A 57671-nucleotide genomic window follows, 5' to 3' on the forward strand; every position below is an offset into this window, starting at 1 on the left:
CAAATGTTTGTCGCTGTGCTCTTCCGTCAGATAGGGCAATAACATTTCAATGGTAGCCTTCACATCGCCGCACACGCCGTAATCCAGCTTAGTACGGCGACCAAGGTGTGAAGACTGAATATCTACTTGAAGTACGGCTGCATCCTCCGGGAAGAATTGACGGTATGGAAAATCTGTTCCCAGCATCAAGAGCACATCACAGTCCATCATGGCATGATAACCGGATGAGTAACCGATTAGTCCCGTAAGGCCTACCGAATACGGATTATCGTACTCCAGATACTCCTTGCCTCGCAGCGCAATAACCATTGGGGATTTCAAGCGATCACAGAGCTGCATGAGAGATTCACGCGCACCAGCGCAGCCTGCCCCGCACAGCAACGTAATTTTTTTACCTTGATTCAAAAACTCCGCCAGTTTCCGCAATTCAGGTTCGGAAGGATGTACAACCGGATGGGTGGGATGGTATACATGCTCCGGCACTGGCAGATCAGCCGCTTCCAGGGCCGCTACGTCTCCTGGCAATATAATGACGGAAACGCCAGAACGCGCAACTGCGGTCTGCATCGCCATCGTAAAGGAACGCGGCATTTGTTTGGCCGTTGTAATGACCTCACAATAATGACTGCATTCCTGAAATAAATACTCTGGATGAGTCGCTTGAAAATACTCACTCCCAATCTCATCACTAGGAATATGAGCAGCGATGGCAAGTACTGGTACACGGTTCCGATGACAATCGTACAGACCGTTTATCAAGTGCATGTTTCCCGGTCCGCTACTGCCCGCACATACGGCGATACTTCCACTCACTTGGGCATCTGCCCCGGCCGCAAAAGCAGCCACTTCTTCATGGCGGACATGAATCCATTCAATTTTACCCGAGCGACGGATGGAATCCAGTACCGCATTCAAGGAGTCTCCAACGATACCATAGATGCGTTTGATGCCTGCGTTCAATAATGCTTCGACCAGAACGTCTGCAATTGTTTTTTTCATGAAAGGTCGGTCTCCTTTATTCGCTTATTTTGAGTTATGTTTCCACCGCGTTAAACTACCTATTCTTTTACCCCATTTTTTTGAAATTAGAAACAAAATCATATGTATTTATGGATATATACAAAAATCCGCTTGTCATGGAACTGACAAACGGATCATGGTTACACGATGGTTTATAATGCTGTTCATTCATATTATTGAATTGATATTCACAATTAAATAGCAGGCATCACATTGCCGCCACTGACCGGGATATAGGCCCCAGTGATAAAAGAGGACAGGTCGGATGCCAGAAATGCTACCGCATTGGCAATTTCCTGATCTTCTCCCCTACGTTTCAACGGCACCGTTTGAATATACCCCTCATCATGTCCTGGCTCACTGGTGCGGTCACGCTCACTGATTGTCCATCCAGGCGCAACCTGGTTGACCGTAATCTGATGCTCGCCTACCTCTTTTGCCAGCACACGGTACAAACCGTCCATTCCGCGTTTTCCCGCAGTATATGCAGACTGGGTAGCAAAATTCTGCATCGCACATTCCGTATTAATACCAATGAATCGACCAGCTCTGGCTTCCTTCATAGCTGGAATGAAAGCTTTGGCAAGATATACACTTTGCATCACGCATGATTCGAACTGGCTTATATAATCGTCCGGTGATTGTTCCAGCACTGTTGTCCAGGCATATTGAATGACCGCATTGGCAACCACGATATCTACATCTCCGAGGCTGGATTGAATTTCATCACGCATTCGAAATGCCGTATCCTGCTTCGTGATATCACCCTGAATAATGACCGTTTTCCGACCGATGGCTTCGATCTCACCTTGAAGCTCCCTGGCCTTCGCTTCATTATTTATGTAATGCAGCGCCAGATTTGCACCACAGTCTGCCAACGTCCGAGCGATGACCCTTCCTAATTGACCAGTTGCTCCAGTCACCAGCGCCGTTTTACCTGTAAGATCCAATTTCATAGGACAGTTTCCCTCCTCTGAGCTACATGTGTAGTAACGAAATTTAGTGATAAAGAAAGAAGGAATACAAAATAGATTAACGCTCGTTAGCATCAAAACGGAAAACGCTTTCGAGGTTTATGTTATTTACCGTGCTGAACGAGATCGATTTCCTGGAAGCGACTAACTTCCTTTTCCCACCGTTCTTCTACATATTTGCGATGAACCGGGTGAACATTATATGCATCATACGCAGCCTGATCTGCAAATACCATTGAAAAACTGTAGTCAAACTCATTTTTTTCGCTCACCTGACGCAGGACCTGGAATTGCTCCACACCTGGAATATTCGCCAGAGCATCCGTACTTTCTTTCAGAAATGCCTCTGCTTCAGGTGTATCTTTGCCTGAGTAAAGTGTAAACGTTACCATATGATTGATGCTGCTCATCTCTATTTCCTCCTAAAGTATGATCTCACTCTGTTTCCTAGTGTACCTCCGTTTGATATGTAAGCGCAATAATTGTATGCAATTTTTTATTTATCGTTGTCAAGACACAAAGAAACCCCGAGGACAAATCCCCGAGGTTTCTTCGCAATCTATGGACAGACTAGTTTTTGATGTTGTATTTACGGTTAAAGCGATCAACACGACCACCGATGTCCACGTTTCTTTGTTTACCTGTGAAGAATGGGTGGGATGCGGAACTAGTGTCCACACGGATTACTGGGTAAGAGTTACCATCTTCCCATTCCATAGTTTCGTTCGAGAACTTAGTCGAAGAACTCAGGAATTTGTAATCAGCACTTGCATCGAAGAAAATTACTGTTTGTGTCTTTGGATGGATGTCAGCTTTTGGCATAATCTATTTACACTCCTTTAATATGGGTACTTCTTAGAATAGAACTAAATTTTATTATACTCTTTTTTTGGACGAAGTACCAGTCGGAATTGAACAAACGATAAATATTTTACAATTCACTGCAATTTGCACAGGTTTTAGACTTCAAGTTAAGCCCTTTCCAGCACGTTCAGCATATATTCCAACGCTTCAAGTTCATCTCTCCCCCGTGTCTGCAATCTCACCACACTGCCATGTCGAATGGGAAGAAGCGCCATTCCGAGCAGGCTTTTGACATCTACACGATGTTCATGGTCAGCATCGGTAAATGACAATGAAATATCCGAGGAAAAACGCGACGCTTGAGAAGATACAGACATCAGATCATCCCGGTGGAAATCAGAGTGAATCCTAAATTCATGTGTTCTCACAACCTTCAGTTCCTTTCGCTAAGTTGCTATTCAACAAAATGAGTGTGTATGATTTTATATGTTAAAATCTTCAAGCATTATACCACGTTATGGAAGCTTGTTTAATCCTTTTATAACGAAAAATACAAAAAAAGAAACCCTAAACATCAGGGCTCCTTCGAATGAATTCATTTTCCGTTCGGATACACCATTACTTTCAGACTGCCACTCTTGTTGTGCAATGCCCGTTCCATGGCTTGTTGTGTCTCCTCAAGGGAATAACGATCGGTTATCAGGGACATCACATCATGCTGGCCTGAGCTCAGAAACTCAATTCCTGCAGGATAGGTGTTGGCATAACGGAAGATTCCGTATATATCCACCTCATTGTCCGCGATAAAAGGAACATTCAGAGCAATTTCATCCTGTGCAGGTAATCCTACAATAGCAAGCTTGCCTCCTCGGCGGAGAGAATACAATGCAGACTGAAGCGCTTTCGGATTACCCGCAGTTTCCCACGCCGTATCTACACCGACACCGTTCGTTAACTCACGGATCACCGCCAGCGCATCCTCGTTCCGCACATTAATGGTATGAGTGGCGCCCATACGACGAGCGGCTTCCAGCCTCACTTCCTCCAAATCTGTGACAATGATGCGCTCCACACCAAACGATTTGGCAGCTGCAACAGCCATCAATCCCACAGGTCCCATGCCCATAATGGCAAGAGTTGTTCCCGGAGCCAGTTTACTACGTCTTGCCGCATGAATACCCACTGAGAAAGGCTCGTTCATTGCAGCCTCTTCAAAAGACAGATGATCCGGGATTGGGAAAACCATATCTTCACGTATGGTCATGTATTGCACAAAAGCCCCATCCACCGGAGGTGTCGCCAGAAATTGCACATCGGGACACAGGTTATAACGGCCTTCTTTACATGTCGTACATCGTCCGCAGGTTACCCCAGGCTCAATCGCTACCCGATCCCCCGTTCTGAGCCGTGACACGTTCGAGCCAACCGCCGCAACAATCCCTGCACATTCATGTCCAAGTATAATCGGTTTCTCAACCACAAATCGGCCAATTCTCCCATGTTCAAAATAATGCACATCCGATCCGCAGACGCCAACGGCCATCACCTGAATGAGCACCTCGTCTTCAGCCGGCTGGGGTACAGCCTGTTCCTCGATGATAATGTGCCCTGGCTCTGTCATGACAGCAGCCTTCATGGTTTCTGGTAATTGATGATGTCCCATATGTTCCCTCCTTCTCGTGTATGCCAACGTTGTTCTTCCTCCGAAGGTGATACAGGTGAACGCTCCACTTCCTCAGATTTGTTCTGGCTCGCCGTTATCGTGTAAATGTTTAGTTCAGCTTATATCACTCTCGTATCCAGATTAATATATCGTTCTTCCTTGCTCATCTGCAATACCGCTTTTGCGATAGAAGTACGTATTGATCATATCTCTCCATTCCTTGGCATGCTCCGCCTGCCCAGCCTGTAACGTAGCTACCTTATCAAAAACAGTCGGATCAATTTTGCCTTCCAGCTGTCCCCATGTTTGTGCTAACGCCGCTGCCTGCTCTGCTCCAGCAAAGTGTGTATCATAAATGTGCTGAATGACCGTTTTGCCAGAATGCAGGACATGGGTATACGGGACATGATGGAAAAATAACAGCAGCTCGTCCGGACAGGAGGCTACGGATTCATATCTTTCGGCATTTTCCCGGTGGTATTGCGATGTATATCCCGTTCCACTGCTCACTGTCCGGTCCACGCCAATACCATCACAATCGGCAAAATGATACGTTCCCCACTTGGAATATTCATAGCCATCCACATTCGGTCCATAATGGTGCTCCGGATTAACCATCCAGCCTACACCGAGCGGAGCCGTATAATTTTCATAGATTTCCAACGAATTCAGAAGCATGCCAGAGATTAGACGAACGACCTCTTCGTCATGTCCAAACGTAAGTCTGACCCATTCCTCCGCGATCTCTTCCGATGACAGCTCCGGATTCCAGGCCAGTCTTCCATATCCATACAGATTCGCCTGAGCAAGCGGGTGCCCTGTCCAGCAAGCGTCTGCGCCGATATTGGAGACTGCGGCAAAGCCGCTATAAGGCCTGTTGTATAGAGAGCCGTCAGCAATACGTTTAATTTCAGAACCCGGCCCTTTGGCAAACGTATCAAAATCTAATACTTCTTTCCACTGTGGAACCAGATAACACAGATGTCGCTGCTGGCCCGTATACTCCTGCGTAATCTGGAATTCCAGGACCTGATTCGTGTTCTCCATGGCCCCGAACAACGGGGATACGGCCTCTCGAACCTGAAAGTCCATCGGTCCATTCTTGATCTGCAAAATGACATTTTCCGCAAAGCGGCCATCCAGTGGCTTAAAGTGGTCATATGCCGCCCGCGCGCGGTCCGTGGAACGGTCACGCCAGTCTTGCTTGCAGTTATAGACGAAGCAGCGCCAGATCACCAGTCCACCAAATGGACGAAGGGCCTCAGCCAGCATATTGGCTCCATCGGCATGATCTCGATTATACGTAAATGGGCCAGGACGATTCTCCGAATCTGCTTTGATCAAATAGCCGCCAAAATCCGGGATTGCCGCATATACCTTGGCTGTCTGAATGTTCCACCATTCACGGACCTGCTCATCCAGCGGATCTGCCGTAAGCAATCCACCAATCTCTATCGGACTTGCGTAGTTGGCGCTCAGGAACAATCGGATGCCGTAGGCTCTGAATTCGGCAGCAACCTTTGCAACATCACCCAGGAAACGTTCCGTCAGGAACAGGCTCTCACGCTGGTGCACGTTAACGTTATTAATCGAAATGGCGTTAATGCCTGTAGAAGCAAGCAATCTGGCATAATCCCGGATACGCCCGAGATCACGAGTGAATTCACCATTTTCATAGAAAATGGATTTCCCAGCATAACCACGTTCAATGCTTCCGTCCACGTTATCCCACTGATTGATCATGCGTAATGCATTAACGGGCTGCTCCGCAATGTAGCTTAACCTTCCCGCAGCCGGTTGCGCATCGTTAGCGCTTTCTTGATCCAGGACAAGCTCTCTTAACAAATGAAAAGTCCCATACAGCACACCTTGAGGAGTTTCAGAACCAATAAACAGTCTGCCCTGCTCCTTATCTTCGCGGATCATATAGCCTTCCCCGTGTACAGCTGAGCGCTCCGTGTCGCTGAAGGCCTGAGCTACAGCTTCCGAGCCTGTCCATGTGCCAAGCCATATCCCTTGGGCCTCCTGATTGGCCAAATCCGGATCACTCACTTGGCTGGTAACTTCCTGACTAACTTTCGGCTTGATGCCAAAAATCTTGTTCAATCCCTGAGTCAGTTCAGTTATGGCTGTTGATATCATTTCTTGATCTTCCGCCACCGACACGATATGGACCCAGACTGGAGCTGCTTTTCTGGCAGTTCCCTTCACCCCGGATAGACCTTGAAGATATCCAAGCCACGCATCATACTGCGGGCCAGAGATATTAGTTTGAACGGTTGTGTTGCTCATTGTACAGCCTCCTTGCTGGCATAGATCTGCTCCAGACGATTACCTTTGCCTTCGAGCAGCCATAGAATTGATGTTACACCGCGCGGGTAATACTTGCTTCCGACCGCAACACCCGCCAAAATCTGGTCACTCCAGCACCAGTAGGATTCCTCTGGATGCAGCAGCCAGTTTACATGGGCAGCGTCCGCAGCCTTCCCAGTTTCATCCCATTCCACGTCCAGCAGTTCTCTTGTAATGAACTGGGACAGATATATTTTGCTAAGCCATGAGTTATTGCTCGTAGAGGACAGCTTCCAGCCTCCATCCTCAAATAGACAAGTACCAGGTACAAGTACAGTCTTAAGGTGGGTTCGAAGTGCTTGCAGGTAAGGTCCGAAACGGCCATTTACATCAAGCGCACCTTCACAGCCTGTAAAGTATGGGAATACCAATCCTTCTATGGCCGGAATGATGCGGGAATCATTATTTTCAGCGATAACTGCCGGAATGTAGCCACTGTCGGTTAACTGAGCTGCAATACTGGCTGCACAGCGATCTGCCTGACGTCCTGCGTGATGAGACAATTCAGCCAGTTTCTCGGCAGCAAACAGCTTCTCCAGTGCAACATAGACGGCCCAGCATTTGCCTGCCAGGTAGATGTTATTCCGAGATTGTCCAAGCGATACATCCAGACTGTCATAGGTGGTAATTTCAGCTCCACCCTTGGTGCGACTGCTATCCAGTCCCATCAGGCCATTGCGTTGTTGTTCATCCGGATGATCCCGGTTCAACATGCTTTCGAAGCAATCACGAATGACGGGAAGCATTTCTTTTACAAATTCCCGATCCTTTGTTTGTTCAATATATACAGTCGCACAGCAAAGCCAGTTCACGAGTTCCTCGTGGCTCATTTGGGAGAAGCAGTCATCGATGCCCACCAGTTCATAAGCCGAGTGTCCGGGACGCGAGAATACATTGGCTACGCCAATATCATGCGTGAACGTAATGCCGCCCGGATATTCCTTCTCATCGCCCGGGAATCGTACTTGATCCGTATAACTGTAACGTTTCACAAACCACTCCAGCTCATTACGCACCGTCCAAGGATTCAAGGCAAGCTCGAAATACAGTTGATCTGCGGTCAGATCCAGAGTATTCATCATCCGGTATTCGCCTTCATTTACGATCCAGAACGGCTCGCCGTCTGCATCCAGCAGCTGTGTACTTGCATAGTAGCTATGAATGGAATGGGCAAGCATAAATGACTGGTCCTCACTCAAAGCAGATACGCCAAGACGTTGTTCCACTTCAGCACAGGAAGCAGTCAACTCGCTGAAACGATCAAGCGCATATTGCCCAGTTTCCAGAATATCCGCAAAATAACGGGTATACCAGTAGGTCGTGTCCATACCCGAAGTAACGATCCCACCACGATAGAAACATACAGCGAATTGATACGTACGCTTCTCTCCGGCTGGAACGTCCATCAACAACGCAGCTGTTTCGCCCAGTCCGAAAGCCAGATTCTCACGATGCTTCTCCTGCAATATTTTCTCCAACGTGAACCCGCGAGCAGGCCATAATCCCTCATCCGCAGACAAAATTGCGGTTAGGCGTCCTTGTCCAACACCCGTTAACGCTCCACCCTCTGGTCCTCCGATGATACGCATCGCAGAGTAAGGATCATTCCCCTGATAGCCAAAATATGCTTTGCGCGATTGCTGCCCTTGCGTATTATCAATTGTCATCTCCACCAGAACGGCAGGTACAAGCGCATCCATTAACGCATCACGATCGCCGCTGAGCGGTTCGGGTACAGGCCGCACAGGTGAGTAAATACGGAAAGTCAGATCACCCGCCGTCCACGTATCTGTTCCCGAAGTGAATTCACGGGTGATATCCTCATCCCGAAACGCAGAAATCAGCGGACGAGACGTTTGTGCTGCAACTGGCGCTTTCGTGCTCGCTTCACTTTGTAACGAGGCCGACGACGCCAGATCTGAATCCGAATTCTCCACTTTTTCAACATCGTACCGAACGCTCGCATCCTCAACGGCTTCGAAAAATGGTAAAGCTTCATAGTTTTCACTATCACGAGATTGTAAACCGATATATACATTCTGATCTGCTGGCTTGCCAAGCTCCAGACCTAGTCCGCCTTTGGCTCCTTTGTATCCAAGCGTAAAGCTGGCAAAAGCCCCGATCGGTGAGTGATGGGCATTATAAAAGATGGATTTGGAAGTGCTCATGAACGATGACCCCTCTCAAAATGGTTTGCATACGTTTTCATTAGCCCCATCCTACCACGGGCATTCCACCATAGACCATGGTCAAATCAATCGGATATTTACCCAAATCAAGCTAATAGATTATAATACAATAAAGCGGTTATATCTGTTTCGATTCATATCTCCATCATTCCGTTCAGAAGCAACTTATAGATTCCACTATAATTATAATGATTGAGGGGGCCTTCCATGTCTTCCACCTATTTGCCTCCCGCTTTGGGAGAAAGTGTGCATGAGGTGTTTTACCCGGATGTACAGACCACGGTGAATCTGTTCGCCATTCATTTGCGAAGTGTCGGGGCGAATTGGGATTATCCGGCGCATGAACATCCGCAATATGAGCTGAATTATGTAACGGAAGGCGAACAACACATGACTGTGAATGGCAAGCTGTATATTCAAAAGGCTGGCGAATTGCTCCTGATTCCTCCAGGAAGCATTCATTCCAGCCTGAGCCATAATGGCAAGGGTTTTACGTATTTTTGCATGCATTTTGATATTGATGATCAGTTATTTCTCTCCTTGCTTGCACGAATCAAGCAGGTTTTGTTTGATGCAGATAGTCCGGTTACCCGCCAGATCGAGCCTGTACTTCGCAAATTAATGTCATCTGCTGACAATCGAGCGGCGAGTACGATGGTACAACGCATGCAGCTGCAATCGGCGGTATTTGAACTGTTTGGACATTTATGGGAAGCGGTCTCTCAGGAAGCCGCTCAATTGTTCACGGACGGATATGAGAAAATCGAGCTGGCCCACCAGATTCGTAATCGGTTGCAAGGGCTGGTAAGTCAGCAGTTCAAGCAAGGACGTGAGTCCGACAGCCATTATGGCATTGATGATATTGCAGCAGAGCTGGGCATCAGTTCCTCCCATTGTAACCGTGTATTTCGACAGGTGTATGGTCAGTCTCCGCGTGTTTATTTATCTGAAATGGTTCTGCATGAAGCCAAAGTTCTGTTGGGTAACCCCAAGCTGTCGATTCAGAACATTGCTACCATGCTTGGTTATAAAGATATTGCCCATTTCAGCCGTCAATTCAAGCGCTGGTCGGGTGTATCCCCAACATGCTACAGACAGGAGCAGCCTGCTCCCGAATGAGTATCATTCATCCAACATCAGTCCAGTCCAGAACTTAATTGCTGTAAGGTTAAACGTCGGTTCTTTTATTTTAACAGACGTTTAATCGTCTTCAGTTTGTTATCATACGGCGGATATAAAATTGACAAGTTCAATCTGGTGCTCTTTTTAAGCACACTTTTCATATGAGAGAAGGTCTCCAGACTATACCGCCCATGATAAGCGCCCAAACCTGAATGTCCCACGCCTCCAAACGGCAGCCTTGGATTGGCTACATGGGTAATCGTATCGTTAATGCATCCGCCCCCAAAAGAAACCTCTCGCATCACTTGATCCTGTAACTGTGTATCCGATGTAAAGAGGTAGAGCGCCAGCGGTTTGGGTCGCTTTACAATACCAGCAATCGCCTCATCAATATGGGTATAACTGATAATCGGTAGAATCGGACCAAAAATCTCGTCCTCCATCGAGGCGGCTTCCCACGATTCGGCATCAATAAAGGTCGGTTCAATAAAACGATCTTCCTCATCGGATTGACCCCCATAAATGACATGAGCCTGATCGCGTTCAATAAGGGTCGTGAGACGTTTGAAATGGGCCTTGTTGACGATTCGCCCATAGTCTCTGTTGTGCTGGATATCTGTACCAAAGAAAGACTCTACCGCTGCTTTCATTTCGGCAATCAATGGATCTTTCACCTGTTCATGTACAAGTAAATAATCTGGTGCGATGCAGGTCTGACCGGTATTGAGCAGCTTTCCCCATATAATGCGCTGTGCAGCGACGCTTAGATCGGCATGCTTATCCACAATAACCGGACTTTTACCGCCAAGCTCCAGCGTAACTGGAACGAGATTTTTGGCAGCAGCCTCCATGACGATTTTGCCCACCGGGACACTTCCTGTAAAAAAGATATAGTCAAATGGGGCGTTAATAAGCGCCGTGGTGGTGTCTTTGGCTCCTTCAACCACGTGCACATAATTTGGTTCGAAGATGGAGGTTATCATCTCACGAATAACGGCGGAGACGGCTGGTGTGTTTTCAGATGCTTTGAGAACAGCCGTATTGCCTGCTGCCAACGCGCCAACCAGAGGTTCAATTAACAGCTGGAATGGATAGTTAAAGGGCCCAATAATCAAGACCGCACCATAAGGCTCAGGAATGATATAGCTTTTGGAACCGATCAGCGTGAGTTGAGTTTTAACCTTGACCGGTTTGACCCATTTCTTTACTTGCCGAATGGTATGCGTAATGCTATCCAGCATAAATCCGATCTCTGTTGTATACGATTCGAACTCACTCTTGCCCAAATCCTGATAGAGCGCCTCGGTAAGACGGGACTCATACTTTTGAATCGCCTGTTTCAACCGGGTTAAATGTGCAATGCGAGCCTCAGCGGAGCGAGTAGCCCCTGTTCTAAAAAATTGCCGCTGCTGCTGTAAAATTTCTTCCACTTCAGATTCGCTTAATTCCTGTATTGTACTCATGTAATCCAACTCCTCTAAGAGTTAATGATGATCCGTTTAAACATACGAACGAATCGCCTACATGCATGTGCATGTTAGCTGCTCTTGTCTATAAGCACTCCTCTTCCATCGCGGCCACCAGTTCCTTCAAAAGTTCCACCGAGGACTTTAACGAAGCAGAATAATATCGCTGTGTTCCCTTCTGCTCCACGGAGATAAGTCCTTTTTCAAGCAAAAGCTTGAGATGATGGGATATTGCAGGCCGGGACAGGCTGAATTGTTTTGTAATTTCATTCACCGTCATACTGCCCTTATCGCTGAGCGCAAGTAAAATGGCCTGACGATGGTTGTCACTTAGTACCTGGAATAAGGGGATGCAGGTTTGAAAGATGGATAATGCTTTTTGTCCCATGGTTTCACCTCTAAATAAGTTTCTAAAGACATCATGTCTATAGCGTCTATTCGTTTAAACATTTAAACCTAATGACTATATTTTACTCCCCAAACCTGTGAAGAACAAGCTATGCCCGATAAATTATATATAAGTTAGATAAAAGCGCTTCCATACTACCATACAAGTATGGTAGTATGTCTTTGAAGGAGTTGAAGTTATGGAATATCCCCCTAGGTCTTCATCCAAAGCCGATTTATTATCATCCTTAATAAGCCCATCTTCGCTGAACAAACAGGCATTCTCTTCACGTGAGGCTGTCTACACGACATTGAAGCAGTTGATATTGAGTTTGAAGTTGCCTCCCGGTACTGCTATTTCGGAAAAAGAGATCTCGCTCGAGTTCAATGTGAGTCGGACCCCTGTTCGAGAAAGCTTTGTCCGATTAGCACAGGAAGGTCTGCTGGAAATATATCCGCAGCGGGGTACCTATGTATCTCTGATTCAAGTGGATCTCGTGGAGGAAGCCCGATTCATGCGTGAACAGCTTGAGCGTGCCGTCATACGGCTAGCCTGTGTGCAATTTCCAGATGAATATATGAAGAAAATGGAGCAGAACCTTGCACATCAGCAGGAATGTATACTTGAACCGGATGATGAAAGAATGTTCGGATTGGATGAGGAATTCCATAGTACTCTCTTTGCAGGTTGCAACAAAAAAAACACCTGGTCCGTGATCCAGCATATGAATGTGCATCTGAACCGGAGCCGAATGCTCCGTCTGTCTTCAGATCATCATTGGGATCACTTGCTTGAGCAGCATCGATCCATGGTTCAGGCGATACAACAACATGATGCTCAAACGGCGGAGCACATTATGCAGGAACATCTGCACTTAACCGTCACAGATCTGGCTGTCCTGCGGCATACATACCCTTCCTATTTTCAATGATGATGGATGGATCTGTTCTGTTCTTTAAACTAATCTTGATGAGGTGAATGTGATGAGAATGGTTTTTCGCTGGTTTGGTGAAGGCAATGATACCGTAACGCTTGATCATATTCGGCAGATTCCCGGTGTCGAAGGCATTGTATGGGCACTGCACGATGTTCCGGCAGGTGAGGAATGGCCTTTGGACAAAATTCTGGCCGTCAAAGCCGCAGCGGACAAGGCCGGGTTACATCTGGATGTCGTTGAGAGTGTTAACATTCATGAAGACATCAAACTCGGTCTGCCTACACGTGATGAATATATTGAGAATTACAAAAAAACGATGGAAAAACTCGCCCAGGTAGGCGTTAAAGTCATCTGTTACAACTTCATGCCGATCTTCGATTGGCTGCGTACCGATATGCATAAGGAGATGGACGACGGCTCTACTGCCCTCTTCTACGAGCACAAGAAACTCGCCGATATTGAGCCTCTTGAACTGGTACGCCGGATTACCGAGAACTCAGCTTTAACCATGCCTGGCTGGGAACCGGAACGATTGCAGTATTTAACAAGTCTGTTCGAAGCATATAAGGATGTAACAGAGGATCATATGTGGGAACACGCCCGTTATTTCCTGCAGGAGATCATTCCAACAGCTGAACGACTAGGTATTCAAATGGCTATTCATCCGGATGATCCGCCATGGCCGATCTTTGGTCTGCCCAAGATTATTACGAGCCAAGACAATATTCGCCGATATCTGAACCTGTATGATAGCCCTTATAACAGTGTAACCCTGTGCAGCGGCTCGCTTGGAGCCAATCCGAATAATGATATTATCGGCATGATTCACGAATTCAAGGATCGTATCCCTTTTGCCCATATCCGTAATGTCAAAATCTACGATAACGGCGACTTTATCGAGACCTCTCATCGCAGTCAGGACGGAAATGTCGATATTGCAGGTGTTGTGGAGGCCTATCACGATACTGGATTCGAAGGTTATGCACGACCGGACCACGGACGTCATCTCTGGGGAGAACAATGCAGACCGGGATATGGACTCTATGATCGGGCTCTGGGAATTATGTATCTGTGGGGCGTCTGGGATTCCCTGCAAAGGAGGTCAAAAGCATGAATGACTTTGTCAAAGAAAAATCAACCCGACTGGAAGGCAGAACAGCCGTAATTACTGGCGGAGCAGGTGTTTTGTGCCGTTCTATGGCTGAAGAGCTCGCACGGCATGGCGCAAGTGTAGCTATTCTGAACCGGACTGTATCCAAAGGGGAAGAAGTCGTTGCGGCAATCGAGGCTCAAGGCGGAAAGGCGATTGCTGTAGCTTGTGATGTAACCCAGGCCGATAGCGTTATAGCGGCAGCAGCCATTGTTCTGGAGAAGCTGGGTCCTTGCGATATCCTTATTAACGGAGCAGGTGGCAACCATTCCAGCGCCAATACCACAAATGAAATTTTCAAACAGGAAGATTTGGAGCAGCCCGATATCACTACTTTTTTTGATGTAAGTGTAGAGGGATTCCGTCAGGTGATGGATCTGAATTTTGTTGGGTCGCTCATCCCTACCCAGATTTTCGCAAGACAAATGATTGAACGTAATGTTCCAGCTACCGTCATTAATATTTCGTCGATGAGTGCCCCTTCGCCTATGACCAAAGTTCCTGCGTACAGTGCAGCCAAAGCCGCGATTAACAATTTCACGCAATGGCTTGCCGTACATTTGGCAGAATCGGGAATCAGGGTAAACGCCATTGCACCAGGGTTCTTCCTGACGGAACAAAATCGTAATCTGCTGCTGAAGCCGGATGGCTCCCCGACCGAACGTTCAAGCAAAATCATTGCGCACACGCCCATGCGACGCTTCGGTAAACCGGAAGATCTGCTGGGCACGCTGATGTGGCTGGCTGATGAACGACAATCCGGTTTTGTTACAGGCACTGTTATTCCTGTGGATGGCGGCTTTATGGCCTACTCGGGTGTATGACCTCTATTCTATTTTACTTTTACATGAATTGACTGAATTGAAGATATGTATTGAATTAACCGAAGCCTGGAGCACGTATACAGGTTTCGGTTTTTTTGCGTTGAAGAATAAGATGATCCAGCCTAGGAAAAGCTTGTTATAGTCCACAAATATGCTGGTGGAGCAAGAGCTAAATATTGGCTCCAAGCATTAACGTTTTCAATTTGTAAGATGAAGCGAAGGAAGGTGATACATTCATGATGGAGGAAACATGGGTTGTTGCTGTGCGATCTATTATCGCCTTTTTGACCCTGATCATCTATACAAGGGTGCTGGGCAAACAGCAAATGGGCAACTTGACGTATTTTGATTACATTAACGGCATTACGATCGGTTCCCTTGCAGGTACATTTGCGACGGATCTATCTTCCAAAGCGTGGATTCATTTTGTAGCCTTGACCATTTTCACAATCATCACGATCGTCTTTCAGTATATTACGCTGAAAAATCGTACGATCTCCAAACTGATGGACTCCGACCCGACCCTGATCATCCAGAACGGTAAAATCCTTGAACAGAATTTGCATAAAATGCGTGTGAAATTCGACGAATTGACCATGATGCTGCGACAAAAGGATGTATTCGACATCACTACGCTGGATTATGCCATTCTTGAACCGGACGGCAGTCTCTCTGTGGTGTTGAAACCTGAAAACCAACCAATAACCGCGAAGGATATGCATATGCATCCTGCCAAGAGCAAGCTGATGACCGAGATTATCATTGATGGCGTCCTGATTAAGCAAAATCTGAAGGAACGAAACAAGGATACCAACTGGCTCAGTGAGCAGCTTAAGAAGCAAAAAGTAACAATACAGGATATTGCTTTTGCCGCCATATTGCCTAACGATAAATTGTATATTGATCTGTTCAAGGATAAGATCACTGATAAAATCGATATGGGCGATTATGAGGGGCCTTTCTAACCCTTACATGAAGGAGGAGGTTGAATGAAAACGCGTTTCTGGTTGCTGTATGTGCTTCCGATCTGCCTCTTGCTTGTGTTCACAGCGATTATGGTTAGCGGGACCTTTCTCAAGGAGCCCTTTGGCGCTGATGATCGCTTGCTTGAGTCTATACACAAACTGGAAAAGCAGGTCGAAGGCAAACAATGGACGGAAGCCAAATCTCAAGTTAATTATGCAATGAATGCCTGGGAAAAAATCGTCAATCGCATCCAGTTCAGTGTGGAGCGTGAGACGATCTACGATATTCTCGGTACCCTGGCAAGGATCAAAGGCGGTGTTGCCGCCGAAGATGATAAGGCGATTATGGAAGAAATTTATTACTTTTATGTGCTATGGGACAATCTTGGCGACTGACCCTGAGACAAACAAAAGGCACTCTCCTTTAATATAGATTAAAGGAAGTGCCTTCTCTGTGTTGTTAAACGTTACGCCCACGTAATCCACGGGATTTTGGCGTGCGGGCCGTGCTTTCCTTTCGGAAAAAGAGCGTAAGTGCTCCCTTCGCACACCACAGTGCAAACAGTGCAAATAACGTTCCCCAGAAAAGCGCTGGGAGGAATGTCTGCTGAGCCAGATTCGCTGCGTCCCCCGCCCGCGAAGGTTGTGTCCAGGACATCAGCCCAACGTACATGGCACTAACTACGGACTCTTCCAGTGTAAGAAAAGCCAGTAGCAAATAATAGAATTTCGCGATTCTGGCGCCAAAAATCATGATTACAATATTCAGGGCACTAAAGCCTGTAAGCCAGAGCATGCCGAATTCTCCCCTTACATAGAAGAGAAGCGACACCAGAGCTACACCTGTCATAATGCCAAGCCCCCACATATGCCGTCCTTTTCGGTATAGATAGAATAGCAACCAAGCAAAGAGGGATGCAGTAACATAGCCCGCCAAGGAAACCAATATGGATCTGCCTGGTGTCAGCATGGATGAGTACGTAACGCCGCTGTGATCAGCATATAGTTCAATGCGCAATACTTTGCCGGATAACACCAATGTCATCAGCGCATGGCCAAATTCGTGAATCATCGTATCCAGGTTACGGAACAATGAAGAAAACGGGATAAAGCGGGTCAGTATCGCTGAACCCATCAGAAACAGTATGGTTTTGAGCCATTTATTCAATCCGGTCCTACCTCCCTTGCCTCCAGTAAAACTGCCTATCATTATATTACGTGGCTACGCTTTGTTCGTTTCGATCCATGAAATGTACGGCGCAATATTGTATCCACCAGCAGAAACTCCGGTTATGTCCGATGAAAAAAGAAGACAGATCATAACGCCCCGTTCCTGTCTCCAGTGTAACCAGCAATCTGTTGCGCATCTGCGTCAGAGCATAAGTCACAAATCGATCGGCTGCCTCATTTTGTACAAGTGTAACATAGGCATAAAGAGAATGATCCACCGGTTCATCGAGTGGGCTTACACCAGCGCAAGAAAACTCGGTACGTACACCTGCTCTGTGAAGCAAAGTCAAGGCATCGACAAGCTCAGCATCCACTTCAACATCATTCCAAATCTCCGTTCTCTTCGCTGCCATCGTCTGCTTCTCGCGTTCCGTCCATTGCAATAACTCCTGTTTGCGTCTTCTCCATAGATGGGCAGGCTGCTGGCTTAACAGCACTTCTTGTTCTTCAGGTAAATCCATTACATTTCCTCCCGTTCCCCGCATAATCTCCGTCACCTTGAACAACGAAAAGAGCACATCCCTGTGCTCTCTGCGTGGCAAAAGGCAAAGGAATGGCTGTGCCATTCCTCAGCATGTTGTATTATTGTACCTTTTTCGATGACTGGCATCAAATGGATTATCTTTTTCGTGAATTCAGCTTGTTACTGAAGCATAAAGTGCTATTCATTCAGGGCCAGTTTCAGCGCCTCCAAATTCTGCCGCATTACACCGATGTAGTCCATTCCTGCCGCGATTTCCTCTTCCGACAACCCTTCGATCGGGTTCAATACGGCCGTTTTGGCTCCTACTTCATTGGCAATGGTCTCGGACACTTTGGATGAAACCAACGTTTCAAAGAAAATCGTCTTCACCTGATGCTCCTTGGCAAAATCAATAACGGCCGCCATTTGCGCTGCGGAAGGCTCTTGTTCTGGAGACAGCCCGGCAATCGGTACTTGCTGCAGACCATATTCCTGTGCAAGATAGGCAAATGCAGCATGCTGTGTGATGAAATCTTTACGTTTGCTGTCCGTTACAGCCGCTTTAAAATCCTGATCCAGTGCCTCCAGTTTGGTAACGTAGGTGTCGGCATTTTGCTTGAATTGATCAGCATGTTCCGGTGCAGCCTTTGCCAATCCAGCCTCGATATTACGTACTTCCTTCACGGCAAGTGCAGGTGACAGCCACACGTGGGGATCAAGTCCGCCGTGATCGTGGTCATGTGTATGTGCCTCTTCTGCCTCGGCATCATGATCATGCTCCTCTGTCGTGGCGTCACCGGCATGATCATGGGTATCTGTTGTGTCGGCATGTTCGTGTTCGTGCTCATCTTCTTCTGAGCCTTCCAGCAGATCAATTCCATGGCTCGCTTCCACTTGAATGAGTTTGGCATTGCTGAGACTGTCTGTAACTTGATCGATCCAGGATTCCATACCCGCCCCATTATAGACAAGTACATCCGCTTTCTCGATACTTGCAATATCCTGTGGTGTCGGCTCCCAGTCATGCGGCTCGGTACCTGCAGGAACGAGTGTATGAACATTAGCCAGATCGCCTGCCACATTTTTGGTGAATTCGTACATCGGATAAAAGCTGACTTCAACATTTAGTTTGGCCTCTTCGGTCTCTGCCGAAGCTGGCGTATTAGCCGAATTGGTACTGGAATCGGAAGCAGACTGTTTTTGTCCACAACCGGAGACGATGAGTGTAAGGCTGAATAACAGTGCTAGTGCTGATCTTTTATTAAATTTCATGTCGTGTATTCTCCCTTGAATGTATGAATAGCGTTGCGCGTTGTTGTTTTCTCGCTTTGCGATGGCGTTTACGGTTATATCTTGCAATCAGCTTTTGAGCTGATATTCCAATCAATAGAAAGACCAGCAGGATGAGAGCAATGGTTCCTCCCGGTGGTGTGTTTAAATGGTAAGAGGTGGTCAGTCCACTAAAAATACCGATTAATCCGGTAACGACGGCGATAACAATCGCTGCTGCAAAACTGCGTGACAATCTCAGTGCGAGGGCAGCAGGAAGCACGATTAATGCAGACACGAGCAACACGCCGACAATCGGCATGGCTGAAGCAACGGTCATTCCTGTCAGAACGGCAAATGCAAATGATAAACCTTTAACCTGAATACCTCCGATGGAAGCTGTCTCTTCATCAAAAGTGAAATTGTACAATGGTCTTCTGAGCACGATGAAAAAAATCAGACCGATAACACACACAGCTGCCATAATCCACAACTGCATATCACTAACTGCAACGATGGAACCGAACAGATAAGAGCTAAATGTCTTGGACAGACTCGTTTTCAGACTCATGAGTACCACAGCAAGGGCAAGCCCGGATGTCATAATGATCGCTACAGGGACCTCGCTATACGTCAGGTAATTTCTTCGGAGTTGTTCCACCAGCAATGCACCGATAATCGCAATCGCAAATCCACAGATTACCGGATCCAGGTTCATCACGGAACCCAGGGCAACTCCAGCCAATGAAACATGGGATAACGTATCCGCCATCAGCACCTGGCGTCGAAGCATCAGGTATACTCCCAGAATCGGAGCAATGACTCCAATCAGTCCGCCTGCCCAGAAGGCACGCTGCATGAATTCGTACTCAAACACTGCCATTCCTCACTTTCTTGCCGTTCCAGGGTAATGGTCCGGTCCAATCGGTCGCCCATTTCTTCCAGTCCGTGGGTTACCATAATAATGGTCAGCCCATGGACATCAGCATAATGGCGCATCAGATCATAGAACCCTTCACGGCTGCGTCGGTCCATCCCCGTAGTCGGCTCATCCAGCACGAGTACCTGGGGCTCGCCTGCCAAGGCTCTGGCAATGCAGATTCGCTGCTTTTGTCCACCCGACAGTTCACCAACTCGTGCGTTGCGGTATTCCCACATGCCAACTTCCCGCAAGCTGCGTTCCACAACGGCTTCCTGCTCGGAAGTGAATCTGCGGAACAAGCCGAGCTTACGGTAACATCCGGATCGCACCAGTTCGATCACCGTACTGGGAAATCCACTATTGAACGATGCGACCTGTTGGGGTACATACCCGATGTTCAGCTTGCTGCCACGTACGGACTGTGCATCCATATGTACCGTGCCGCTCCAGGGCTGTAACAGCCCCAGCAGCAATTTCAGGATAGTTGTTTTCGCAGAACCATTGGGTCCTGTAATGCCCACGAACTCCCCAACATGGATATCCAGCGACAGTTGGTCAATGACAGGCTCTTTGCCGTATCCGAATACCACATCCCGCATGGAAGATAAAATCATGGTTTTTCCTCTTTTCGTAAATATTACGATGTAAAAATGACAAAAAAATTTATCTCGTTTCCCGGTGAATCGTCATCTTCTTCAATCGTGGTGAATACTTCTTCAATTCGATCCGTTCCGGATGGTTACGCTTGTTCTTGGTTGTTGTATAGTTGCGATCTCCGCACTCGGTGCAGGCTAAAGTTACAATGACTCTCATGGATATGGCCTCCTTCAATTTATCTAATCGTAATGATTACTGTTTAATGATATTAGCCCATGCTTTTTCTTTTGTCAACTCCATGCTGGAAATGGATCTTTCAATTCTCGCCAATTCATCAGCATTTCTTCTTCTGTAAGAAGTGTCTCATCCAGCGTTCGTTCGATCTCCGCGCGGTCCATGTCTATCCCGATGAACACCAGTTTCGTTACCCGATCTCCCCACTGCTCATCCCAATCCGGAATAGGTGAAGTGTATCACCAAAATGCATTTGTCGCTCTTCTTCTCATCGCACCCACCCATAATCCGGCAGGCCCCAACTGCTTGGATGTTCCTGCGTGACTGAAAGACACCGCCATATGATTACGTGTTGCCAGCCACATTAAGCCTTTGGAACGTACGATACTTTCAGGCCATTTCGCAATCCAGCGCAGCAAACGTTCCGGATGAAACGGACGTTTCCGGTGGTACACAAACGAGTGAATGCCATATTCCTCTGTCTCGGGTGTGTGTTCTTCCTTCATCAATTCGCGGATCCAGCCCGCAGACTGGCTTGCTTTTTCAAAATCAAACCGTCCGGTATTCAATATCTCTCTGGGGTCAATCTGTCCATGGGTTGTACGAATAAGTCGGGCCTCCGGCTGCATCGCATGTAATGCTTTCTCTAGCTTGATCAGCTCGTCTTCCGATACCAGGTCACACTTGTTCAAAATCAGCACATCACAGAATTCAACCTGATCCGTCAGCAGATGAACGATTCCCCGTACATCGTCCTCTCCGGCTTCCTGCCCCCGATCCCTTAACGATTCTTTGGAATAGAAATCGCGCCAGAACTGGGCAGCGTCCACTACCGTTACCATCGTATCGAGCCGCGTAAATTTCGTTAAATCAATCCCAAGTTCTTCGTCAATGTACGTAAATGTCTGTGCAACGGGCACAGGCTCCCCAATGCCTGTAGATTCAATCAGTATGTAATCAAAAGAACCGTCCAGCGCAAGCCGCTCTACCTCTTTCAGCAAATCCTCACGCAGCGTGCAGCAGATGCAGCCGTTGGACATCTCCACCAGCTTCTCATCAATGCGTGACAAACCACCGCCATCCCGGATCAAGCCAGCGTCAATATTAACTTCACTGAGGTCATTTACAATTACAGCAACTCGCATGCCCTCCCGATTATGGAGTACATGATTAAGCAATGTTGTTTTGCCTGCACCCAGATATCCACTTAATACGGTCACCGGAACTCGGGGTTGTACCTGTTGTTCTGTCATTTCAATGACTCCCTTCTATTTATCCTCTCAAAACTAATGACGGAATGCTATGTAGCTTCCACTCGACAATAGGCTGAATGTAACAATTAATTAATCGTAATTATTACGATTAAAAACTCAAACTATACCTGAACCTTGTTTCTTTTGTCAACATGTTGGCATCCTCAGACGTCTAAATCGTAAAAATGTTGATTAATTAAAGTGAACTAGTATGATGCGGACGGTACAAGCATATATTTTACCAAAGTCCCGGTTCTGGAGGTCTATCCCATGAAATTGGCAGCTAATCTAAAGCTCCTATCATTCCTTATCCCCTGTGCATTTCTTGTTCCCGTATTGATTACGATGGCTCCCGATCTGCAAGAGGCATGGAACAGTGAAGCCTTGCAAAATATGAAAACCATATTCATAAGTATTTTTCTCGAAGCGGCTCCATTTCTGCTCATCGGGGTGCTGTTATCTTCATTTATGCAATGGTTTGTATCTGAAGAAATGGTGAGAAGACTAACTCCCAAAAACCCCATTGGTGGTGTTCTGGTAGCGGGTCTGCTGGGTATTATCTTTCCCATCTGTGAATGCGGCATGATTCCGGTTGTCCGCCGATTAATGAACAAAGGCATGCCCGCCTACATCGCGGTCACGTTTATTCTAAGTGGTCCAGTCGTAAATCCAATTGTATTTACCGCAACCTTGCTTGCATTTCCGTCCCATCCGGAAATTGTGATTGCCCGTATGGGTCTGGCCTTTGCTGTAGCAGCTTCCATCGGTGGTCTGGTGTATATGTTCGTCCACCAGAATCCTTTGCGTAAACCGAAGGCAACAGTGGCGGAGGTCAAGACACATCCCGGATTTAAAATGGCAAAGCCTCATTCACATTCAGCCGATCATGATCATGTTCATGACAAAAACTGGCGCAACTTTTTCATCCATGCCGGTGACGAATTCGTCGATATGAGCAAATATTTGGTGATTGGTGCTCTCATTACTGCCTGCATCCAGACTTTTATCAGCCGCAGTGATCTCATCTCTTTGGGTAACGGGCCTGTCGCCTCCTATGCATTCATGATGGGCTTTGCGTATGTATTGTCTCTTTGCTCGACATCCGATGCTTTCGTAGCCTCTGCCTTCTCTCACACGTTTGCGTTAGGGCCGCTGTTATCCTTTCTCGTCCTCGGTCCAATGCTTGATTTCAAAAGTACACTTATGCTGCTCTCCACCTTCCGCACCCGGTTCGTTATTGGCTTGAGCCTGGCCATTATTGTATTGGTTTTCGCCGGGTCGTGGTTGATTAACCTTTTGGCATGAAATTTAAGAGTATGTATGTTTAATCCCGCTTATCGGGAAAGCAATTGCGAAGTCACGATCTGATCAAAAGAGGTGATTGATTACATGAACCATCCTGGTTATACGATGTCCAAAGCTCCTGTTTCAAAATCTCCCCCCATCCAATGGCATAACCTAATTCGTGCGCTGTGGATCGGCGGGTTGGCTGTATACATCATTCATTTGAATTCAAGCGATTCTCTTCATTATTATCTGGCACCAACGATGCAACGATTGCTTCTCTGCTGCCCTATTCCCTTTTTGTTTATTGCTGCTATCATGGCCTGGCACGGACTGTTTGGCAATAGTCAGCTCCATTGTGATTGTGAGCACCCGCCTCCTTCGGGATGGATACGCAGCTCGCTGATTTATGGCTTGATTGCCATTCCCTTAATCTTAGGTTTTCTTTTGCCTGATCAGGCGTTAGGTAGTTCCATGGCCAGTCAAAAAGGTATGTCACTATCCTATGGAACTCCAGAGATTCGTCGAAAAGAGCCTTTGCCTGATGCAGCAGAACTGGACGTTAAGGATCTTTCAAAAAAAACAACGACTGTTGAATTACCAACGCCTGCCACGAAAGTACAATTCGTACCCCCGGATGAGTACAGTCGTGAATTTGCTGAACTGGCAGAGAAGTTATATGTGGAATCGGTCATCAAGGTATATCCCGAAATCTTCTCCGAGACATTGGGTTCCATTGATATGTTCCAACAGCAATTTGCAGGCAAGGCTATCTCCCTTACCGGGTTTGTATACCGGGATAAAAGTATGGATCATGAATCGCATTTTGCATTAGGACGATTTCTGGTCATGTGCTGCCCCGCAGACGCAGCACCCTTTGGTGTGATGATTCATGTCCCGAATGCAGACAGCTTCCCTACAGACAGTTGGGTACAAATTGATGGCACCATTGGATCGGCTCAAATGAACGGCGAGGACACCATTGAGATTCGTGCAACGAAGGTAATACCTGTCGATCAGCCCTCCACACCATATATTTATACCAATGCAGATTCCGTTATGGCATATGATAAGTTAAAGAAAAAATAAGAAAAACCCCGAAGCGATGGGTTACATCACTTCGGGGTTTTGAGTTTAATTTGAACATAAGATTAAACCTTGTTTGCCTGATCTATTATTCCGTTACGATATCATGTACCAGCACAGGTGCATCGGCATGATCCGAAATTGTAATGTTTTCTTTGATCTTCGCGATCACGTCTGCCACGTCTTCACGATTGGCATGGATGGTTACGAGGGATTCGCCAGCTTTAACCTGGTCACCCACTTTTTTGTTGAGCATCAAGCCCACAGCGAGGTCGATCTCGGATTCCTTCGTTGCACGGCCTGCGCCGAGCAGCATTGCTGCAGTACCGATTTCGTCAGCGACGATACCAGCAACATATCCGTCTTTATCCGCTGGCACTTCAACCAGATATTTCGCTTGTGGCAAGCGATCCGGATGATCTACAACCGAAGCGTCTCCGCCTTGGTTTGCCAGGAAGTCCTTGAATTTCTCCAGTGCTTTACCGTTCTGGATCACTTCTCTCAATTTCTCCTCAGCATGCTCCAAGGAGTCTGCTTTGCCAGCAAGGAATACCATTTGACGTCCAAGTGCCAAACAAAGTTCTTCCAGATCCTTCGGTCCTTTACCTTGCAGCGTGAGAATGGCTTCTTTCACTTCAAGCGCGTTACCGATAGCCAGACCCAGTGGTTGGGACATATCGGAAATGACAGCCATCGTTTTGCGGCCTACATTGTTACCAATGCTTACCATGGCATGTGCCAGTTCTTTTGCATCTTCCGTAGTTTTCATGAATGCACCAGCACCTGTTTTGACATCCAGTACGATGGCATCGGCACCTGCTGCAATTTTCTTACTCATGATGGAGCTGGCGATCAGTGGGATGGAGTTCACGGTAGCTGTAACGTCACGCAATGCATATAGCTTTTTGTCTGCCGGTGTGAGGTTGCCACTTTGACCGATAACCGCCACTTTATGTTCGTTAACGAGTCGGATGAACTCTTCTTTCTCCAGCTCTACATGGAAGCCTGCAACGGATTCCAGTTTGTCTGTTGTACCACCAGTGTGACCCAATCCACGTCCGGACATTTTGGCAACAGGAACATCGAGAGCTGCAACGAGTGGTGCCAGTACCAGCGTTGTGGTATCGCCTACGCCTCCCGTGGAGTGCTTGTCTACCTTGATGCCTTCAATTGCGGACAGATCAATCGTCTCGCCCGAGTTTACCATGGACATGGTCAAATCTGCGCGTTCCTTGTCTGTCATATCCTTGAAGAATATTGCCATCGCCCAAGCGCTGACTTGGTAATCCGGGATTTCACCTTGTGTATATCCTTGAACAACAAAATCAATCTCAGCTGTTGTCAGTTCTTTTCCGTCGCGCTTCTTAGCAATAATGTCTACCATTCTCATGATGATCTCTCCTTCGTTGTGGGTGTTTTACACGGGTCACTCCGATGGCAGAACAACCTTCCAACCGCTGTTATCCCCAGATTTTTCTGATTCCCTTTTATAAAGGGAAAATCCGGTGATAAAGGCGGACGCTTCGCTTCTTCAGGTTTTTTCTGCCCTCTTCGTTATCGTGTAAATTTTATGGTTTTTGTAATTTGGAAACTTGAAGACAAAGGCAAACGCTTCGCTTCTTCAGAATCGATTCCGTTTCCTTCACTACGTGCTCAAAACAAAAGTTTCGATCAAAATCAATTGTATTGTTAAATTAAGTGATTTTTACAGCGTTATTGCTGTTTCCAGTGCTACAACCATCATGTCGTTGAACGTTTTTTGGCGTTCTTCGGCTGTAGTTTCTTCACCTGTCAGCAAGTGATCACTTACAGTAAGGATGGTCAGTGCATTTACGCCAAATTTGGCAGCGAGTGTGTACAGTGCTGTTGTTTCCATCTCAACGCCCAGTACACCGTGCTGCATCAATTTCTCAGTCACAGAACGATCGTCACGATAGAAGGAATCGGAGCTGAATACGTTACCGACATGGATTTTCATACCTTTGGCTGTTGCACGGTCATAGGCTTCTTTCAGCAGGGAGAACGTCGCGATTGGGGAGAAATCATATCCACCAAATACAAGCTTGTTCATGCTGGAATCGGTACATGAAGCTTGAGCAAGGATAACATCCCGAACACGTACATGCTCTTGCATGCCTCCGCAAGTTCCGACACGAATCAGGTTTTTTACGCCATATTCGCTGATCAATTCGTTGGCATAGATGCTGAACGATGGAATCCCCATGCCCGAGCCTTGCACGGAGATACGGTGTCCTTGATATGTACCCGTGAACCCAAGCATTCCGCGAACCTCGTTGTAACAAACAACATCTTCAAGGTACGTATCCGCAATAAATTTTGCACGCAACGGGTCCCCTGGCAAAAGGATTGTTTCTGCGATATCTCCGGGTTTAGCTCCAATATGTGTACTCATGATTAAATCTCCTCCAGTTATCCATCAATTTGAATGAAGGCCAGGGACCGGAGCAGCCAAAGCTGCCCCAATGGTTGTCCTGTCCAATTGTATGTTCTAAGAAAATAAAAGCTTTCCCCAAGTTCAGTTAAAGATAAGAATTCGGACTACTTCAAATCCTTCAGGAAGCTTGTACCGTATTCCGGCAGTTTCACGCCGAAGTTCTCAGCTACTGTTGCACCAACGTCTGCAAACGTGCTGCGCAGTTCAAGCTTTTTACCCTCGCTGAAGCGCGGAGAGTACACAAGCAGCGGAACATACTCACGGGTATGGTCCGTGCCACGGTAGGTTGGGTCATTACCATGGTCAGCTGTGATGAGCAGCAGATCATCGTCCGTCATTTTGCTAAAAATCTCAGGCAGACGAGCATCATACTCTTCCAGTGCTTGAGCGTAGCCTTGTGGATCACGACGGTGTCCGAACAAGGCATCGAAGTCAACCAAGTTCAGGAAGCTGAGTCCAGTGAACGCTTCATCCATTGTTTCGGACAGTTTGTCCATGCCATCCATGTTGGAAACAGTACGTACAGATTTCGTTACGCCTTCTCCATCGTAGATATCTGCGATCTTACCCAAAGCGATTACATCAAATCCACCATCTTTGAGTTCATTCATCACGGTACGGCCAAACGGTTTAAGTGCGTAATCATGACGGTTAGCTGTACGCTTGAAGTTACCCACTTCGCCTACAAACGGACGGGCAATAATGCGGCCCAGCATGTACGGATCGTCAAGAGTAATCTCGCGACAGAATTCACAGATTTCATACAATTCTTTCAGTGGAACAACATCCTCATGGGCTGCAATTTGCAGAACCGAATCTGCGGATGTATATATAATCAGGGCACCTGTTTTCACATGCTCTTCGCCCAATTCATCGATGATTTCCGTGCCGCTGGCCGGTTTGTTCCCGATCACCTTGCGGCCTGTTTTTTCCTCAATGCGCTGAATCAATTCATCCGGGAATCCGTCTGCGAATACACGGAAAGGAGTATCAATGTACAGGCCCATCAGTTCCCAGTGACCCGTCATGGTATCTTTACCTCTGGATGCTTCCTGCATCTTGGTATAAAAGGCTTTTGGTGCATCCGCTACAGGGACACCCTCAATTTCCTTGATATTGGACAGTCCAAGACTGGCCATATGAGGCATTTTCAGCCCTCCGCGTTCACGTGCAATGTGACCAAAGGTGTCGACATCGAAATCATCGAATTCTGCCGCATCCGGCGCTTCACCGATTCCCACTGAATCCATAACGATCAGATGTACTCTTTTGAATGTTGACATAATTTAAGCACTCCTTCCAATAATCCGGCTTTACAAGAACAGTCCGGCGATGATCGCAGACAGCACGCTGACAAGCGATGCACCGTAAAGCAGTTTCAGACCGAAGCGGGCCACCACGTTACCTTGTTTCTCATGAAGTCCCTTCACCGCACCGGCAATAATACCGATCGAAGAGAAGTTGGCGAACGATACGAGGAAGACGGATACGATCCCTGTTGTTCTGGCAGACAATGTAGTCTGTTTGGTCAGATCAAGCATGGCAACGAATTCGTTGGATACCATTTTGGTAGCCATAATACTTCCCGCTTGAATCGCTTCTTTCCAAGGAACACCCATAATGAAGGCAAATGGTGCAAACACGTAACCAAGCAGTTCCTGGAACGAAATACCGAGTACTGCACTAAAGATCCCGTTAACAAGTGCGATCAAAGCCACAAAACCGATCAACATCGCTGCTACAACGATCGCAACTTTGAAACCATCCAAAATGTACTCGCCCAGCATTTCGAAGAAGGATTGTTTCTCCTCTTCCTGTACTTCCAATATATCTTCTTCCTCGGTAACCTCATATGGATTCACGATGGAAGCGATGATAAAGCCGCCAAATAGGTTCAGCACAAGTGCCGTAACCACATATTTCGGATCAATCATGGACATATAGGCACCGACAATCGACATCGATACTGTGGACATCGCCGAAGCACACAAGGTGTACAGCCGATGTTTTGGCAGCAACCCAATTTGTTTCTTCACAGAAATGAACACTTCAGATTGCCCCAATACAGCCGAAGCAACCGCGTTATATGATTCCAGTTTGCCCATTCCGTTGACTTTGCTTAATACCAGACCAATATATTTTATAACAAAAGGCAAGATTCGGATATACTGCAATATACCAATGAGTGCTGAGATGACAACGATCGGCATCAATACACTGAGGAAGAATGGCGCGCCCCCACTGTCTGCACCAACGGTAGTCAAGCCACCGAATACAAACGAAATACCGTCATTAGCATAGCCAAGCAAACTTTCAAATACGTTCGCGAAACCGCTAATCAAAAAGGTACCTACTCCTGTGTTTAACAATGCGTATCCCAATATAACTTGCAGAACAATCATGATAATTAGTGGACGATATCGGATCTTCTTCTTACCGTTGCTGACCAGATAAGCTAGTCCAAATACAACAAGTATACCAAGAAGGGCAATTAGGAATTTCATTCTATCTCTCCTTTGAAGGTAGTTAAGCCGGATGTTCATTCAGCTCAAAGGTTTCCCATAAATGTGAAGATTTAACCTTTCAGAAAACGATTGAAGCGCTTACAATAAATTCGGTCTTTTGTTATCCTGTTCTAATCAAAAAATGGAAAAGGAAAATCCGGATCAGATTTAAAACTTGTTCTCCACATCCGTCCAAAGCGAGATATGAAGAACAAGTTACCTTTTAAATCATCCAAGCATTCCATCTGCTGGAATTTATCGTGCTAAGTTACTCACGAATTAATAATTAGATGTAGATTGTTCGCCTTGCATGATTTTCACACCGGAACTTGCGCCAATGCGAGTTGCTCCTGCATCGATCATTTTTTGCATATCTTCCAGACTGCGCACGCCGCCGGAAGCTTTAACGCCCACATCCGGACCAACGGTACGACGCATCAAAGCGATATCTTCTGGCGTTGCTCCGCCCGTAGAAAAACCTGTGGACGTTTTGACAAAGTCAGCTCCAGCTTTTACTGCTGCTTGACATGCACGTACTTTCTCTTCATCCGTCAACAGGCAAGTTTCAATAATGACTTTCACCAAAGCTTTACCCGCTGCTGCTTCAACAACTGCACGGATATCCTGTTTCACAACATCATCTTTGCCGTCTTTCATCGCACTAATGTTGATGACCATATCCACCTCAGTAGCACCTTTGGAGATAGCGTCTTTGGTTTCGAACACTTTGGTTTCGGAAGTGGAAGCTCCCAGAGGGAAACCAATAACGGTACAAATATCTACGCCAGTACCTTGAAGTTGTTCAGCAGCATAAGCTACCCAGCCCGGGTTAACACATACAGAAGCAAACTGATATTGTTTCGCTTCTTCGGTCAATTTGGCCATTTCATTTTGTGTTGCATCTGCACGAAGCAAGGTATGATCTATCATTTTGGCTAATTGTGATGTAGTCATTTGAATCTCCCCTTATCTGAACTAGTTATTTTCTATATCCCTACCCTAACATGAACATATGTAAAAATCAATATGAACTTTTGTTCATCGTTGAAATCTTAACACATTCCATGAAAACTTCATTAAACAAAAGACTTCCCTTACCGGGAAGAAATCGTACAGTATAGCTTTTGTCTAAGAAAGCAAAACATCCGCCCATGTCGCGTGGCAGATGTTGTCATCCATTGAATTATAATCGGAGCAGAGCCTGAGCTGTGTACTGGTCTGTTACCAAAATGTTGGCGTAATGACCTTTGAGCGCAGCATGAATGGCTTCTATTTTGCGCTTCCCCCCCGCCACGAGAATGGATTTCTCCTTATTTCGCAGCTCGGCCAGATCAATTCCGACGGTTCTGTTGTTAATTTCTTCACTGATCAACCGGCCCTCGGCATCAAAAAAACGTGAACAAATGTCACCCGCACCGGAATGCATCAGCAATTGCTGTTCTTCATCATTAAAATACCCCAGCCTGAACAAAAGTGCATCTTCCTTCACAGTACCTACCGTAAACATGGCAATATTCGCCTGTCGGCCAAGCTCCACAATTCTGCCAATATGTCGGTCTGCTTCCACCATTTTTTTGACTTCAATATTGTCGAAGATCACCGGCAAAGGCAAATATCGGGGAACTGTATGGAACGCTTCCGCAAATAAATGAACAATTTCTGCCGCATACGTATTCACATGGGAATGGCTTACGCCTCCCTTAAGTTGAACCACTTCCACGCCTTTAACTTGCTTGGGACGAAGCTGACGGGCTACGGCGTTCATCGTTGTCCCCCAGGTTACGCCAATAATATCCGCATCCTGCACCGTATCCTGTAAGTAATCTGCTGCTCTCTTGCTAATATGTTTCAAAATTTCTTCATCACTCTTCAACGGGGCAAAACAAACAAGCGCAGTATCCAGATTATACTTGGACTTAAGCTCCCCGGCGATAATGTCGATATCCTCCAGCGGGTCCATAATTTCAATGCGAACGTAACCGCGATCTTTCGCATACTGAAGTAACCGCGATACGGTTGGACGTGACACACCCAGCCTGACCGCAATATCCTGCTGGCTGTAATCCGACTGATAATACAATTTCGCTGCTTCAATGCTTAATCGTTGCTTCTCCAGATCCATTCCCATATGCGCTCATCTCACTCATTCCTGTTATCGTTCGGATTTCACCTACACCATTATATTATACATGATTGAGTACCAGGTCACTATCCAGGTATAAAACGTTACTAACGATGCATACTACATCGGTCGCTTGTTAATGTGAGCCCTTTGGGGCAAAAACACCATAGAGAGGAAGAACCGCATGTCTACATTATTGTATATTACTGCCCATCCTCATGACCATGAAACCTCCTTCAGCATGGCTGCAGGTAAAGCGTTTGTTGATGCATATCGTGAAAGCCACCCTTCGGATGAGGTCATTCATCTGGATCTGTATCGCTCAGATATTCCTCATATTGATGCTGATGTGTTCAGTGGATGGGGTAAACTTCAATCCGGCAGCGAATTGACTTCTGGAGAACAGGCCAAAGTTCAACGTTTGAATGAATTATCAGACCAATTCGCTTCTGCTGACAAATATGTTTTTGTGACACCGATGTGGAACTTCTCCTTTCCTCCAATTATGAAGGCGTATATTGACTCCATCTGCGTGGCTGGCAAAACGTTCCGCTATACGGAGCAGGGCCCGGTCGGATTGCTTTCCAACAAAAAGGCACTGCATATTCAGGCTCGTGGCGGCATTTATTCTGAAGGACCTGCGGCCCAAATGGAATCCGGCCATCGTTATTTGAGTATTATTATGTCTTTCTTGGGTGTTCCGAAGCTTGAGGGAATTTTTGTGGAAGGACATAACCAGTACAAGGAACGCGCTGAAGAAATCAAACAGCAAGCCATAGATGAGGCACGTACGCTCGCCAAACAGTTTTAACCCTTAAATTTTAAATAGAACAAGTACAGCAACAAACACAAAACCCGCATGCCAACCCATGGAATATTAATTCCATAGGGCGGCACGCGGGTTTTTATTTTTTTTATAATAAACGTTAGAGCTTTATTGATGTCCAGCGCTAGCACGGCTCATGGTTTCAAGTTTGCGAGTAATGGCATGTCGGTCCACTTTCAGTCCCCAAATGGCTTCAATAATCTGTTCTTTCTCTTCGGGACCCTCGGCATTTTTGAGATGCATTAACAGATCATGCATCTGTTCGTTAATACCTTCAAATTGACTCCAAAGATCCTGTCTAACCTCGGTTGAATCCAGATGATGATTAGCATCCACTTCTTCTTTCAATGCTTGCAGAATGGCCTCTTTCCACTCCTCATCACCCAGCTGTTTCGCTATGTTCAGGAGATCCAGATAATCGTCAACAAGAAGTGAGTTCAATTCAGCATGTGTTTTCATCGTTTATTGCATCCCCTTTACATCTATTTACCCAGTATTATACTCGGTATTTCGGGATATGCAATACTTGTCGAAAAAAATTGTGGTCCTTTGTGCTTAAACTGAATCTCCAAGTTTTACTGGAAGTAGGGGTTTCATTGATGAATAAGCATTTTCATCTCGCTCACTTCGCTATAATGATTTAGGACTTTAGTTGTTGCAATAGCTGCACGCGGTAGGCTTCACTTTCAAGAGACTGAATCTCTTTGTATTCTTCCGCAGTAAGCACTTTGGGCTCCCCTGTGGCCTTGGCGATCATATACACCTTGGCGCTTTCCTCCACTACCTGGGTACGGTAGTAGGCTTCGCGCAGGTTTTTACCTGTGGTCACTAACCCGTGGTTTACCAGAATAAGCGCTGTGTGCTCTTCAACCTTTGCAGCCACCGCATCGGCAAGAAGTTTGGTCGTTGGCAGAACATAGGGGACGAAGCCAATATCGCCTACAAGTGCTGACTGATCAGGGAACAAATGTGGCAATTCATCGAAAACGAGACTTAGCGCGATGGTGTATGCCGGATGTGTATGCACAATGGCCTGAATATCAGGATTTACACGATAACTGTAGAGGTGCATTAATACTTCGGAAGAAGGACGTGTCGATCCGGTACGTGTCTCACCAGTCGCAATATCAATTGCAATCCATTCATCGGGCTCCAGATCCTCTAGTGCATAACCACTCGGAGAAAGCAGCATCGTTCCTTCGGAACGGGCGCTTAGATTACCCCCAGGGCCAACCACCAATCCCTGAGCAACTGCTCTGCGGGCATATTTGGTCAATTCTTCCCTTACCTGTTGTTCAGACATGTTCTGCTCCACTCCTTTGACTTTTTCTATTTCAGCAGTTTGCAGAATCGATTTTATCGTTCTAGCGCAAAATGCTCTTCTAATTGAATCTGTTCGCCAAGGTTTGATTCAAGTTCTGATAGATTTCGTAAGCTTCCTGCCACCTTGCGCTATCTTCTGGCTCATAGGTTTCGGGAGAAAAGGAAGAAGCCATAATCTCCCGCACCTCGGACAAGCTGCTCATTTCACCGTGGGCCAGGAATTGCAGCATGCAATTGCCAGCCGAGGTTGCCTCTGCTGGGCCGGCTACCACCGGAACACCTGCTGCATTTGCCGTGCATTGGCACAATAAGCGATTATGCACGCCGCCACCGACCATATGAATTACCCGTGGCCGCGTACCTGTAATTAGCTCCAATTCATCCAGAGTCTGTCTGAACTCCAACGCCAAGCTTTCGAGAATACAACGCACAATGGCTCCGGTCGTTTCAGGTATGGTTTGCCCGCTGGAACTGCACTGTTGCCGGATTCGCTCGGGCATGTTACCCGGTGCCAAATACACTCCATCTCCAGGCGATACATAACATTGATGAGCGGTTGCCGATGCAGCAAGCTGAACGAGTTCCTCATGGCTAAAACATTGATTCTCTCGTTCCCACTGTCGTTTGCACTCCTGCAATAACCACAGGCCTGAGCGATTCTTCAAGGTTCGCACTTTGCCATTTACCGTGCCTTCATTGGTGAATCCCAGTTGGCGGCTGCGATTATCCAATACAGGGGTGTCACGTTCCACGCCCATGAGTGACCAGGTGCCACAACTAATAAAAGCAAATTCCGAATCTGTCGCTGGAATAGCTGCCAGCGCAGATGCTGTATCATGTGATCCTACAGATATCACTTGCATCGGTCCAGTTCGCAACTCCGCACACAAGTCATCCGTTAACTGCCCCAGCACCGTGCCAGGCTGTACGAGAGGTGGGAATAACGTCTCCGGGATACCAAGTCGGCCAATCAGCTGTTCATTCCACCGTGCCTCCCCGGCATGCAGCAGGCCGCTTGTACTCGCAATTGTATACTCACAGGCCTGCTGACCTGTTAGATAATAGTTAAACAAATCCGGCATTAACAACATGCGCACATCCTGCCGGAGATCTTCAGCGTGCTCGCGTACACTACCAATCAGCTGAAATACGGTATTGATCTGTTGTGGCAGGACGCCAGACATGGAATATAGCTCTTCTTCATTCACCATGCGCAGGACTTCTTCCATCCATTTTGCATTGCGTGATTCCCGGTAATGACGCGGGTTAAAGCACAATCTTCCCGCCCCGTCCACCAATCCATAGTCGACTCCCCACGTATCCACAGCAATGGAACGGACAGGATGAGAGGTTCCTTGCAAGCCCTTCACAATACCTTGTTTTAATTCGTGGAAAAGTCGCAGGAAATCCCAATACAACCCCTCCCCCAACTGCACGGGTTCGTTGCTGAATCGATGCATTTCCTGTAACGAGAGCTTGCTCCCGTCAAAAGTCCCCCGGACAACCCGACCGCTTCCGGCGCCATAATCGGCAGCAAGCACATGTGTTGTCTGAATCTCCATTTCTCCTGCCTCCTTCGCTTCAGCGTCAAGCCGTTTGGATATTATCGATACAAAGGTCCAAAGACGCTGCATGCTCGGTAATCGGCACTTTCCGGTTCACTTGTACCGAATAGTCCCCAGGCACGCGGACGGAAAATCTCGGATTCCGGCACATTATGCATACTTACAGGGATACGAAGCATGGAGGCCAATGTCAGCAGATCCGCTCCGATATGTCCATAAGAGATGGAGCCATGGTTCGCGCCCCACTGATTCATCACTTCATAGACCGAGGTGAAGGCTCCTGATCCCGTGAGAACAGGCGCAAACCAGGTGGATGGCCAAGTCGGATCTGTACGCTGATCCAGCGTATCATGTACATCCTCAGGCAGATCGACAGTGTAACCTTGAGCCAATTGCAGCACCGGACCAAGCCCTTTGACCAAATTCAGACGTGTCATCGTAACAGGCATGCTTCCCTTGGTCAGAAAATCAGCCGAATAGCCGCCGCCCCGGAAATATTCCACAGATGCTGGCCGCCAGGAGGTAGCTTTCAGGCAGTCCTGAACCTCTTCGTCTGTAATTTCCCAGAAAGGCTTGAGCACAGGTTCACCCGCTCTTGACTGTTGCCCCGTACCATCCAATGCTGCAGAACCGGAGTTGATCAGATGCAGAATACCGTCCTTTGCGTTTCCTTCCAGCTGATGTCCTGTCACGCGTTTTACCGAATCCGGACTCCAATAGGTGCGTACATCTGCGAAGATCTGCGCGGTATGTGTAAGCAGGGAGCCGAATAACATTGACACACCATTCAGGCTGTCGTTCTCCGTTGCCACCAGATAAGGTGAACGTTTGCCATTCCAGTCAAAGGAAGAATTCAGGATGGACTCCAGAAAATCTCCGTTGGGTGAATGATCGGTCCATTGCCGTTGTCCCTGAAATCCCGAGACAATCGCGTGGTGGCCCATGGATTCCTCAGTGAATCCGAGCTCCGCCAGCTTGGGATTGCCAGCCATCAGATCCCGTACGATTTGGGTCATTTTCACAACCGTTTCCCATTCATACTCTTTGCGTTTGCGATCTGTTTGTAGATGGGCAGGATTGTTATCCGGTCCTTCACTGCAGTTCTCCTTCACCCAAGCCAGTGCCAGCTTATACTCCTCGGGATCGTAGATCTCCTCTTCTATCCGACGAGTCAGTTCACTCATATCCACATATTCGTTCCGCATGCCCAGATACTCCTGGAAAAAAGTATCGTTTACGATGGAGCCAGCAATGCCCATGGATACCGATCCGATGGAGAGATAGGCACGTCCCTTCAGGGTTGCAGCTGCAAGACCCGCACGGCTGAACCGTAGCAATTTCTCGCGAACGTCATCAGGAATCGTCGTATCTCCTCCATCCTGAACATCCTCGCCATAGATGCCAAAAGCCGGAATTCCCTTCTGTGCATGGGCAGAGAGTACCGCTGCCAGATATACTGCACCCGGACGTTCAGTCCCGTTAAAGCCCCAAATGGCCGTAGGAATGGAAGGTGACATATCCATCGTCTCTGTTCCATAACACCAGCATGGTGTAACGGTAATCGTCACACCCACGTTTGAACGACTAAATAGTTCTGCTGCTGCCGCTGCCTCGTTAACGCCGCCTATACAAGACTCGGCCACGACGCATTCAACCGGGGATCCATCGGGATAACGAAGTTCTGCTGCGAGCAGCTCGGTAACGGACGTCGCCATACGCATCGTCTGCTCTTCCAATGATTCGCGAACACCCTTGCGTCTTCCGTCAATCGTGGGACGAATACCAATCTTCGGAAATGCCTGTTTATAACGGTAATCCTGATGTGTCATACTAAAACGTCCTCCTTCAATGGTTTCATGGATTAGGTACGAATGACTTGTGACTTGTCCGTAGGCAGTTGGATGGGGCAAATTAAGGATTCTCTTCCTACAGTTCACCGATACCGAGGTAACACACTACCGTTGCATGCCACAACGGCCACTTCTCTTTCTTGTTATGAATGCGTTTACAAATGCTTGATTAAATAAACCGCACTATATTATTGACTCCGTTATGCTGTCCTCTTATTGAGTATGAAGGAAGCGATGTGAGCAAAAATGAAGAGCGGTTAGACTGAAATAAATCAACTTTTTTATGATTAGGGTTATCGGTAACCCTAAGATAGCATGAGCTTATGTTGCTGTCAATTGGCATTATCCTATAGAATGGAAAGACTATGTTGCGGAAAGGTTAGATTCCATTGATCACCATTTATGATATTGCCAAAAAAGCCAACGTCTCCGCCATGACCGTCTCCAAAGTCATTAATCAAACAGGTCGCATCAGTCCGGCTACACGAGAGCGTGTGCAGCAGGTCATTGAAGAACTTGGTTACATCCCCAACTCCAATGCACGAAGTCTCGTGCTGCAACGGACCCACATGCTGTCACTGCTGATTACGGATATTACCAACCCCTTCTATACAACTCTGGCCCGAGGGGCTGAGGACGCTGCCAATCTGCGCGGTTATCGCCTTTTGTTCAGTAATAGTGACGAGGATTATGACAAGGAGAAAAATTATGTGGACACGATCTTGTCTACCCGTGTGGATGGTGTACTGTTTGCACCTGCAGGAGATCGCTCGCTGAATCACTTGAAGCAGCTGCAGGAACGCAACATTCCGTTTGTCATTTTGGACCGTACTGTCCCGGGAATCACATCGGACGTTATCGCTGGGGACAGCCGAGACGGTGCGCTTCAACTGATTCGATATCTGACGAATCTGGGGCATCGCTGCATTGCTTTGGTCAATGGTTCTTCTGAGGTTTCGACTGCACGGCTGCGAGAAGAAGGATACATGGAGGGCCTGCGAGAAGCCGAGCTTCCTTTTGATTCAGGTTTAATCCTTCGAACAGGATATCGGGATTTCAGCGATGAAGAGGGTATTGACCGTTTGCTTGCACATCAGCACAAACCTACAGCCATATTTGCAGCAAACAACATGCTCGCCATTGGCGTCATTCGACTTTTACGTAAACGGGGCATGCGTGTGCCTGAGGACATCTCGGTCGTCTGTTTTGATGATCTGGATCTGGCATCCGTCTTTGATCCATTTCTCACTGTTGCTGCACAGCCTGCCTATGATTTCGGTGCCATCGGCATGCAAATGCTGATCGATCGAATTGAAGGCAAGGCTCCTGAGGAGCCACAGAGCATCATTATGCCGTCTGAACTGCGCATTCGCGCGTCCGCCTCGGTGCCTTCTGAATAAACAGGAGAGCAATTGAAGATCATCCCTGACTCGTGAGAAAAATAGTAGGTTGAGGCAAACACAAACAGGACGCATCGGAGAAGACCTCTCTGACTGCGTCCTGTTTTCTTTGTATGAAATGTACCTTATATACATGAATTCTATTCTATATAAATTGAACTATCATTTACACGATAACAGCGATCGGGAGCGTAAATAATCTTTAGTTCAATTTATCCCTCGGATTGAAGTGCCAGAGCCACTTCGCGAACCAGACCGGGGAACCAATCCATCAATGCTTCGAACGTATATCCCGCCTCCTCTGCTTTGGAAGTATCCATTGTCCAGGATTCCGAGATTCCAAAGGGTGACATATCTTCTTTGATCGTTTCGGATAGTACCTGGGATTGCATGCCGGTTACCGTTTCAATCAATTTCATCATGGAAGAGAGTGTTATAGCCCCTTTGGATGCTGCATTCACGGGTCCTGTAATGGATGAATGTCCAAGCCAGGCGAGAAATCTCGCGGCTTCCGTGGAATTAATGAATCCAATCTCGGCTTCCGGATTTGGCATGCCGATAGGTTTTCCTTTTTGCACATGTTCAATATGAAAATGAAGTCTTCGCGTGTAATCATCAATTCCGAGTACAATCGGAATACGCATCGCCGCCACCGGGAAATCCGCTTCCTGGAAAAAGACAGCTTCCGCAAGACGTTTGCCCTCTCCATACGAGAAATCCTCATGGCTACCATATTGCACCGGATAGGTGTACGGATCAAAATCGTCTTCCGTAAATCCAGGTTTGGGATCTCCATATACCGAAAGAGTTGAAGTCAGAATGTATCTTTGGGTACGTCCTGCAAAAGCTTCGCATGCCGACTTCGCCGCATCTGGCGAGTAACAGATGTTGTCATAGACAATATCCCACATGTCGGTCTGCGCAACCTCGGCGAGAGATTTCGGATCTTCACGATCCATTTTAATCCGGTTAACCTCAGGTCCAAAGTCTACATCCGTTTTGCCGCGAGTTGCGACGGTGATCTGAGACTTACCTTCCCAAAGTAAATGATCAACCAGACGTTTGCCAAAGAAACGTGTCCCACCAAGTATAAGTACTTTTTTCATCCGATAAAACCTCCTAACCTTTTCTGGTCTTACGTATCTTAATCCTTATTGAAACCTTCATAAATGAAGTGCAGGCTGTGTTGTTGCAACTCGGGTATTTTTACCGGGATTTCACAATATGGAGCATCGTATGTGCTCCCCGCTGGAATTCGTATGAAGTTTTCTCTTCACAAGTGATATATCCGCGTTCTTCCAGTATAGCCTTTAGTTCATCCATATGCTCATAACGTTTGCCAGATAAGTCTACCGTAGGAAAAATCCGCAGCTCCCGTTTGGTCACACGCAACAGCTCAAGAATCGTCTGAAGATGGAAATCGGCATCCAGGCGATCTGCATACGTAAACAGAAAATGCGCAGACAATGTCAGATCGAATTGTTCATCGGCAAAAGGCAACTCCGGCAGTATAGAAGCCACATAACGGTCAGGAAAACGTCTCATATCTGCAACACAATCGATGATTGCACGTCTACGCTCTTCTTTCAAGCCCTGGATCGAACCGAAATCATCCCATCTATATTTGTCTTGTACCTGTTCCATTTGTTTCATTGTATGCTCTATGTCCTGAAGTCCCTTCACTTCCAGTTGGCCGCTCTCGTATTCATAAGCAATATCCGCTGCCCTGGGATCTGCACCCAACTCTCGCGCATGGCTACTGAAAGAACAAGCCCCGCCCGGACAATCGAGAATGGACTTGCCTTTAATCTCATCCACAGTCAGGTTGAACATCTTCATATATTCCTCGAAGGTTCGCCCGATAAAAATAATCTGTGCCAGCTCCAGGCCGGCTGCTCTGCTCTTCTGCTCATCTCTGCTCATCTCGTCTCAGCTCACTTTCCAGAATTAATCGTTAGGAAAAACAAGACCAATCTGCTGCCGGATCTGATCCATCACCTGCATGGTAACATAGGAACGTTCATAGGTGTTCATGTCCGATTCCTTTTTGCCCTGATGAATCAGATTCACAAATTCCTCTACCTCATAATACATCGATGGGTGAATTTGCTCGGCAGTAAGTTTCTCTATCGTACCATCATTGTAGCGTATCTCTGCATGTTCAGGTGAACCAATTTTGTCAATGATGATGCTGCCACGTTCGCCCATAATTTCGCTTGGAACATGAGAATTGGAGATTTTGGAGTACGTCACTACCGCTTCCATCTCATCATAATTCAGGATGACACTGCCTTGTCCGTCTACCCCGGATTCCAACATCATCGCCTGGGATTGAACTTGGTTAGGCTCACCAAACAGTGTTATCAATGGATAGAGACAATACACACCAAGATCCATTAACGCACCGTTAGCGAGATCGGGTTTGAACGCATTCAGGACGATTCCTTCTTTATACTTGTCGTATCTGGAAGAGTACTGACAGTAACTCGCCACATATTTACGTACCGGGCCAATCTTATGTAGGTGAGACTGTACCATTTTGAACGAGGGAACAAGGGTTGATTTCATGGCCTCCATGAGCAGAACTTCATGTTCTCGCGCTGTATCAATCATACGACGAACCTCTGCCCCATTGGCTGCCAAGGGCTTCTCGCACAAGACATGTTTGCCGTTTCTCAGAAACAGCTCTGCCTGTTCGGCATGAAAGGTATTCGGTGTAGCAATGTACACGGCATCGAACCCATCACTCAACGCCATCTCTTCCAGATTGGTGAATCGATATGCAGCATCATATTGATCTGCGAATGCATTAGCTTTATCTTCAGTTCTTGAATACACGGCGGTCAATTCGAATCCTTCGACTTGTGCAGCGGCCTCAAGAAGCCTCTCTGTAATCCAGTTGGTACCTACCACTCCGAAACGAACCATTCAATCTACCTCTTTCGTAAATAAATTACACACTTAAAACAGCTTGCCATCCTGTACATTGTAGCCTATATTTCATTCAGATTGAAGGGAGGCAGATTTCCAACATATTGATATCTTGCTTTTATGTATGATAATCCCTCGATTTCAACGAATCAGGGGTATAATGAGAGTTGAGGTGATCTCTATGGAAAGTCATAACCCCTATCAAATAGATCCTGTTCCTATAGACGACAAACAGTGGAAAGCCATTATCCACAACGACAGCAACTTCGACGGTAAATTCTATTACGGAGTCAAGACAACAGGCATCTTTTGCAGGCCTTCCTGCAAGTCGAAAGCACCGAAATATGAGAATGTCTCTATATTTAATAACCCTGAAGAAGCATTGGAACGACATTTCCGTCCATGCAAACGATGCAAACCAACAGGTGAGCGAGTCCCCGATCAGGAGTGGATTTCCGTTGTAACAGACTATATTGAGCATCATTTTGCCGAGTCCCTGACACTTGATATTCTTGCAAATGTTAGTCACGGCAGTCCGTATCATCTGCATCGTGTGTTCAAACGGATTACCGGCCAAACGCCTGTGGAGTATATTCAGGAAAAACGAGTCACCGAAGCCCGCAATTTGCTCGAAAGCACCGGGCTTACGGTCACCGATATTGGCCGTCAGGTCGGCATAGCCAATCCGGCATATTTTATTACGGTATTTCGAAAACATACTGGATGCACACCTGCAAATTACCGTGAACAGAGGCGTGATGAATCATGAAGACCAGCCTATTATACAAAGTACCCAAGACGTTGCTAAACAAAGGAACAGGGTTCCTTAATGGCTATACGCATACACTGAATCCCTACACAGGCTGCGCTTTTGGCTGTTCCTACTGTTACGTAAGGCAAATGCCAGTATCTTTATTTCGCAATGAGCCTTGGGGAAGCTGGGTTGATGTGAAACAGGAAGCCGCCAGTGTGCTTGTCAAAGAGATGAAACGTGCGAAAACGAAAGGTGAAGTCACGATCTTTATGTCATCCAGTACTGATCCGTATCAGCCTGTTGAGTATAAGGAGCAAATCACGCGATCATTGCTGGAAGTTATGGTTGAACATCCGCCCGATTTTATATTGGTCCAAACCCGAAGCCCACTCGTGACTCGAGATATCGATCTGCTGCAAAAGTTGGGTGATCGTGTGCGTGTAAGCATGACCGTGGAAACGGACCTGGACGATATCCGCAAGCAATTTAGCCCGGCAGCTCCACCAATTGCAGGCAGATTTCGTGCATTGGAACAACTGAGGGATGCCGGCATCCCCACACAGGCTGCTATTGCACCCGTATTGCCCAGCAGCGAACACTTTGCAGCCGTCCTGAGACCGCTTGTCCAGCGGGTATGCATTGACGATTATTTCATGGGGGATGGCAGTGAGGGAAAGCGAACACGGAGACTTGGCATGGAATCGCTCTACCAGCAAGTGGGTAAGGAAGATTGGTACAGCCCTGAAGCATACAAAATTGTAGTTCAACGAATGAATGCGCATTTTGCGGAACATGAAATCTGGATTAGCCAGGCTGGATTCGAACCCTGATCATGCTTGAACATAAAAAGAAAAATAGCCCTGCTTCCCACGTATCGGGAGTCAGGGCTATAGCTATATCTTGATCGATTATTGATCGAGCGTGTACAATGGCAGATTTGCCGGCAGTGCAGCCGGGCGCTGACACGTGCTGTCCATTTTATAGAAAGTCTGTTCATCCGAAGAGTCATGGAACGCCCACATGGCTTCGAGCACATGATAGGCTAATTCTCCACTCGCGCGGTGATTGCGACCGCTGTTCACTGCATAAGCCATATCAGCGACACCGATACCGCGTGTATTTTCCTGATATCCCGGCAGAAGTGGAACTTCAGTCCACTCCTCATCACCCAGCAAACGGTAACGAACCGGACCGCCGAATGTATTTGGATCAGGAACCTGTAGTGTTCCATGGGTGCCATATACTTCAATTGGTGGAAGTACACTGCCGCCAAATACGTCAAAACTCGTGATCAGCGTACCAATCGCTCCCTGTTCAAATTGCAATAATCCAGCTACATGTGTTGGAATTTCGACAGGTACGGTTTGACCTCTCTTTTTCTCACTCGTAATCGTCCGCTGTTCCATCGCTTTGCCTGTCATGCCAGCAATCGACTTGATTGGCCCAAGCAACTGTACGAGCGCAGTCAGGTAATAAGGCCCCATATCAAACATCGGCCCGCCACCGGCTGCATAATAGAACTCCGGATCGGGATGCCAGTGCTCATGCCCACGGCTCATCATGAATGCAGTGGCTGCCACAGGTTTGCCGATGACACCATCCTCCACCACTTTGAGAGCAGTCTGAATGCCCGAACCGAAGAACGTCTCTGGCGCACAGCCTACGAGCAGACCTTTGCGCTTGGCCGTTTCCAGAACTGCCTGACCCTCTTCACGTGTAACAGCGAGTGGTTTTTCCACGTAGACATGTTTACCTGCTTCGAGCGCTCGCAAGCATACATCCGCATGAACGGCAGGAATCGTCAAATTAATGATCAGATCGATCTCGGGGTCTGCCAAAATTTCATCTACCGTGTATACATTAGGGACATTATAAGCAGCTGCCTGCTCCTCTGCTCTGTTCCGGTCGAGATCTGCAACCGCAACAAGATCGAGCACCTCAAATCGATGACAGTTCTCCATATAAATACCGCTGATTTTACCACAGCCTATAATGCCTACTTTCATTGTTTTCATGCCAGGGCTCCCCTCGTTTTCCACTTGATATAGCGCTTCCAGAATGATTCTCAGATCACTGTCATGTGGGCAAATATATTTATCTCAACGGATATCATTTAGAATTAAATTAGTTGTTTTGGTTATCTGCCATTCCTGTGTATACCTCAGCGACTGCATCTGTGCGGCTTTGCGCGAGCGCTTTGCCTGCCGCAGTCCATTTGAAACCACTGCGCATCATTTCAGTAACTTGCTTCATTTCCACGATGTCTGCATGGTGTCCGAGCGAGTTGTAGAATACACGACCAGCGCCCCAGCGTTTGGTCCAAACAACAGGCATATCCACCGGGCCATTCGCTGCATGAGGACCGTTAACGACTGGAAAACGAGTCGTTGCCAGTACTTCCACAGCAGGGTCCACATGCAGATAGTACTGTTCACTTTTCACCTGGAAATCTTCAATATGATCCAAGAGCGGACTGGAACCACGCTTCATGTTTACCGTGTACTCCACGCCGTCGTTCCCCGGATGCGCAACCCACTGTCCCCCCGTCATGAACTGCCAGTCGACGTTGTTGCGGAACGCATCACACATCCCGCCATGAAGACCCGCAAGGCCCACGCCGCTCTGAACAGCTGCAGATACGTTATTGACCAGTTCCTGTTCAATCTGCCCCATCGTCCACAGGGGAACGATCAGATCCAAACCCAACAATTTGTCTGCGTCCGCATAAGCATTCAGTGTATCAGAAACCTCGACCTCGAATTGTTCTTCCTTCAAAATGCGTTCAAATATCGCTGCTACCTGCTCAGGTTCATGTCCATCCCAGCCGCCCCATACGATTAGTGCTTTGCTCATCACCGATCACTCGCTTTCCGGAAAGTTAAGTTATTGTCATTCTAACGGACCTTGCACAAAATCAAGACCTCTTACAGGCCAAAACATCCAGGCTTATATTTAGTTATTATTTCAAATGAGTGCCAACATGACGTGCACTTCACAGTTTCAGTGGTCGGACACTTACATTTCTTCTAGCGATACCCAGCGGCGCTCTGTAACGGAACGTTCAACCGCTTCCAATATCGCTTGACAGGCAACGCCATCGTGGAAACTTGGCTCAGGCTGACGTCCTTCGGAGATTGCAGTCACCAGCTCCAGCATTTCATGCGTAAACGTATGCTCGAACCCAATCGTATGACCTGCAGGCCACCAGGCCTCTGAATATTTGTGTGCCGGATCGGTTGCCAGAACACGGCGGAAGCCCTGCACATCTTCCTCGTCCTTTGTAAAATACACTTCCAGTTCATTCATCCGTTCAAAATCAAACCGGACACTGCCCAGACTGCCATTAATCTCAAACGAGTTAGTACTGCGGTGACCTGCTGCAAAGCGTGTAGCCTCGAAGCTGCCCAGCGCACCATCTGCAAACCGCGCGAGGAACAAAGTGGCATCATCGACCGTCACCTCACCCTTTGGAGCATCTGCGTTCGAGCTGCCTTTGGCGCTAAGTCCGGTCATTTCCGAAGCAAGCGGCCGCTCCTTAATGAACGTTTCGCTCATCCCGATCACTTCCTTGAATTCGCCGACCAGGAAGCGTGCCAGATCAATCAGGTGTGCGCCGAGATCGCCATGCGAGCCGTAACCTGCTACTTCCTTTTGCAGACGCCATACCAGCGGGAACGAAGGGTCCATAATCCAGTCCTGAAGGAAAAATGCGCGGAAATGATAGATTTTGCCCAGACGTCCGCTTTGCACCAATTCTTTGGCCAATTGCACAGCCGGAGAGAAGCGGTAATTGAATCCAACCATGTGCGCAACTCCTGCTTCTTCTGCAGCCTGGAGCATTTCACGCGAATCAGCGAGCGATAGAGCCAGCGGCTTTTCACAGAACAGATGTTTACCCTGACGAGCGGCTTCCAGAGCGATTTCCTTATGAGCATCACTTGGAGCATTAATATCGATCAGATCGATATCATCACGTCGTACCAGCTCACGCCAATCCGTTACACTTTCAGACCAACCAAACTGGCTGGCAGCCTCCTGAACTCCCTGCTCGTTGCGTCCACAGATTACCGACATCTCGGGCTGCAACGGGGCAGACGGGAAAAACATCGGCAGGCTACGATAAGCATTGCTGTGGGCTTTCCCCATAAATTTGTATCCAACCATTCCGACACGAAGACGATTTGACATGGTCATTTCCTCCTTTGGGATAAAGCTTGTAATGTATTAATTGCGGATTGAAGATGCACGGATAATCAGCTCCGTAGGCAACAACTGCCTTGCAGTTACTGGGGTGACTTCAGGACTGGCAGTTGAAGCTCTTGCCCCCAATGATCCATGAATCAACTTGGATGCAGCCAGTTCTCCCATTTCATAAAAGGGAACCCTGACGCTGCTTAGCGGTGGAACCGCCATCTCCGCAGCATCGGAGTCATCGTAACCCACGAATGCGGGGAAATCCTGTACCTTGATTCCGCGCTCGCGCAAACCATGCATAACACCGATCGCCATCCGGTCATTCGCAGCAAATACAGCATCAATCTCGCTAAGCCTGGCTGCAATGGTGGCAGCAGCCTCCACCCCGCTTCGTCTGCCGTAATTCCCCTCCAGCAGCAGGCTGGAATCCATATTCATTCCGGCCTCATTCAGTCCGATCTGAACGCCCTGAAGCCGCTCCTGACTGTTGGAATAACTATCCGGACCATTGAGAAAGGCAATATTCCGGTACCCCTGATCGGTTAAGTGTCGTATTGCAAGCCTGCTGCCCTCCACATGATCAGCATCCACTTCCATGAATGATTCGCCTGCAAAGTGCTGATTCATTACGCAGAACGGATGCTCCTCCTGCTGAAGCTGCTGCATGGCTGCCAATTCCCCGTGATCATCTCGCGCGCCGAGAATGATGCAGGCATCCACTTTCTGACGGCGGAACAGATCCGTATAATTCATCACTTCACCTGGTGTCCTGAACATGACCAGCAGGTCCATGCCGCTGTCCCTGGCTTTGCTCCCAATGCCGCTCAGCATTTCCGAGAAGAAATACGCCGAGAACAAGTGCGCCTTCGGAACGTAGGGCAGCACCACGCCAAGGTTACCGCTTTTACTTCTCGCAAAGCTGCGGGCCAGTGCACTGGGCACGTAACCCAACTGCTCAGAAGCTTCGAGCACCTTGCGACGGGTCTCTTCTTTAATAGGACCAACGCCATTAAGAACTCGGGATACTGTAGCTTCCGAAACACCGGCAAGATCAGCCACTTCTTTACGGGATGCCATGGATCTCACCTCCTTCATGTTTCCTGAACACATGCAAAAACGATGCAATCTATAAAAATATGGTATTTATGTACGCGCGTACATCTTCTCATGTGTTGTAACCGTTGTCAATGCTTTTAACATAAAAAAAGATGAGGATTTGTGTAAACAAATTCCCCATCCTTTTCTTACTATATTCTCCTGTAACTTGTCCCAAATTAACAGCATTTTTTTCAGATGATTTCATATGGAAATATATCGAAAAGTAAAACCCATAAACATCCCAGAACAAATTTAATTTAGGTCGTCACACCGTTACCAACGGATGATTGACTGAACTCCGCCTGTTCCAAAATGGTGACCTGACTTTGAATGCGATCCGAAGGTTCAGGTGTCGATTGAAGCTGCCGCACTTTGTGCAACACTTCTTTATTCGGAAGGAAATGCTGAGAACGGATGAAACGAATGGTTTTAGTTTTGGCACGCATAACGATGGAATCGGTCTCAGCCCGGTCATCTGCGAGGTAACGCACACCGCCTAAAATCTCACCCGGGGTCACACCCGTTGCCGCAAAAATAACATCCTCCGTGCCGATCATATCCTGCATCGTTAATACTTTGTAGGGATTGTCGATCCCCATCTGCAAGCAGCGCTGGAATTCATCTGCGTTGGCAGGCATCAGGCGACCTTGAATTTCTCCACCCAGGCAAGACAGTGCGGCTGCAGCAAGCACGCCTTCCGGCGCTCCACCTGATCCGACATACAGATCAATTCCCGCCTCCGGGAACGCAGGTGCCATCGCACCAGCAACGTCACCATCACTAAGGAACTTGATTCGCACTCCAACCTTTCGTAAAGTTTTGATCGTGCTCTCATGCCGGACACGGTCCAGAATCATGACAGTTAGATCTGAAATGTTTTTGTTCAATGCTTCTGCGGCTTTCTCCAATGTCACCTCAACCGGGTCTTCAATACTGACCTTGCCGACCAGAGCTGGCCCAACTGCCAGCTTCTCCATGTACATATCCGGTGCGTGGAGCAGGTTGCCTTTTCCCGCCACTGCAATAACCGATAAAGCGTTGTTCAGGCCCTTGGCTACAATCTCTGTACCTTCCAAAGGATCTACAGCCACATCAACCTCGGGACCCTCAGCGTTGCCGACTTCCTCGCCGATATACAACATGGGTGCTTCATCCATTTCTCCTTCACCGATTACCACCGTGCCGCGAATGGACACGGAATCGAACATGGCGCGCATAGCCAAAGTAGCCGCCTCATCTGCACTATTCTTGTCGCCCCGCCCCATCCAGGGAGCTGAAGCTAACGCAGCCAATTCTGTTACTCGGACAATTTCCAACGCCAGTTCGCGTTCCATTTTTCCCACTTCCTTTCCAGTTTCCAAAAGCATACATTGAAAGCGGTACTAAATCCATCGCAAATCCATATGAAATTGATCTAAAACGAGCGTAATAGCTCGCTTTTGGGAAAACAACCCATACGTTCTCTCCTCCATAAATACACACAGTTATACACCTTTGAACAAGCTATTTTACAGCTCTAATCCACCCAATAACACTGGTTTGAAGTGGTCGATTCATCTTATATTTTTTGAAACTCCATATTCATCGCGTAGAGAGTGTAAAAAGGTAAATATTAACAAATTGTTGCATATAACAAGGTAGTTATAATATAAAGATTAAATCTACAGCGAAAAATACTATTCGTTCTCACATTCATCGAAAACGATTTTAATAGGCCCATTTCAGCCTTAATGCAATGCCAAAGGAACAATATTGATGAGGTTATGTGCAAGGTATGTTCTTCAATGAATCGATCTGAAAAACCACCCAAATCCAACTCTATACGCCCTTTGGACATGACTAGCAATATAGATACAGCTTATGGAGGTCATCGAAAATAATAAGTTTACATAATAATTATTACGTACAATAAATCCTTCGATTTTTAATGTTTTCCCTCAAAAGGTCCATTTTTTCTACATTTTAATTCATTACAAAGATATGATCTGAATTTTTGCCCAAACTTGCAGGTTAGCAGGTTTCTATCTCAGTCCCCGACATGGCTACTGCAATTTTCAGGAAATCCTCTCTTTGAATCTGCAAATGCCCATATCTAAATTGATATCCCCAACGTGCCTGTCCCCGAGTAAGTACCAGTTGGTCTAGCAGTTCAGCGATCTTCACCTGCTGACAAGGATAATACTGGACATTCCTCCGATATGGCACAAAGGAATCCGACATGCGGTAGGTGTACACCTGATTGTCTGCTACACGTCCTATGGCGGTAAATGCTTGAAGTACCTTGCCCCCATGCAAGCTGGTTCGAGGCGAATAATAGATCAGCCAGTCGCCTGCATTCATTCTACGCAGAGGTGCTGCCTTGCCGTGACAGAGCTGAGCAAAGCCACCTTCTACGCCTTTCTCCACATGAGAGGCGGACACAACGCTGATCCAGTAGCGGTTTCCTTTTTCAGATTCCGCCTCGACCTCTAACTGAGAAGCCAGTTTACTCGTATAAATCTGCTTTATTTCTTTACTGGTGACCATCAAATTATGTTTTTCCAGTTCATTCATCTCTCTGCTCCTGTTCTTCCCATGCCGTCTTCAGACGCTCAAGCTGCAAAAAATGATGACGATAATGCATCTCGACCAATATAAACCACTCGTCTGCATTCAAACCGCCGAATCTTGGATGTGGCAACGTACATTTCGACGTTTTTCCTTCCAGCAGCAAGTCCATTTTCCGCATTTCATCCCTTACCTCAACCAACCCTTGAATTATTGATTCTCTTCCATCTGGTTGAAGCGGAGTATACTCAGGAGAAGCAGGAACGTGAATACGGATCGGCGGAAAACTCGCTTGTGCAAAAACAGCTTCGCCTGCTTCTGTTTTGCCCTGGTTTTTCTTCTTATCAGCGTCCTCGTCTGCACTTATACAAAGTCGAACATTGGCTAAATGCATTTTCATCGCAGACTGAATTAAATGCTGGTACATCTGGCCGACCGACCACTTCATATCACTGGGTTTGTACCTTAACTGAGCATCACTCATCTTATCCAGTTCTTGTAAATAACGTTCAAGTGTCATCTCAAAATGACGTCGAATCTCACCTTTGTTCGTTGTTCTTGGCGTATTCATACAAATAAACAGCTCCTTCAATCGGTTATAAACCGATCATACACAAACACTACTGACAGCGTTATGTCAGTAGTGTTTAAGAAGATTGCTTGCTTCCTCGCGAATACGTATCCTCAACGATTCGGGCTCCAAAACCATAGCTGACGCTCCCCAGCCAAGTATCCAATGCAGAACGTCTTCTGGATGCCTTACACGAAAATCTGCATATAATCCATCGGATTGTAGATCTGCTTTCTCCATGTAGAAATTGTTCGCTTCAATCACCCTGTCTGCAATTCGACCATCAAACCATACACGGACATGAACATCACGGTTGTCAGGTGGTGAGTAGCTATGAATATTAAAACCTGGAGGAAGTTCGAACGGATCAGTGCTGATCTCCAGTCCGCTCATGCGGGATATACGAAAATGACGAATCTCTTGTCGCAAATCGCATCGGGCAATCAGCATCCATGAGCCTTGCATCCAAAGCATCCCGTAAGGGGAAGACATACGAGCGGTCTTTTGCACGCTTTCATTAATAGTTCCAGGCTTATGATAATGAAAGCGGATTTTGAGCTTATGCTGCATTGCGGTTCGGATGACACCCATATGTTCGATCTCTCGATCACGTGCATCACTGTCCGCTGAACGAAGGAGACGGATACCCTGTCGTATCTGTCCAACCTCTTCTCGAAGAGGGCCAGGCAGGATGGCCTCAATTTTGGAACGGGACGTGAGGGATGTGCTCTTGTAATAGCTATCGAAGCGCTGCTCAACAAAATCAAGTCCGATCAGAAGTGTAACGGCTTCTTCAGCGGTCAAGCTGACCGGAGGCAAAAAGTATCCTTCCATAAGAGAATATCCTACTCCGGGTTCTCCCACTATAGGAACACCTGCCTCACATAACGCCTGAATGTCCCTGTATATGGTACGAACACTGGTTTCAAACAAGAGGGCTAAATCTTCCGCTCGTTGCACCTTCCCACGCTGCAGCTCAAGTACGATGGCCAGCATACGATCTGATTTGTTCAAGAATCACCCCTCCTTGCGTGTAATATCAATTACGCCATCTTCATTGGACATCTATTATAAGTAACATATGGACAAATGAAAAGCATACGGACTGACAAGTCCTCACTGTGCCCGTATTCACTCTTTTCGTAAGATATTTCATTGAACAACAAAGACCAACCCGCAGAGCGTAGGTTGGTCTATAAAATTTAATGATATTTGAAAAATCCGAGCAGGACAGAGCCCCCACCTTAATGCCATAATCATTAGTTTGAACATGCTATGTCATGCTCATCAATCATCTTCCTTACCGCACGAAGTATTCCTCCATATCCGGTACAGCGGCACAGATTGCCGCATAATCCCGCTTCAATCTGCTCCTGACTAGGCTGCGGATAGCGGTCCAGGAGCGCTTTGGTGGAAATCACCATTCCAGGAGTACAATACCCGCATTGGAAGCCGCCTTCCTCGAGAAAAGCCTGTTGAATCGGATGCAGCTCACCTTCCTTTTCACCATGTAACCCTTCTATCGTAATGATCTCACTGCCAACACATTGATAAGCCATAACGAGACACGAGTTGACCGGCTCTCCATCCATCAGCACCATACATGCACCGCAGCGGCCTACTTCGCAGGAAACTTTCGTTCCGGTCAGATTCAAATACGAGCGCAGTACATCCACAAGGCGGGTTGTTTGGGCGATCTGCAATTGTTTCTCTTCCCCATTCACAACGGCTGTCCAGAAATTGTCCAACGGTACAGTCATGATGGAATCACTCCTTCCCGAAGCGGTACGTCCAATGGTTGGATTAATTGATCTCTCGGAACAGGCAAACGATTAACCCATATCCCTGTAGCCTGATGAATTGCAGCGGTTATAGCTGGAGCAAGCGCCACCGAACCGATCTCGCCAATCCCCCGCGGTCCAAACGGATCACCCTCGGGTAGATCTTCAATTGCCTCGACCTCTAGATTTGTGTGAATATCTCGAATCGTTGGAATCAGGTAGGTGTCCAGATTGGTTGTCATATAGCGACTGTCCTGCATAACGGCGTATTCGGTCAATGTAAAACCCAGAGCCATTACACTCCCGCCTTCGATCTGTCCGATGAATCCCATTGGATTGATGACAGGGCCAGCCGCCACTACATGCTTTGTATCCAGCAATTTGGCTTCCCCGGTGAGCGTGTTGACCTCCACCTCTGCGGCTACTGCCGCATACGTATATAGATAATGCCCGCCCACAACATTGTCCGGCGTGGTCGGATATTCAAAATGAGTATCAAAAGTCCATTCTTCCGCTTCTCCATGCTTCGCCAGATCTACGTAAGAAACAACAACTCTGGTATCCATCGTCGTATCATTCGCTGCACGTTCTGGAGGAAGCTGTCCATTGCGCCATACTCCCCCTATTCCAGTAATCAGTTCGTCAGCCGGAATTCCTGATAAGGTAGAGGCTACCGACAAAATTTTGGAACGAAAAGGACCCTGTAATCGCTGAAGAGCCATCCAGGCCATCGTTGTTGAACGCGAAGCGGTACTTGAACCACTGTGCGGAACTCGATCCGTATCCCCAATGATGATGCTCAGATCGGATGTGGAGCACTGGAACAGATCGCAAAGCATCATTTCGAGAGTGGCAATGAGTCCCTGACCGAATTCTTCGTAACTAAAAGCCACTTCAATCTTACCTTCGGCATTCAGGGACAGCCGGCCCCCGGCCGGATCGGGAATGCCATAACCCAGGCCTGCCCCGTGCATCGCGATGGCTGCACCCACACCACGTTTGATCCAGGGTGGCAGAGCAAGATCTGCCGGGGGATGTTTATGTTTCTGCCATAACTCGGAACGATCCATTGCCTCCCATACTTGCGACAGTCCATCCGTGACCAGAATCCGTTGATTCAACGGTCCAGGATCGGTCTTTTCCCTCATGTTGCGTCTCCGAAACTCCCAAGGGTCCATATCCATAATCTCGGCGAGTCGATCCATCTGCCCCTCCATTGCAAAGATCGCCTGATTACCACCAAATCCGCGAAACTCTCCCGACACCCCATTATTTGTATACACCGATACACCTTCCACATCCACATGGGGAATGGAATAGGGTCCAAGACAATGCTCTGTGCAGAAATTCAGGACAGGTGCTCCCAGCGTGGCATATGCCCCCGTGTCTGCGGTAATCCTTACCCGGTGAGCCTGAATCATGCCTTCACGGCTGATACCTGTCTGCATTTCAATTTTCATCGGATGCCGTTTCAGGCCTGCACGTACAGATTCTTTGCGGGAGTTGTGCATTTTCACGGGACGTCCGCTTCGTAAAGCAAGAAGTGCACCATAGGGCTGCACATTCAGCTCATCTTTTCCACCAAAGGAACCGCCAATCGGAGACGAGACAACCCGGATATCCTCTTCGGGACAACCGATGATTCGGGCAAGCTGCATTCTATCCTTGTAACCATGCTGTGTAGCTGCATAGACATGAAGTCTCCCACTTTCATCAGGCACAAACAACCCGCCTTCAGTCTCCATATAAGCATGCATCTGGCGAGGGGTATAATACGTCTCACTCACGATATGTTCGCATGCAGCAAAGCCCTCATCCACATGACCACGCTTGATTTCGGTACGGTGCAGTACGTTGCCGGGGCCATGTTCATGGAGCTCTGGTGCACCAGGTGCCAGTGCAGCCTCGGGGCTGTCCAGCGGAGTACATTCCTCATACTCTACCCGGATTGCCTCCAAAGCGAGTGCTGCACGTTCCGGGGAATCCGCAGCAACTGCGGCAATGGCATCTCCAACATAACGAACAACCTTCTCGCAAAATACAGGCTGATCCGGAGTCGCAATGCCGAAACGGTTCAAGCCGGGTACATCTTTGGAGGTAAGTACGGCAAATACACCCTCCATAGCCGCAGCTCCGGTAATATCGATAGACAATATGCGGGCATAGGGGTAGGCGCTTCGAAGGACCCTTCCGTGTAACATTCCAGGCAGCGTCATGTCTGTCAGATATTGAAGCTGTCCTGTCACTTTGCCAACCCCATCTGGCCGCAGATGCCAGCGTTTTTCACTACTATCCCGATTCAAGAGCATGATCTCTCTCCCCTTTCTCCCTTCCGAAAGCTGTTAGACTCACGGTTTGCTTCTCCAAATTGGTTTTTCTCCTATGAGCGAAGAGCTTCCCAGAGTCCGGCACCGAGCATATTACCTGCTGTCTGCTTACGGTACTGTTCTGTAGCGAATGCATCACGATAAGTTACGAATTCCGGCACGACTGCAGCAGTCAGAGCTGGAGCCTGCATAATAGAAACCTCGCTGCCAAGAAGCAGCTTCTCCGATTCGGGAAGCCGCATGGCCATGCCTGAACCTCCACCTGCAGCGATTGCTATCTTATTCCAGCGGCCATCTGTGCCCACTTCTCCGTGAAATGCAATCGTCACCAGCGATGCTGTAAAGGCCTCCCGTCGACCCAGCTTGCGGTAAAATGAAATCTCACGCGCCACAGACATCGGTTCACTAATGCTATCAGGGGGAGGTATATCTTTCATTGGAATAAGAATGGCGATTAACACATCATTCGGGTTGCGACTACCGTCACTGCCACCATTCAACCAGGATGAAAGACTGCGCATCTCCATGCCATGGTCCGTCATCCAATACAACTGTGCATCGTATACGAGGAGTGCAGGGATGGCGTCCCCCACTCCGGATACAATGTTTCCGCCAATCGTCGCCAAGTTGCGAATAGAGGGAGCTGCTATGGCATTCATTGCAGACTGTAGTAAGGGCAGTTGTTGCAGATGAATGTCTGAAGCACATTGATTCAATCGCGTCAGTGCTCCAATGACCATGTTATCTCCATCCACATATACGCCGCTTACACCTGGAATACGAGCTAGGCTAATCATGTGCTCAGGTACAGGAATAAGTCCACCTTCCCACTGAGTACGCAATAATGTCGCCCCTGCTGCAAAACAATACTTTCCTGACAGCTCACTCTTTAAAGATTGAAGTTCTTCCAGACTAATTGGCTGCCAAACCGTTGGATGCGCTCCAGACCCGTATGCCGGCATAACCATCCTTCCATCTCCCTTCTCTATCTGGAATCTGCGGGGTGTTGGATACGATCGAATGATCCAAATAATTCTTCAAATCATATGGGACTGCAACCATTAGGTCAATTATCTTTACATCATTTTGGATAAATGTATAAATCCATTGTTTGATTTGTGCCTGATGCATGGTTTGCGCTCGAAAGCTAACACAAGCCAATTCAGAACTAACCGGATAAAAATAATAAAAAGGCCAACCAGATGGTCTGGCTGACCTCATTACTTCAAGAAATAATACACTAGGAACCGCTCCTTCTGCCGTATTCTCCCATTCATTTTCTCCCATTCACATATTCCAAAATGCGCTCCAGCTCTGGTTCGGTATCCGCATCCCAGAAGCTAAAATCAGATAACGATACATGCTTGCCCGCATATTTGCTATTACGCATGATTTTTCGTGCTCCCTCATCCCCACTGAGTGACAAAAGAGCCCCTAGCATATGCACACGAAAGGCTACCGGAGGCTTGCCTCCACCACCATCCGTAGCTGCTGCATAATCACACAGCTTGTTGGCGGTTAACGCCTCAGCAACCCTGTTTAAATCCTGTGCCTGCAACAGCGGTTGATCCGCCAAAATCATCATGACACCTTCTGGTCTGTATGCCATTGCAGATAGAATGCCACAGTGAAGGGACATAGCCATACCGTATGCATAATCTGTACAGATTGCAATCTGAAGCCTATTCCCCGTACCTGGAGTACCGCCATAGGATGCCCCATGAAGCCAAATGGAGGGGATCCATGCCAATGAATCCTCAGGTTTGACCACACAGATGACCTGCTCCAAATCGGAATTCAAGGCAGCTTCCAGGGTCCATGCCGCCAAACATCTTCCATCAGGCATCACAATAGACAGTTTATCCCTCCCCAGTCGGCTGCTCTTACCCGCCGCTAGCACGATGCCCGTCAGTCGCATGCCTAATCCCCCCCCTGTACATCGCGACGCTCTGCGGCGGTCGCCGCACGTTTACAGGCAATAAGTTCTGCTGCGATACTGATCGCGATCTCTTCCGGCCCATCGGCACCAATGGTCAAGCCGACGGGGGAATGCAGATGTTTTAGTGGAGGGAGATCATTCAGTAAACGTGCTGTCCGCGTTCTGTAGCCCATAAGGCCAAGATATGCGTAACTCCGACCTTCAAGTAATTCAAGAAATTCCCGTTCTCTCGGAAATTGATGACTCATCAATAGGATATAATCCCCACTTTGGATATCCAGTACAGGCATAATCTCATGAGGAAAACCGCAGACAAGCTCAACATCCGGAAACCGTTCAGCAGTACACAAGGTTTCTCGCCAATCAGCCACCACCACACGAAATCCTGCTGATTTGCCCAGACGGGCTACAGGAATCACATCGTTTCCGGCTCCAACAATAATCAGACGGGGTTTGGGTGCATATTGAGCAGAGATCTGTTGAGGGATACCCCAGCAATTAACCTCTGATAAACTCTCTCTCGGAGGCGTATTCTCTCCAGAAACAGATGCAACAATAGCAGATCCAGATGGATGAATAGCTACCAAGGAATGGCGTAATACGGTCTGGCGTTCTGCATCCTCTGCATCCTCAGCGAGCTTTATCTCATAACGAATCCTCGAATAATGATTGTAGAATGAACGGGTTAGCTCTACAGCTGATCCAGATTGAAAATACGTATGCATATGGGACAAGATCGACCTAAGTTCACCACATACCGGCTCTATAAGCACTATAATTAACCCGCCGCATCCAATCGTTTCCCCCCAGGACAGATCATCTTCAGGACGCATATCATACTCCACGAATTCAAGCTGCTGCGAATCCAGCACACGGACCACCCTGTCCTGCAGATCACTCTCCAGACAACCCGGACTGATGCTGCCATACAATATACCTTCTTCGGTTAAAAGCATAGAGACTCCCTGCTTACGGTAAGCATGACCTTCTACCTTAACTGCTGTTGCGAGTACACAATGCGGTTCACGCGCTGCAATTGCACACAGATCATGCATTTCCATGAATGTCTCCATCCTTTCAGGGATTAATTAGATGCGTTTCATCAATCTTGCAATACTTTTATCCGATTCACGAAGCACGATGCCACGATCAATCGTTTGAATCTTCCGGTTTTTGAGCACGATGCTTCCATCAATAATAACGGTATCCACACAGCTGCGAGTTGCGGAGTAGACTACACGAGAGTAAACATCGGTCTCATAGGAAGGATACGTGTGGAAATCATCCAAATC

Annotated in this window: 56 protein-coding genes and 1 pseudogene (2 of these 57 cut by a window edge); 12 read left to right on the plus strand and 45 right to left on the minus strand. The window is 47.4% G+C overall.

The window, feature by feature from the left end; all coding sequences use genetic code 11:
• The 8 genes from poxB to P364_RS0120575 all read right to left on the minus strand — a co-directional run.
• Positions 1–999 carry the 5' portion of a ubiquinone-dependent pyruvate dehydrogenase gene (gene poxB / locus P364_RS0120540; protein ID WP_024631954.1) on the minus strand. Its footprint begins 729 nt before the window's first position, so 999 of the gene's 1728 nt are visible here — the first part of the coding sequence; the start codon lies at positions 997–999; the stop codon falls past the left edge of the window.
• A gap of 215 nt (positions 1000–1214) precedes the next feature.
• Positions 1215–1976 carry an SDR family NAD(P)-dependent oxidoreductase gene (locus P364_RS0120545; RefSeq protein WP_024631955.1) on the minus strand — a complete coding sequence of 254 codons (762 nt, stop codon included), beginning with the start codon at positions 1974–1976 and terminating at the stop codon, positions 1215–1217.
• A 122-nt stretch (positions 1977–2098) separates the two neighbouring features.
• Positions 2099–2404, minus strand: coding sequence for a Dabb family protein (locus P364_RS0120550; protein WP_024631956.1), 306 nt, complete (start codon positions 2402–2404; stop codon positions 2099–2101).
• Positions 2405–2564: 160 nt separating this feature from the next.
• Positions 2565–2816 (minus strand): type B 50S ribosomal protein L31, encoded by a 252-nt coding sequence (locus tag P364_RS0120555; protein WP_024631957.1) that lies wholly within the window; start codon positions 2814–2816, stop codon positions 2565–2567.
• Positions 2817–2965: 149 nt separating this feature from the next.
• Entirely contained in the window at positions 2966–3226 is a 261-nt protein-coding gene (locus P364_RS0120560; RefSeq protein ID WP_024631958.1) for an HPr family phosphocarrier protein, read from the minus strand.
• A gap of 167 nt (positions 3227–3393) precedes the next feature.
• A complete protein-coding gene (locus P364_RS0120565) occupies positions 3394–4461 on the minus strand; it encodes an NAD(P)-dependent alcohol dehydrogenase (RefSeq protein WP_024631959.1) in 1068 nt (355 codons plus the stop codon).
• Positions 4462–4602: 141 nt separating this feature from the next.
• Entirely contained in the window at positions 4603–6753 is a 2151-nt protein-coding gene (locus tag P364_RS0120570) for an alpha-glucuronidase family glycosyl hydrolase (RefSeq protein ID WP_024631960.1), read from the minus strand.
• Positions 6750–8981: a glycoside hydrolase family 52 protein gene (locus P364_RS0120575; protein ID WP_024631961.1), complete on the minus strand. Its 2232-nt coding sequence runs from the start codon at positions 8979–8981 to the stop codon at positions 6750–6752. Before P364_RS0120575 ends, P364_RS0120570 begins: the two co-directional genes overlap by 4 nt.
• Positions 8982–9209: 228 nt before the next feature.
• On the opposite strand from P364_RS0120575, the gene P364_RS0120585 reads away from it, so the two are divergent.
• On the plus strand, positions 9210–10121 hold the full coding sequence (locus P364_RS0120585; protein ID WP_024631962.1) for a helix-turn-helix domain-containing protein: 912 nt from the start codon (positions 9210–9212) through the stop codon (positions 10119–10121).
• Positions 10122–10186: 65 nt separating this feature from the next.
• Here P364_RS0120585 and P364_RS0120590 read toward each other — a convergent pair whose 3' ends face one another.
• Together P364_RS0120590 and P364_RS0120595 are read right to left on the minus strand one after the other, a co-directional pair.
• Positions 10187–11587 (minus strand): aldehyde dehydrogenase, encoded by a 1401-nt coding sequence (locus tag P364_RS0120590; RefSeq protein WP_029881155.1) that lies wholly within the window; start codon positions 11585–11587, stop codon positions 10187–10189.
• Positions 11588–11675: 88 nt separating this feature from the next.
• Entirely contained in the window at positions 11676–11978 is a 303-nt protein-coding gene (locus P364_RS0120595) for an ArsR/SmtB family transcription factor (protein ID WP_024631964.1), read from the minus strand.
• Between the two features lie 199 nt (positions 11979–12177).
• Between P364_RS0120595 and P364_RS0120600 the strand changes: the two genes are divergently transcribed.
• From P364_RS0120600 to P364_RS0120620, 5 genes are all read left to right on the plus strand, one after another.
• A complete protein-coding gene (locus tag P364_RS0120600; RefSeq protein ID WP_024631965.1) occupies positions 12178–12909 on the plus strand; it encodes a GntR family transcriptional regulator in 732 nt (243 codons plus the stop codon).
• Positions 12910–12961: 52 nt separating this feature from the next.
• The gene (gene uxuA, locus P364_RS0120605) at positions 12962–14029 is read left to right on the plus strand and encodes a mannonate dehydratase (RefSeq protein WP_024631966.1); all 1068 of its coding nucleotides are present in this window, start codon (positions 12962–12964) and stop codon (positions 14027–14029) included.
• Entirely contained in the window at positions 14026–14889 is an 864-nt protein-coding gene (locus P364_RS0120610) for an SDR family oxidoreductase (RefSeq protein WP_024631967.1), read from the plus strand. The genes uxuA and P364_RS0120610 overlap by 4 nt, the downstream gene beginning before the upstream one ends.
• Positions 14890–15125: 236 nt before the next feature.
• On the plus strand, positions 15126–15854 hold the full coding sequence (locus P364_RS0120615) for a DUF421 domain-containing protein (protein WP_052016694.1): 729 nt from the start codon (positions 15126–15128) through the stop codon (positions 15852–15854).
• A 24-nt stretch (positions 15855–15878) separates the two neighbouring features.
• Complete coding sequence (locus P364_RS0120620) at positions 15879–16250, plus strand: DUF4363 family protein (RefSeq protein WP_024631969.1); 372 nt, start codon at positions 15879–15881, stop codon at positions 16248–16250.
• Positions 16251–16314: 64 nt separating this feature from the next.
• Here P364_RS0120620 and P364_RS0120625 read toward each other — a convergent pair whose 3' ends face one another.
• The 7 genes and pseudogenes from P364_RS0120625 to P364_RS35525 all read right to left on the minus strand — a co-directional run bounded on the left by P364_RS0120625 (position 16315) and on the right by P364_RS35525 (position 21822).
• Entirely contained in the window at positions 16315–17022 is a 708-nt protein-coding gene (locus P364_RS0120625; protein ID WP_024631970.1) for a M50 family metallopeptidase, read from the minus strand.
• Between the two features lie 46 nt (positions 17023–17068).
• Positions 17069–17545 carry a hypothetical protein gene (locus P364_RS0120630; RefSeq protein WP_024631971.1) on the minus strand — a complete coding sequence of 159 codons (477 nt, stop codon included), beginning with the start codon at positions 17543–17545 and terminating at the stop codon, positions 17069–17071.
• A gap of 200 nt (positions 17546–17745) precedes the next feature.
• Entirely contained in the window at positions 17746–18819 is a 1074-nt protein-coding gene (locus tag P364_RS0120635; protein ID WP_024631972.1) for a metal ABC transporter substrate-binding protein, read from the minus strand.
• Entirely contained in the window at positions 18809–19699 is an 891-nt protein-coding gene (locus tag P364_RS0120640; RefSeq protein ID WP_024631973.1) for a metal ABC transporter permease, read from the minus strand. Before P364_RS0120640 ends, P364_RS0120635 begins: the two co-directional genes overlap by 11 nt.
• Complete coding sequence (locus P364_RS0120645; RefSeq protein WP_024631974.1) at positions 19645–20352, minus strand: metal ABC transporter ATP-binding protein; 708 nt, start codon at positions 20350–20352, stop codon at positions 19645–19647. Before P364_RS0120645 ends, P364_RS0120640 begins: the two co-directional genes overlap by 55 nt.
• A gap of 49 nt (positions 20353–20401) precedes the next feature.
• On the minus strand, positions 20402–20551 hold the full coding sequence (rpmG, locus tag P364_RS0120650) for a 50S ribosomal protein L33 (protein ID WP_024631975.1): 150 nt from the start codon (positions 20549–20551) through the stop codon (positions 20402–20404).
• A 74-nt stretch (positions 20552–20625) separates the two neighbouring features.
• A pseudogene (locus P364_RS35525) lies at positions 20626–21822 on the minus strand (GTP-binding protein).
• 270 nt (positions 21823–22092) lie between these two features.
• On the opposite strand from P364_RS35525, the gene P364_RS0120660 reads away from it, so the two are divergent.
• The gene (locus P364_RS0120660; protein WP_024631976.1) at positions 22093–23127 is read left to right on the plus strand and encodes a permease; all 1035 of its coding nucleotides are present in this window, start codon (positions 22093–22095) and stop codon (positions 23125–23127) included.
• 84 nt (positions 23128–23211) lie between these two features.
• Positions 23212–24195, plus strand: a complete 984-nt coding sequence (locus tag P364_RS0120665) for a TIGR03943 family putative permease subunit (RefSeq protein WP_024631977.1) — start codon at positions 23212–23214, stop codon at positions 24193–24195.
• 85 nt (positions 24196–24280) lie between these two features.
• On the opposite strand, the gene P364_RS0120670 is transcribed toward P364_RS0120665, so the two are convergent.
• From P364_RS0120670 to P364_RS0120695, 6 genes are all read right to left on the minus strand, one after another.
• Complete coding sequence (locus tag P364_RS0120670; RefSeq protein WP_024631978.1) at positions 24281–25582, minus strand: pyrimidine-nucleoside phosphorylase; 1302 nt, start codon at positions 25580–25582, stop codon at positions 24281–24283.
• Between the two features lie 315 nt (positions 25583–25897).
• The gene (deoD, locus tag P364_RS0120675; protein WP_024631979.1) at positions 25898–26605 is read right to left on the minus strand and encodes a purine-nucleoside phosphorylase; all 708 of its coding nucleotides are present in this window, start codon (positions 26603–26605) and stop codon (positions 25898–25900) included.
• 146 nt (positions 26606–26751) lie between these two features.
• Positions 26752–27930, minus strand: coding sequence for a phosphopentomutase (deoB, locus tag P364_RS0120680; RefSeq protein WP_024631980.1), 1179 nt, complete (start codon positions 27928–27930; stop codon positions 26752–26754).
• 30 nt (positions 27931–27960) lie between these two features.
• Positions 27961–29151, minus strand: a complete 1191-nt coding sequence (locus P364_RS0120685; RefSeq protein WP_024631981.1) for a NupC/NupG family nucleoside CNT transporter — start codon at positions 29149–29151, stop codon at positions 27961–27963.
• Between the two features lie 279 nt (positions 29152–29430).
• Entirely contained in the window at positions 29431–30105 is a 675-nt protein-coding gene (gene deoC, locus P364_RS0120690; protein ID WP_024631982.1) for a deoxyribose-phosphate aldolase, read from the minus strand.
• 229 nt (positions 30106–30334) lie between these two features.
• Entirely contained in the window at positions 30335–31273 is a 939-nt protein-coding gene (locus P364_RS0120695; protein WP_024631983.1) for a sugar-binding transcriptional regulator, read from the minus strand.
• A gap of 184 nt (positions 31274–31457) precedes the next feature.
• Between P364_RS0120695 and P364_RS0120700 the strand changes: the two genes are divergently transcribed.
• On the plus strand, positions 31458–32084 hold the full coding sequence (locus tag P364_RS0120700) for an FMN-dependent NADH-azoreductase (protein ID WP_024631984.1): 627 nt from the start codon (positions 31458–31460) through the stop codon (positions 32082–32084).
• A gap of 123 nt (positions 32085–32207) precedes the next feature.
• On the opposite strand, the gene P364_RS0120705 is transcribed toward P364_RS0120700, so the two are convergent.
• From P364_RS0120705 to P364_RS0120720, 4 genes are all read right to left on the minus strand, one after another.
• Complete coding sequence (locus tag P364_RS0120705) at positions 32208–32558, minus strand: hypothetical protein (protein ID WP_024631985.1); 351 nt, start codon at positions 32556–32558, stop codon at positions 32208–32210.
• A 181-nt stretch (positions 32559–32739) separates the two neighbouring features.
• Positions 32740–33402: a class II aldolase/adducin family protein gene (locus tag P364_RS0120710; protein ID WP_024631986.1), complete on the minus strand. Its 663-nt coding sequence runs from the start codon at positions 33400–33402 to the stop codon at positions 32740–32742.
• A gap of 79 nt (positions 33403–33481) precedes the next feature.
• Entirely contained in the window at positions 33482–34984 is a 1503-nt protein-coding gene (locus P364_RS0120715; protein WP_024631987.1) for a rhamnulokinase, read from the minus strand.
• 41 nt (positions 34985–35025) lie between these two features.
• Positions 35026–36816 carry an L-fucose isomerase gene (locus P364_RS0120720; RefSeq protein ID WP_024631988.1) on the minus strand — a complete coding sequence of 597 codons (1791 nt, stop codon included), beginning with the start codon at positions 36814–36816 and terminating at the stop codon, positions 35026–35028.
• A gap of 410 nt (positions 36817–37226) precedes the next feature.
• Between P364_RS0120720 and P364_RS0120725 the strand changes: the two genes are divergently transcribed.
• On the plus strand, positions 37227–38237 hold the full coding sequence (locus P364_RS0120725; protein ID WP_024631989.1) for a LacI family DNA-binding transcriptional regulator: 1011 nt from the start codon (positions 37227–37229) through the stop codon (positions 38235–38237).
• Positions 38238–38449: 212 nt separating this feature from the next.
• Here the strand turns inward: P364_RS0120725 and P364_RS0120730 are convergent, their stop codons facing one another.
• The 3 genes from P364_RS0120730 to P364_RS0120740 form a co-directional block, all read right to left on the minus strand.
• Complete coding sequence (locus P364_RS0120730) at positions 38450–39343, minus strand: NAD-dependent epimerase/dehydratase family protein (RefSeq protein ID WP_024631990.1); 894 nt, start codon at positions 39341–39343, stop codon at positions 38450–38452.
• A 100-nt stretch (positions 39344–39443) separates the two neighbouring features.
• A complete protein-coding gene (locus tag P364_RS0120735; RefSeq protein WP_024631991.1) occupies positions 39444–40160 on the minus strand; it encodes an SAM-dependent methyltransferase in 717 nt (238 codons plus the stop codon).
• A gap of 24 nt (positions 40161–40184) precedes the next feature.
• The gene (locus tag P364_RS0120740) at positions 40185–41165 is read right to left on the minus strand and encodes a Gfo/Idh/MocA family protein (RefSeq protein WP_024631992.1); all 981 of its coding nucleotides are present in this window, start codon (positions 41163–41165) and stop codon (positions 40185–40187) included.
• A 184-nt stretch (positions 41166–41349) separates the two neighbouring features.
• On the opposite strand from P364_RS0120740, the gene P364_RS0120745 reads away from it, so the two are divergent.
• Entirely contained in the window at positions 41350–41937 is a 588-nt protein-coding gene (locus P364_RS0120745; RefSeq protein WP_052016697.1) for a bifunctional transcriptional activator/DNA repair enzyme AdaA, read from the plus strand.
• Positions 41934–42752 carry an SPL family radical SAM protein gene (locus P364_RS0120750; RefSeq protein ID WP_024631994.1) on the plus strand — a complete coding sequence of 273 codons (819 nt, stop codon included), beginning with the start codon at positions 41934–41936 and terminating at the stop codon, positions 42750–42752. Before P364_RS0120745 ends, P364_RS0120750 begins: the two co-directional genes overlap by 4 nt.
• Positions 42753–42830: 78 nt before the next feature.
• On the opposite strand, the gene P364_RS0120755 is transcribed toward P364_RS0120750, so the two are convergent.
• The 15 genes from P364_RS0120755 to P364_RS0120825 form a co-directional block, all read right to left on the minus strand.
• Entirely contained in the window at positions 42831–43937 is a 1107-nt protein-coding gene (locus P364_RS0120755; protein ID WP_024631995.1) for a Gfo/Idh/MocA family protein, read from the minus strand.
• Between the two features lie 109 nt (positions 43938–44046).
• Positions 44047–44775: a ThuA domain-containing protein gene (locus P364_RS0120760; protein ID WP_024631996.1), complete on the minus strand. Its 729-nt coding sequence runs from the start codon at positions 44773–44775 to the stop codon at positions 44047–44049.
• A 162-nt stretch (positions 44776–44937) separates the two neighbouring features.
• Positions 44938–46110: a Gfo/Idh/MocA family protein gene (locus P364_RS0120765; protein ID WP_024631997.1), complete on the minus strand. Its 1173-nt coding sequence runs from the start codon at positions 46108–46110 to the stop codon at positions 44938–44940.
• Between the two features lie 36 nt (positions 46111–46146).
• The gene (locus tag P364_RS0120770) at positions 46147–47193 is read right to left on the minus strand and encodes a LacI family DNA-binding transcriptional regulator (RefSeq protein ID WP_029881159.1); all 1047 of its coding nucleotides are present in this window, start codon (positions 47191–47193) and stop codon (positions 46147–46149) included.
• 278 nt (positions 47194–47471) lie between these two features.
• On the minus strand, positions 47472–48548 hold the full coding sequence (gene glpX / locus P364_RS0120775) for a class II fructose-bisphosphatase (protein WP_024631999.1): 1077 nt from the start codon (positions 48546–48548) through the stop codon (positions 47472–47474).
• Between the two features lie 676 nt (positions 48549–49224).
• The gene (locus tag P364_RS0120780) at positions 49225–49767 is read right to left on the minus strand and encodes an EVE domain-containing protein (RefSeq protein ID WP_024632000.1); all 543 of its coding nucleotides are present in this window, start codon (positions 49765–49767) and stop codon (positions 49225–49227) included.
• Positions 49760–50332, minus strand: coding sequence for a DinB family protein (locus P364_RS0120785; protein WP_024632001.1), 573 nt, complete (start codon positions 50330–50332; stop codon positions 49760–49762). Before P364_RS0120785 ends, P364_RS0120780 begins: the two co-directional genes overlap by 8 nt.
• 66 nt (positions 50333–50398) lie before the next feature.
• Positions 50399–51346, minus strand: a complete 948-nt coding sequence (locus P364_RS0120790) for a helix-turn-helix transcriptional regulator (protein WP_024632002.1) — start codon at positions 51344–51346, stop codon at positions 50399–50401.
• 245 nt (positions 51347–51591) lie between these two features.
• Positions 51592–52092 (minus strand): (2Fe-2S)-binding protein, encoded by a 501-nt coding sequence (locus P364_RS0120795; RefSeq protein WP_024632003.1) that lies wholly within the window; start codon positions 52090–52092, stop codon positions 51592–51594.
• Positions 52089–54422 carry a xanthine dehydrogenase subunit D gene (gene pucD / locus P364_RS0120800; protein WP_024632004.1) on the minus strand — a complete coding sequence of 778 codons (2334 nt, stop codon included), beginning with the start codon at positions 54420–54422 and terminating at the stop codon, positions 52089–52091. The genes P364_RS0120795 and pucD overlap by 4 nt, the downstream gene beginning before the upstream one ends.
• A 71-nt stretch (positions 54423–54493) precedes the next feature.
• Positions 54494–55408: an FAD binding domain-containing protein gene (locus P364_RS0120805; protein ID WP_024632005.1), complete on the minus strand. Its 915-nt coding sequence runs from the start codon at positions 55406–55408 to the stop codon at positions 54494–54496.
• Positions 55353–55727: a hypothetical protein gene (locus tag P364_RS0120810; protein WP_024632006.1), complete on the minus strand. Its 375-nt coding sequence runs from the start codon at positions 55725–55727 to the stop codon at positions 55353–55355. Before P364_RS0120810 ends, P364_RS0120805 begins: the two co-directional genes overlap by 56 nt.
• Complete coding sequence (locus P364_RS0120815) at positions 55714–56358, minus strand: nucleotidyltransferase family protein (RefSeq protein WP_024632007.1); 645 nt, start codon at positions 56356–56358, stop codon at positions 55714–55716. Before P364_RS0120815 ends, P364_RS0120810 begins: the two co-directional genes overlap by 14 nt.
• 2 nt (positions 56359–56360) lie before the next feature.
• Entirely contained in the window at positions 56361–57440 is a 1080-nt protein-coding gene (locus P364_RS0120820) for an XdhC family protein (protein WP_024632008.1), read from the minus strand.
• A gap of 27 nt (positions 57441–57467) precedes the next feature.
• Positions 57468–57671, minus strand: the 3' end of a protein-coding gene (locus P364_RS0120825; protein ID WP_024632009.1) for a 5'-deoxyadenosine deaminase. Its footprint extends 1119 nt past the window's final position; only the last 204 of its 1323 coding nucleotides appear in the window; the start codon falls outside the window, past its right edge; the stop codon is at positions 57468–57470.

Origin of the sequence: Paenibacillus sp. MAEPY2 (genome assembly GCF_000499205.1) — a bacterium.
In the GTDB taxonomy this organism is placed as follows: domain Bacteria; phylum Bacillota; class Bacilli; order Paenibacillales; family Paenibacillaceae; genus Paenibacillus; species Paenibacillus vandeheii.

Coding starts and splice junctions, on each gene's coding strand:
- glpX (WP_024631999.1), bottom strand. CDS start 48,548: ATGGAACGCGAACTGGCGTTGGAAATTGTCCGAGTAACAGAATTGGCT.
- pucD (WP_024632004.1), bottom strand. CDS start 54,422: ATGCTCTTGAATCGGGATAGTAGTGAAAAACGCTGGCATCTGCGGCCA.
- P364_RS0120645 (WP_024631974.1), bottom strand. CDS start 20,352: ATGATTTTATCTTCCATGCGGGATGTGGTATTCGGATACGGCAAAGAG.
- P364_RS0120615 (WP_052016694.1), top strand. CDS start 15,126: ATGATGGAGGAAACATGGGTTGTTGCTGTGCGATCTATTATCGCCTTT.
- P364_RS0120795 (WP_024632003.1), bottom strand. CDS start 52,092: ATGACTGTACCGTTGGACAATTTCTGGACAGCCGTTGTGAATGGGGAA.
- P364_RS0120820 (WP_024632008.1), bottom strand. CDS start 57,440: ATGGAAATGCATGATCTGTGTGCAATTGCAGCGCGTGAACCGCATTGT.
- P364_RS0120685 (WP_024631981.1), bottom strand. CDS start 29,151: ATGAAATTCCTAATTGCCCTTCTTGGTATACTTGTTGTATTTGGACTA.
- P364_RS0120565 (WP_024631959.1), bottom strand. CDS start 4,461: ATGGGACATCATCAATTACCAGAAACCATGAAGGCTGCTGTCATGACA.
- P364_RS0120755 (WP_024631995.1), bottom strand. CDS start 43,937: ATGAAAACAATGAAAGTAGGCATTATAGGCTGTGGTAAAATCAGCGGT.
- deoD (WP_024631979.1), bottom strand. CDS start 26,605: ATGAGTACACATATTGGAGCTAAACCCGGAGATATCGCAGAAACAATC.
- P364_RS0120740 (WP_024631992.1), bottom strand. CDS start 41,165: ATGGTTCGTTTCGGAGTGGTAGGTACCAACTGGATTACAGAGAGGCTT.
- P364_RS0120745 (WP_052016697.1), top strand. CDS start 41,350: ATGGAAAGTCATAACCCCTATCAAATAGATCCTGTTCCTATAGACGAC.
- P364_RS0120595 (WP_024631964.1), bottom strand. CDS start 11,978: ATGGGACAAAAAGCATTATCCATCTTTCAAACCTGCATCCCCTTATTC.
- P364_RS0120770 (WP_029881159.1), bottom strand. CDS start 47,193: ATGGCATCCCGTAAAGAAGTGGCTGATCTTGCCGGTGTTTCGGAAGCT.
- P364_RS0120760 (WP_024631996.1), bottom strand. CDS start 44,775: ATGAGCAAAGCACTAATCGTATGGGGCGGCTGGGATGGACATGAACCT.
- P364_RS0120660 (WP_024631976.1), top strand. CDS start 22,093: ATGAAATTGGCAGCTAATCTAAAGCTCCTATCATTCCTTATCCCCTGT.
- P364_RS0120590 (WP_029881155.1), bottom strand. CDS start 11,587: ATGAGTACAATACAGGAATTAAGCGAATCTGAAGTGGAAGAAATTTTA.
- P364_RS0120555 (WP_024631957.1), bottom strand. CDS start 2,816: ATGCCAAAAGCTGACATCCATCCAAAGACACAAACAGTAATTTTCTTC.
- P364_RS0120710 (WP_024631986.1), bottom strand. CDS start 33,402: ATGTCTGAACAACAGGTAAGGGAAGAATTGACCAAATATGCCCGCAGA.
- P364_RS0120545 (WP_024631955.1), bottom strand. CDS start 1,976: ATGAAATTGGATCTTACAGGTAAAACGGCGCTGGTGACTGGAGCAACT.
- deoB (WP_024631980.1), bottom strand. CDS start 27,930: ATGTCAACATTCAAAAGAGTACATCTGATCGTTATGGATTCAGTGGGA.
- deoC (WP_024631982.1), bottom strand. CDS start 30,105: ATGACTACATCACAATTAGCCAAAATGATAGATCATACCTTGCTTCGT.
- P364_RS0120585 (WP_024631962.1), top strand. CDS start 9,210: ATGTCTTCCACCTATTTGCCTCCCGCTTTGGGAGAAAGTGTGCATGAG.
- P364_RS0120600 (WP_024631965.1), top strand. CDS start 12,178: ATGGAATATCCCCCTAGGTCTTCATCCAAAGCCGATTTATTATCATCC.
- P364_RS0120730 (WP_024631990.1), bottom strand. CDS start 39,343: ATGAAAAAAGTACTTATACTTGGTGGGACACGTTTCTTTGGCAAACGT.
- P364_RS0120705 (WP_024631985.1), bottom strand. CDS start 32,558: ATGAAAACACATGCTGAATTGAACTCACTTCTTGTTGACGATTATCTG.
- P364_RS0120610 (WP_024631967.1), top strand. CDS start 14,026: ATGAATGACTTTGTCAAAGAAAAATCAACCCGACTGGAAGGCAGAACA.
- P364_RS0120780 (WP_024632000.1), bottom strand. CDS start 49,767: ATGAATGAACTGGAAAAACATAATTTGATGGTCACCAGTAAAGAAATA.
- P364_RS0120750 (WP_024631994.1), top strand. CDS start 41,934: ATGAAGACCAGCCTATTATACAAAGTACCCAAGACGTTGCTAAACAAA.
- uxuA (WP_024631966.1), top strand. CDS start 12,962: ATGAGAATGGTTTTTCGCTGGTTTGGTGAAGGCAATGATACCGTAACG.
- P364_RS0120670 (WP_024631978.1), bottom strand. CDS start 25,582: ATGAGAATGGTAGACATTATTGCTAAGAAGCGCGACGGAAAAGAACTG.
- P364_RS0120700 (WP_024631984.1), top strand. CDS start 31,458: ATGTCTACATTATTGTATATTACTGCCCATCCTCATGACCATGAAACC.
- P364_RS0120570 (WP_024631960.1), bottom strand. CDS start 6,753: ATGAGCAACACAACCGTTCAAACTAATATCTCTGGCCCGCAGTATGAT.
- rpmG (WP_024631975.1), bottom strand. CDS start 20,551: ATGAGAGTCATTGTAACTTTAGCCTGCACCGAGTGCGGAGATCGCAAC.
- P364_RS0120640 (WP_024631973.1), bottom strand. CDS start 19,699: ATGGCAGTGTTTGAGTACGAATTCATGCAGCGTGCCTTCTGGGCAGGC.
- P364_RS0120720 (WP_024631988.1), bottom strand. CDS start 36,816: ATGACACATCAGGATTACCGTTATAAACAGGCATTTCCGAAGATTGGT.
- P364_RS0120815 (WP_024632007.1), bottom strand. CDS start 56,358: ATGCGACTGACGGGCATCGTGCTAGCGGCGGGTAAGAGCAGCCGACTG.
- P364_RS0120805 (WP_024632005.1), bottom strand. CDS start 55,408: ATGGTTATGCCGGCATACGGGTCTGGAGCGCATCCAACGGTTTGGCAG.
- P364_RS0120630 (WP_024631971.1), bottom strand. CDS start 17,545: ATGGATTTACCTGAAGAACAAGAAGTGCTGTTAAGCCAGCAGCCTGCC.
- P364_RS0120785 (WP_024632001.1), bottom strand. CDS start 50,332: ATGAATACGCCAAGAACAACGAACAAAGGTGAGATTCGACGTCATTTT.
- P364_RS0120665 (WP_024631977.1), top strand. CDS start 23,212: ATGAACCATCCTGGTTATACGATGTCCAAAGCTCCTGTTTCAAAATCT.
- P364_RS0120765 (WP_024631997.1), bottom strand. CDS start 46,110: ATGTCAAATCGTCTTCGTGTCGGAATGGTTGGATACAAATTTATGGGG.
- P364_RS0120550 (WP_024631956.1), bottom strand. CDS start 2,404: ATGAGCAGCATCAATCATATGGTAACGTTTACACTTTACTCAGGCAAA.
- P364_RS0120635 (WP_024631972.1), bottom strand. CDS start 18,819: ATGAAATTTAATAAAAGATCAGCACTAGCACTGTTATTCAGCCTTACA.
- P364_RS0120810 (WP_024632006.1), bottom strand. CDS start 55,727: ATGGGAGAAAATGAATGGGAGAATACGGCAGAAGGAGCGGTTCCTAGT.
- P364_RS0120695 (WP_024631983.1), bottom strand. CDS start 31,273: ATGGATCTGGAGAAGCAACGATTAAGCATTGAAGCAGCGAAATTGTAT.
- P364_RS0120575 (WP_024631961.1), bottom strand. CDS start 8,981: ATGAGCACTTCCAAATCCATCTTTTATAATGCCCATCACTCACCGATC.
- P364_RS0120715 (WP_024631987.1), bottom strand. CDS start 34,984: ATGGAGATTCAGACAACACATGTGCTTGCTGCCGATTATGGCGCCGGA.
- P364_RS0120620 (WP_024631969.1), top strand. CDS start 15,879: ATGAAAACGCGTTTCTGGTTGCTGTATGTGCTTCCGATCTGCCTCTTG.
- P364_RS0120735 (WP_024631991.1), bottom strand. CDS start 40,160: ATGAGCAGAGATGAGCAGAAGAGCAGAGCAGCCGGCCTGGAGCTGGCA.